This is a genomic window from Mycobacterium sp. NGS51 (assembly GCF_059812525.1).
In genome coordinates, this window is the sequence record NZ_JCALCV010000007.1 from 57,672 (window position 1) to 113,479 (window position 55,808).

The following is a 55,808-nucleotide window of genomic DNA, read 5'->3' on the forward strand; positions in this document are numbered from 1 at the left end:
TCAGCCCGGCGGTGACGATCTCGGTGAGGGTTGCCGCCGTGGCCAGGGCACCGCTGGTCAGCTTCGCCTGGTTGTTCTGCAGCGCCTCGATCGCGGTGTTACCCGCGTTGTCGATCTGCTGACGGCTCACATGCAACGGGCCTTCGATCAGCCATTTGCGGGTGGAATCGATGCTTTGCGTGACCCGGTTGATCAGGTCCGGCAATCCGATGACGAACTGGGTGATGACGAACGACAGAATGCCGCCCAGAATCGCAAAGCCGCTCAGCAACACCAGCGTCACTGCGAGGCCGCGTGGCACGCGCCGACGGTCCATCCAATCCACCGCCGGCACCAGCAGAGCGCTCAACATCAACGCCAGCAGCACCGGGACCACGATGATTTCCAGCCTTTTGACGACCCAGAGGAACGCGACGGCAGCGGCCAAGATGACCAATAATCGCCAGGCCCAGGCCGCTGTTTTGCGGACGAGGGGTTCAACCGAGTCGTCGATTGACGGCATGCCGGTAAGCGTAACCGGCGTTCCACCGCACCAACCGGCTAACAAACCGGTGCCGATGCCGACACGGCCCGCCGCGGCGGCGAACATGGCGCCACCTGCGCGGCTACCCTAAACCACGTGTCGCACGACGCACCGTCCAAAACCGTCGACGGTCAGCAGGAACTACCAGCCCACGGCAAGTATTGGTGGCTTCGTTGGGTTGTCCTGGGCGTCGTCGCGATCGTGCTCGCCGTCGAGGTGGTGCTGGTCTGGGACCAGTTGGCCAAGGCGTGGAAGAGCCTTTACACAGCGAAGTGGTGGTGGCTGCTGGCCGCCGCGATCGCAGCCGGTGCCTCGATGCACAGCTTCGCCCAGATCCAACGCACGCTGCTGAAATCCGCCGGAGTGCACGTCAAGCAATGGCGGTCGGAAGCCGCGTTCTACGCCGCCAACTCGCTGAGCACCACACTGCCCGGTGGGCCGGTGCTGTCAGCCACGTTTTTGCTACGGCAGCAACGGCTTTGGGGGGCTTCGACGGTAGTGGCGTCGTGGCAGCTGGTGATGTCGGGTGTACTGCAGGCGGTGGGGCTGGCGCTGCTCGGTCTGGGCGGCGCCTTCTTCCTGGGCGCGAAGAACAACCCGTTCTCGTTGCTGTTCACGCTCGGCGGCTTCGTCGCCTTGCTGCTGCTCGCCCAGGCGGTGGCATCGCGGCCGGAACTGATCGACGGCATCGGCGTCCGGGTGTTGTCCTGGATCAACTCGGTGCGCGGCAAGCCGGCCGACACCGGCCTGGCCAAGTGGCGCGAGACGCTGCACCAGTTGGAATCGGTCAGTCTGGGCCGCCGCGATCTTTCCCTGGCGTTCGGTTGGTCGCTGTTCAACTGGATCGCCGACGTGGCCTGTCTGGGCTTCGCCGCCTACGCCGCCGGCGGCAATGCATCGGTGGCCGGGCTGACCGTCGCCTACGCCGCGGCCCGCGCGGTCGGCACCATACCGCTACTGCCCGGCGGGCTGTTGGTGGTCGAAGCGGTTCTGGTACCCGGCCTGGTATCCAGCGGCATGACGCTGCCCACCGCGATCTCGGCGATGCTGATCTACCGGCTGATCAGCTGGTTGTTGCTGGCCGCAATCGGCTGGGTGGCGTTCTTCTTCATGTTCCGCACCGAGAACGAGGCCGACCCTGACGCGTTGGAAACGAACGCTGAAACCGAGACCACAACCGACGCTTCGGCTCACACCGGGCCGGCGACACCGCAAAACGGAACCTCGCCCGCCGATCCGTCCGACAACGCACTGCAAGGCCCGCTCCCCCCGCTGGAGCAGCACGCCAACAAATCGGTGCGAAACGAGGGCTGAGCGCCTACCTGCCCGGGGTTGACGGCGCCGGGGGCGGACCCGGAAGCGGTCCCGTCGCCGCCGGAACCGTGCCCTGCATCCCGGCGACCGCCTGCGCCGCTGCACCTCCCGGCAAGCCACCGGGCAGCCCACCCGGAAGCCCGCCCTGCGCAGCCTGCATGGCCCCGAGCACCTGAGGGATCGAAATCGGCAGCTTGCACCGGGTCGACAAGCCGGTGAGCGGCTGCGAGATCGCCGTCAAATCGCCGGCCACCTTGGGGTTGGCTTCGAAGTAGGTCTTCAACGACGCGACCGATTGGGGTCCGGCCGGCTGCTGCATGATCGTGGTCATCGCCTGGTTGGTCTCCGGGTGTGAATCCAGATAGTCACCAGCGGACTTCGCCACGGAGCTGACTGTCCGGGCCATCTCGCTGGCAGCGCAGGGATCCGAGGCACCGACCGCCGACGGCACAGCCAACGACAGCGCCGCGGTGCCGCCCAGGGCAGTGGCGGCCAGCACGCCCAGCAGGCTGCGGCGCGGTGTGCTCCCGGACAGGAAACTCATCGATAACTCCTCGACGTCGGCGATCACCGGACATCCTGCCATCGGGTGCAGCGACCCGGCCAATTCGCACCGCTGAGAGGCTGCTGTGGATCGGCACCCCGTTGCCGAGTTGTTGCTGCTCAGAGACCGCCAAGCCGCAAAACATTACCCCATGCTGCGGTAGGCTCGCCTGCACGCAACGCGGGAGAATGCGGGGAGACACGAAATCCAGCAATTCATAATGCGCCTCAGCAGTAACCTGCGCCGATTCCGCTGGTTGGTCTTCACGGGTTGGCTGCTGGCGCTGATCCCCGCGATCTATCTGACGGTGACCGAATCGGGCCACCTGACTGGCGGCGGCTTCGAGGTGGCCGGCTCGCAGTCGCTGAGCGTCCATGACGAACTCGAGGCGCATTACCCCGACCAGGGCGCATCACCGCTGGCGTTGGTGGCCGCGCCGCGCGCGGACGCCAGCTACCAAGACATGAACGACGCGGTCGCGATGCTGAAGCGGGTTGCCGGCGAAGTGGCCGACGTGGCGATCGTGCCCAACCCCACCCAACGGGCGCCGCAGCCGGACCGTCCCTATGTGGTGTCGCTGCGACTGGACTCCAACAACACCGGCGCCAGCGCCAGTGACGCCGCCAAGAAGCTGCGCACCAAAGTCGGTGTCCACGGTGACCGGTCCGGGCAGATCGAGAACGGGCGGGTGCGCCTGTATGTCATCGGCCAGGGTGCGCTCAGCACGGCCGCGGCGGCCAACACCAAACACGACATCGCTGCCGCCGAGCGATGGAATTTGCCGATCATTCTGATCGTGCTGCTCGCGGTGTTCGGTTCGCTTGCGGCCGCGGCGATCCCGCTCGCACTCGGCATCTGCACGGTCGCCATCACGATGGGCCTGGTCTATCTGCTGTCGGCTTACACCACGATGTCGGTGTTCGTGACCTCCACGGTGTCGATGTTCGGCATCGCGCTGGCCGTCGACTATTCGCTGTTCATCTTGATGCGCTTCCGCGAGGAACTGCGGGCCGGACGTCAGCCGCAGGAGGCCGTCGACGCGGCGATGGGCACCTCGGGACTGGCGGTGGTGCTGTCCGGTATGACGGTCATCGCCTCGTTGACCGGGATCTACCTGATCGACACCCCGGCGCTGGCGTCGATGGCGACGGGCGCGATCCTTGCGGTCGCGGTGGCGATGCTGACCTCGACCACGATGACGCCGGCGGTGCTGGCGACGTTCGGGCGGGCGGCCGCCAAGAGATCCGCGGCGCTGCACTGGTCGCGGCGACCCGAGACCACGGTGTCACGGTTCTGGACCCTCTGGATCGGTTGGGTGATGCGCCGGCCGTGGGCATCGGCGTTGGCCGCGTCGGCGGTCCTGATCGCGATGGCGGCGCCGGCGCTGTCGATGATTTTGGGCAACAGCCTGCTGCGCCAGTTCGACTCGTCACATGAGATCCGCGCCGGCGTGGCAGGGGCGGCCGAAGCGCTGGGACCCGGCGCGCTGGGCCCGGTGCAGGTGCTGGTGACCTTCCCGAACGGAGACGCATCCTCGCCGGGCCACAGCCAGGCACTCGGGGCGATCCGCCACGAAATCGCCCAAGCCCCCGACATCGTGACCGTGGCACCGCCGGTGTTCGCCGACGACAACAGCAGCGCGATGCTTTCTGCGGTGTTGTCGGTCGACCCCGAGAGTCTGGCTGCCCGCAACACCATCGACTGGATGCGGACCCAGCTGTCTCGCCTGCCGGAAGTCGGCTCGGCACAAGTGGACGTGGGCGGGCCGACCGCGCTGATCAAAGATTTCGACGACCAGGTGTCGAAGACGCAGCCGCTGGTGCTGGTGTTCGTTGCGCTGATCGCGTTCGTCATGCTGCTGGTGTCGATCCAGTCGGTGTTGTTGGCCTTCAAAGGCGTGGTGATGACCGTGTTGTCGGTGGCGGCCGCCTACGGCAGCCTGGTGATGGTTTTCCAGTGGGGCTGGCTGGAAAAGCTCGGCTTCACACCGATCACCTCGATCGACAGCACGGTTCCGCCCCTGGTCCTGGCAATGACCTTCGGCTTGTCGATGGACTACGAGATCTTCTTGCTGACCCGGATCCGGGAACGCTTCCTGCAGACCGGCAACACCCATGACGCGGTGGCCTACGGCGTGAGCACCAGTGCGCGCACCATCACCAGCGCGGCGCTGATCATGATCGCGGTGTTCATCGGTTTCGCGTTCGCCGGCATGCCGCTGGTCGCCGAGATCGGGGTGGCGTGCGCGGTTGCGATCGCGGTGGATGCCACCGTGGTGCGACTGGTGATGGTCCCGGCGCTGATGGCGATGTTCGACCAGTGGAACTGGTGGCTGCCGGGCTGGTTGCACCGCATCCTGCCGTCGGTGGACTTCGAAAAGCCGCTGCCGACGGTGGATCTGGGCGACGTGGTGATGATTCCCGACGACATCTCCGCGCCGGTGGTGCCCGGCGCCGACCTGCGCATGGTGCTCAAGTCCGCGGCCAAACTCAAGAACCTTGCCCCCGATGCGATCTGCGTGGCCGACCCGCTGGCGTTCACCGGAAGCGGGCGCGGCGGCGAGCTACGGGGACGGGTTAAAGGCGGCGACGACGCCTCCACCAACCGGACCGCCCTGGTTACCGCGGCCGCCGGCAACGGTGGATCAAGGGCGCGCAAATTCGTCGGCGGCCTGGCGTACCGCAACGGCGTGCGGGCGGCACCGCGGGCCGTGCGCCCGGTGCACCCGGTCACGGTATGGCGCGGCCGGCTCTCGGTGGCGCTGGACGCGTTGCAAACCGAAGCCTCCGACAGCGACGTCGAACAGCCGGTGTGCGAGCGGCGCAGCCCGGTGGAAACCACCCACGTACAGTTGCCCACCGGCGACCGCCTGCAAATCCCCACCGGCGCCGAAACGCTGCGTTTCAAGGGTTACCTGATCATGTCCCGCAACAGCAGCCGCGACTACGCCGAATTTGCTGAGCTGGTCGACGTCATGGAGCCTGAAACCGCCGCGGTGGTGCTGGCCGGGATGGACAGGTACTACGGTTGTCAATCAGCCAGGCGGCAATGGATCGCTACCCAGTTGGTGCGTCGGCTCGCGGATCCACATCCCGCCGATGTGGACGAGGACGGTTGGCCGGACCCGGAAGGGAAGGCAGACTGGGAGAAGGTCAGAGCGCGCTGCCTGTCGGTGGCGGTAGCAATGCTGGAGGATGCGAGGTGACGTTGGCAGCGGACCGACGCCCCGGGCCGGCGCCACGTCGGCCCGCCGCCGACCGCGGTCCGGTGTCGCCGCCGCGCGGCGGTGCCTCCCAAGCCGATCAGCCGGTCGAGTTCTGGCCCACTTCGGCGATCAGTTCGGCGCTGGAAAGCGGCGATATCGCCACCTGGAAACGAATCGCCGTCGCTCTCAAACGTGACCCGTACGGGCGGACCGCCCGCCAGGTCGAAGAGGTGCTGGAGCGCTCGCGTCCCTACGGGATCGCCAAAGCGCTCGCAGAGGTGCTGGAGCGTGCCCGCGCGCACCTGGAAGCCAACGAGCGTAAAGAAGTCGCTCGCCACGTGCAGGTGCTGGTCGAGCGATCCGGGCTCGAACAAGACGAATTCGCGTCGCGCATCGGTGTACCCGTCGACGAGTTCGCCGGCTATCTCGATGCCGCGGACAGCCCGTCGGCGTCGCTGATGATCCGGATGCGCCGGCTGTCCGACCGGTTTGCCAACGCGCGTACGCGTCGTCCGCCCGGCAACAACTGATGACCGGTCAGCCCGATGCCGCCGCGCTGCGACGCATCCTGCAGGACACCCAGACGATCGCAGTGGTCGGGGCATCGGCCAACCACAGCCGACCAAGCTATGAGATCTACTCGTATCTGATCTCGACCGGCCAGTATCAGGTGTTTCCGGTCAACCCGACGATCACTGAAATCGACGGCGCCAAGGTTTACCCGCGCCTATCCGACCTGCCCGTAATACCCGACATGGTCGACGTCTTCCGCCGCCTCGAGGAGTTGCCCTCTGTGCTGGCCGACACGCTCGCTCTGGAACCGCACCCGAAAACCCTGTGGCTGCAGCAGGGTTTATGGCATGAGCAGGTGGGCCGGGAGGCGGCTGCCGCAGGGCTGCACGTCGTGATGGACCGTTGCCTGATGGTCGAGCACGCGCGCCTGCGCTGACGCCGGCGCCGGTTGCCGCTAATGGGGGTTGATCGGGGCCAAATCGAGCACCAGCCAGCGGCCGCTGTCCTTGGTGAGGGCAATCTGCAGGGCACGGCTGCCACGGCTGGGCTCCTCCCCCGGTGCGCTCTGGGTCACCCGCAGGATCACCGCCACCACAGCCCGCGACGGGCCGATCGCCTCGACGCCGGCCGACAGTGTCTGAGCCTGCGCAGTGACGTGGCGGTGGTTCACGTCTTCGGTGGCCGTTAGGTACTGCTCCTTGAACGCACCCGCCTTGTCGGGCACCATCATTGCTGTCGCGCGATCGATCGAGGCGTTGGGCGCACTCGGGGTGAACGACCCCGTCGCCTCGGCCAGTCGGGTCGCGACGGCCACCACCTCGGTCGCGTCGTGTTTGAGGTCGCGGTCCGGCACGGTCCAACGGGTATACCCGACCACCACGGCGGCCACCAGCGCAGCGACACAGACGCCCACCACGGCCAGTCGCAGCCCGGGCCCGTCGTCGTCGGTGCCGACGGTGACCGAATCACGGCGCAGCAGCGCGAAATTGACCACCACGCCCTCGACGATCAACAGGACCAGCACCGAGCAGGCCGATACCCACCACAGCGGCCAGCCCAGAACAACCCCGATCATCAGCAGCGCGCCGATCGCGGCCACCGGCGCTGCCACATCAAACGCCAATAACCGCCACGCGTTCCTCATCGAATCGACTCCAGGCGTGAGATCAGCAGCTTGCCGTCCACGTCAGAGACGCCGAGCCGCAGACTCCAGGGCACGATCCGCGGCTTGCCCCCGGCGTTCTCACTGACCGACGTGGCGGCCACCATGACGGAGTCGGTTCGGCGGGCCATCCCAGCCGGCAGCGGTTCAGCCGGCCGGCGGGTACCGGGCTGGGCGTCCGGGTCGTGGCGCACCGCTTCGATCGCGATGGTCTCGATCCGGCCGGCGCTGCGGGTCTGCAGTTTCTGCACCACTTGGCGGTAGGGCTGGATCGCGGAGTCGAAATCGACGTTGAGTTGGCCGACGGTGCCGTCGTGTAGCCGCTGCAGGCTGGAGTCGACGTTGTCGGTGGTCATGTTGATCAGCACCCCGGCCCAATCCGCGGCTGTCTGCAGAACCCGGCTCTGGTAGTGGCGCTCGTCGAGGTCACTGCGGTGCGCAGACCAGATGAGCCCGCCCAGCACGATCGCAGCAACCGACAGCACGCCCAGCACCGCCGATGCCATGCCGTAGGCCGAGAAGACCGGCCCACCTAACGGTTCGGCTGTCTCGTCGGCGGCCGTCGGCTCGGTCTGCTCCCCGTCGGGCATGGCCGTGAGGCTACCGGGCGCCTGCAGCCGCCCGGCCACCGCCGCTGAAGATGGAAGGATGGCGGGGTGACGGTAGAAGCTATCCGCTCGGGTATCGACCTGAGCCACGTCGACACCAGTGCCCGCCCCCAAGACGACCTGTTCGGTCACGTCAACGGCCGCTGGCTGGACGAATATCGGATCCCGGCCGACCGCGCCACCGACGGTGCCTTTCGCTCACTGTTCGACCGGGCAGAGATCCAAGTCCGTGACCTGATCGCGGAGGCCGGCGAAACCGGCGCGGCCGCCGGCTCCGATGAACAACGCATCGGCGACCTCTACGCCAGCTTTCTCGACGAGGACGCCGTGGAACGCCGCGGCGTAGCGCCGCTGCTCGACGAGTTGGCCAGCATTGACGAGGCCGGCGACCCCGACGCGCTGGCGGCCGTCGTCGGCGCGTTGCAGCGCACCGGCGTGGGCGGCGGGGCCGGCATGTACATCGACACCGATTCGAAGAATTCGACCCGCTACCTGGTGCACGTCACCCAGTCCGGCATCGGGTTGCCCGACGAGTCCTACTACCGCGACGAGCAGCACGCCGAGCTGTTGGCCGCCTACCCCGGCCACATCGCGCGGATGTTCGCGCTGGTGTACGGCGGAGATCCGGCGGAACACGCTGAGACCGCGGCCCGGATCGTGGCCCTGGAGACCAAGCTCGCCGCCGCGCACTGGGACGTGGTCAAACGCCGCGACGCCGAGCTCACCTACAACCTGCGCACGTTGGCTGACTTAGAGACCCAGGCGCCGGGATTCGGTTGGGCCGGCTGGGTGGGCGGGCTGGGCAGCACGCCCGAGCAAGTCACCGAACTCGTTGTGCGCCAACCGGATTACCTCACCGCGTTCGCGGCACTGTGGCGCGGCGAGGAGTTCGACGACTGGAAGCGGTGGGCGCGCTGGCGGTTGATTCATTCCCGCGCCGGATTGCTCACCGATGCGCTGGTGGGCGAGGACTTCGCGTTCTACGGCCGCAGGTTGACTGGGGCCGAGGAGATCCGGGAGCGCTGGAAGCGTGGCGTGTCGCTGGTGGAGGGCCTGTTGGGCGACACCGTCGGGAAGCTCTATGTGCAGCGGCATTTCCCACCGGACGCCAAAGCACGCATCGATGCGCTGGTGCACAACCTGCGCGAGGCGTATCGGATCAGCATCACCAGCCTGGACTGGATGACACCGCAGACCCGGCAACGCGCGCTGGACAAGCTGGACAAGTTCACCGCCAAGGTCGGCTACCCGAAGAAATGGCGCGACTATGCGACGCTGGTGATCGATCGCGACGACCTCTACGGCAACTACCGCCGCGGTTATGCGGTCAACCATGACCGCGAACTGGCCAAGCTGGGCGGTCCGGTCGATCGTGACGAGTGGTTCATGACACCGCAGACCGTCAACGCCTACTACAACCCGGGGATGAATGAAATCGTCTTCCCGGCAGGGATTTTACAGCCGCCCTTTTTTGATCCCGAGGCCGACGACGCCGCCAACTACGGCGGTATCGGCGCGGTGATCGGCCACGAGATCGGCCACGGCTTCGACGACCAAGGCGCCAAGTACGACGGCGACGGCAACCTCGTCGATTGGTGGACCGACGATGACCGCACCGAGTTCGGCGCACGCACCAGGGCACTGGTCGAGCAGTACGAGGTCTACACACCCCGCGGGCTCGACGATGGCCACCACGTGAATGGCGCGTTCACCGTCGGGGAGAACATCGGCGATCTGGGCGGGTTGTCGATCGCGCTGCTGGCCTATCAGTTGTCGCTGAACGGCCGACCCGCCCCGGTGATCGACGAGCTGACCGGTGTGCAGCGGGTGTTCTTCGGCTGGGCACAGGTGTGGCGGGCCAAATCACGTGAGGCCGAAGCGATCCGGCGCCTGGCGATCGACCCGCACTCCCCGCCGGAGTTTCGCTGCAACGGCGTGATCCGCAACCTCGACGCCTTTTACGACGCCTTCGATGTGGCCGAAAGCGACGCGCTGTACCTGGACCCGGCCCGCCGGGTGCGCATCTGGAACTAAGTACTGATCGCGAAAGTGCAACTACCGACGCGTTTTACGAGTACCGCCGTCGGCAGTTGCACTCTCGCGACGAGCTAGAGCTGCCAGTCGTTGGAGCCGTCGTTCTTGCTGTAGGTACCGACGGAGTTCTTCACCACGATGGGATCACCGGTGCCGAAGTTGTCGAAGAACCACTTGGCGTTCGACGGGCTGATGTTGATGCAGCCGTGGCTGACGTTTCGCTTGCCCTGATCGGCCACCGACCACGGCGCGCTGTGGACGAAGTCACCGCTGTTGTCGAACATGACGGCATTCTCGACATCCACCTTGTAGCCGTAGGTCGAGTTGACCGGCACCCCGTACGTGGTGGAATCCATCACCATCTTGGCCTTCTTGTCGAGCACGTAATAGGTGCCGTTGGCCGTGTGGTGACCGCCGGCCGCCATTCCCATCGACATCGGGATGGTTTTCTCCACGGTCCCGTTACGCGTGACGGTCATCGTGTGCGTGGCATCGTCGGCCGTTGCCACCAGCGCGTCCCCGGTGTGGAAGTCCGACGTGGTTCCAGCGGCATCGATGTGCACGTTGGTGTGGGCCGGCCAGAAGTTGATCGGGCGCCAGCGCACTTGGCTGGGCGTCATCCAGTAGAACTTGCCGGGCACCGGCGGGGTCGACGAGATGTGGATCGCCTGCTCGGCCATCGGCTTGTCGGCGATCGGCCGCTGGAAGTTGATGATGATCGGCTGGGCCACCCCCACCATCGAGCCGCTGACCGGTGTGAACGTCGGCGGCAGGAACGGCGGCTGGCCGGTGAACGGCTCTGGGTTCTGCCCGGCTGCCGGTCCGGCGGGGGCGGCAGCGGCCGGTGACGCCGCACCCGGCGGCGGGGCCGCGAGCGGCTCCGCGGGAGGTGGCGCCGGTGCGTCCGGCGGCGGCGGGGGCGGCGCGAACGGATCCGCCCAGGGCGGCGGGGCCGGCGGGTCGGCCGGCGCGGCATCCACCGCAGCCGGATCGGGCGGCGGCTGGTCGGGGTCGGCCAATGCCGAACCACTGCCCAGCGTCAGCACAGCGGCCATCCCGGCCGTACTGGCGGCGGCGACGAGAAAGCGCCTCGTGCGTCGCGACATATGCATACCTCCAGTCACAATCTCAACCAGTGTGGCACAGCACGGCGATCCGCTACCGGCTCAGCGAGCGTGGCGCGCGCCGCTTCACAGCGCTGACCTGCTGTGTTAATCGGTGTGCAGTGGGGAACGTTACGGCCGCTCCGCCGGCACGGGCACGTCGAACATGTGCCGGCTCGCCGTCATCCCCGCCAGCGCGACACCCATCAGGGCCGCCGACGCGGCCAGCATCACCGGCACGCTGTGCTCAAAGAGCAGCCCGCCGGCCAGCGAACCCGCCATGATGCCGACCTGAAACGCCGTGACATACAGCGCGGACGCGCCGTCGGGGTCGTCGGCGGCGTTCCGCATCGCCGCCGACTGCAGCAGTGGCGACACGGCCGTCGCCATCGCACCCCACAGCACGATGGCACCGGTTCCCACCAGCGCTGTGGCCGCGGCGCGCTGTCCGCCGAAGGCGAGTCCGGTCAGCAGGACAAACGCTGCCGCCAAGCCGGTCATACAGATGATGACCGCACGTTTGGGTCGGCGGTCCAACGGGCGTGCCACCACCGGAACGGCCACCAGGCCGGCAACGCCGTATATGGCCAGCACCCAGGCCAGATTCGGTCCGCGGATGCCGACGACGTCGCGGATGATCACCACGATGAAGGTGTAGGAGATGAAATGGCCCCCGACCGCCACCATGGTGAGCAAGCTGACTGTCCATAACCGGCCGTTGCGGTGGTGACGGGCTGCGGGGCCGACCCGCTCCAGCTGCTCGGCAGACAGCACCATCTCCGGCAACACCAGCCATGCTGCGGCGGTGACGATCGCCGCGGCGACGGTGACGCACACGACGGCCCACCGCCAGCCCCACACCAAGCTCATCGCCGCCGTCAGCGGGCTGCCCACCACCAGCGCCAGGCTGGTGCCCACATAGATCGCCGTCGTTGCGCGGCCGGCGTGGCTGGGCGGCACCAGCCGGGTCGCGATCGGTGCGATCACCGACCACATCAGACCGTGGGTGATCGCGCAGAGCACCCGGCCGCCGGCCAGTACCCCGAAATTTGGGGCCAGCGCCGAGATGAGTTGGGAGGCGGTCAGACAGACCAGCGTCAACAACAGCGTCCGCCGCCGCGGCCAATGCGCGGTCCAGCGCACCAGCGGGATCGTCGTCAACGCCGCCACCAGCGCGTACCAGGACAGCAGAGTACCGACCAGAGCCAAGCTGACGTGCAGGTCGCGGGCAATGGCCGGCAGGGCGCCGACCGGCACGACTTCGGCGGTGACATAGATGAACGCCGCCGCGGCCAGCACCGTCAACTGCATCGCGATCCGCGGCGTCCACGGTCTGGTGCTGGTTGTTCCGGTGTGGGCAGTCATGGCGTCGGATGTGGCGTCGGCCGGCTTACGACACGATCGCGCTGCACCTACCGTACGCACTGCCGCCACGCCGATTACTCAATCACGCGTTTCGGCGCGGCCCGCCGATCAGGACCGGACGAGTCGCGCGATCGCGGCAGAGGCTTCCGCGAGCTTCTCCTCGGCCTCGTCGCCGCCGTCGGCCACCGCGCGGGTGACGCAATGACCCAGGTGTTCGTTCAGCAGGTTCAGCGCCACCGAGCGCAGCGCACTGTTGACGGCGCTGATCTGGGTGAGGACGTCGATGCAGTACTTGTCGTCGTCGATCATCTTCGCGATGCCACGCACCTGGCCTTCGATGCGGCGCAGCCGCTTGGCGTAGTTGTCCTTCTGTGGCGAATACCCGTGCGCGGATGTCATCTACCCTCCCAGCATCTTGATACCGAGCTGCACAATTCACGCCGGCCTACCGCCACAGTACCCTATACCCCTGTGGGGTATTAAAATAATTTGGGCGGCTACGAGGTCACGAGCATACTTGGCCAATGGCCCACAGCACTGACACGTCGACCGTCGCCCCGGACATCAAACCCCGCAGCCGCGACGTCACCGACGGCCTGGAAAAAGCCGCCGCGCGTGGAATGTTGCGCGCGGTCGGCATGGATGACGACGACTTCGCCAAACCCCAGATCGGGGTGGCCTCGTCGTGGAACGAGATCACGCCGTGCAACCTGTCGCTGGACCGGCTGGCCAAGGCCGTGAAGGACGGCGTCTTCGCTGCGGGCGGCTATCCGCTTGAGTTCGGCACGATTTCGGTGTCCGACGGCATCTCGATGGGTCACGAGGGCATGCACTTCTCGTTGGTGTCCCGTGAAGTGATCGCCGACAGCGTCGAAACTGTGATGCAGGCCGAGCGCCTTGACGGCTCGGTGCTGCTGGCCGGCTGTGACAAGTCGCTGCCGGGGATGCTGATGGCGGCTGCCCGACTGGATCTGGCGGCGGTGTTTCTCTACGCGGGGTCGATCCTGCCGGGGCGGGCCAAGCTGTCCGACGGTAGCGAGCGTGACGTGACGATCATCGACGCCTTCGAGGCGATCGGCGCGTGTGCGCGTGGGCTGATGCCGCGCGAAGACGTCGACGCGATCGAGCGGGCCATCTGCCCCGGCGAGGGCGCCTGCGGCGGTATGTATACCGCCAACACGATGGCCAGTGCGGCCGAGGCGCTGGGGATGTCACTGCCCGGCAGTGCGGCGCCGCCGGCAACCGATCGCCGCCGGGATGCCTTCGCACGGCACAGCGGTCAGGCCGTGGTCGAATTGCTGCGTCGCGGCATCACCGCCCGCGACATCCTCACCAAGGAGGCGTTCGAGAACGCGATCGCGGTGGTGATGGCGTTCGGCGGCTCGACCAACGCGGTGCTGCATCTGCTGGCCATCGCCTACGAGGCCGGCGTCGAGCTGTCGCTGGCCGACTTCAGCCGCATCGGGTCGAAGGTCCCGCACCTGGCCGACGTCAAGCCGTTCGGGCGCCATGTGATGTTCGACGTCGACCGTATCGGCGGGGTGCCGGTGATGATGAAGGCGCTGCTGGATGCCGGCCTGTTGCACGGTGACTGCCTGACGGTGACCGGCAAAACTGTGGCCGACAACCTCGCGCACATCGCCCCGCCGGATCCCGACGGCAAGGTGCTGCGCGCCTTGGACAACCCGATCCATCCGACCGGGGGCATCACCATCCTGCACGGATCGCTGGCGCCGGAGGGCGCCGTGGTCAAGTCGGCCGGCTTCGACTCCGACGTCTTCGAGGGCACGGCAAGGGTTTTCGACCGGGAGCGGGCGGCGCTGGATGCCCTCGAAGACGGCACCATCACCGCAGGCGACGCGGTGGTGATCCGCTACGAGGGGCCCAAGGGCGGGCCCGGAATGCGCGAAATGCTGGCGATCACCGGCGCCATCAAGGGCGCCGGCCTGGGCAAGGATGTGCTGTTGCTGACCGACGGCCGGTTCTCCGGCGGCACTACCGGCTTGTGCGTCGGGCATGTCGCCCCCGAGGCCGTCGACGCCGGACCGATCGCCTTCCTGCGCGACGGCGACCGCGTCCGGCTCGACGTGGCCAACGCGACCCTCGACGTCTTGGTCGATGCCGACGAGTTCGCCGCTCGCCGTGCCGGTTTCACTCCGCTGCCGCCGCGGTACACCACCGGCGTATTGGCCAAGTACGTCAAGCTGGTCGGCTCAGCTGCGATCGGCGCGGTCTGCAGCTAAGTGCGCTCCTGCCTCTTGCGCGAGCGTGCGTGTCCCCGGCCGACACGCCGGGCACTGGGCCGGGACTGCGCACGCTCGCGCCGAACAGGAAAGGTGAGCCATGGACATCGCGGATCGACTGCGACTCGACGTCCCGATCGGCCAAGCCGGCATGGGCGGCGGACTGGCCGGGGCACGCCTGGCCGGTGCCGTCGCCAGCGCCGGCGGCCTAGGCACGCTGGGGCTGGCGCCCCCCGCCCAACTGCGAGCGGCGATCGACCAAGTGCGGGCTGAGGCGCCTGGCCGCGCCGTCGCGGTCAACCTGCTCATGCCCTTCGTGCGGCGCGGTCACGTCGACGTCTGCATCGACAACCGGGTCGACGTTGCGGTGGTGGCATTCGGCGGTGATGGTGACATTGTCGAGCGCCTGCGCGACGCCGGGATCTTCGTCTTCGTGATGGTCGGCACCGACACCCAGGCCCGCGAGGCAATCAGCTGGGGCACTGACGGTTTGATCGCACAGGGCCGCGAAGCCGGCGGCCATCTGGTGGGAACCGTACCGGCGCTCGAGTTCCTACCCCAGGCGTTGGCGGCAGCCGGCGGCCGTCCGGTGTTCTCAGCCGGCGGCATCGCCACCGCCGCCGACACCCGCGCGGCGCTCGACAACGGAGCCGTCGGCGTCATCGCCGGCACGAAGTTCCTGTTGACCAAAGAAGCCGGCGCACATCCCGAATACCAGCGGCGCGTCATCAACGCCGAGAAGACGGTGGAAACCACGCTATTCAGCGTGAGTTGGCCGTTACGGCACCGAGTTGTTCCGAACGCGGCCACCCGTCGCTGGTGCCGCGGCGACGGGTCCGCGAAGGCATTGCCCAGTGCCATCAGCGCCAGCAGCCGGTGGCTGTCCGTGCTCGCCAATCTCGACCCCGGCAAGCTCACCCGCCTGCAATCTGCTGCGCTGCCGGTGTTCACACCATTGGCGCCGCTGGCGGGCATGCCGGATTCGGCGGTGGACTCTTGCGCCCTCTACGCCGGCGAGACCGCGTTGCGGATCAGCACGATCACGTCGGCTCAGCAGGCGGTCGAGGCTCTGACGCCCTGACGGTCACTTGACCAAGGCCATCGCGAAGCCGTCCCATTCTTTGGCGCCGACCGTTTGGATCACGGCGGTATCCAGGCGCGGATGCTCACCCATCACCTGCAGCGTCTGGCGCACCACCTCCATCAGATGATCATCGGGTGCGGGCGCCAAGATGTGCCCTTCACGAATCACGTTGTCCACCAGGATGACTGACCCCGGCCTGGCCAGCCGAACCGCCCAATCCAGGTAGCCCAGGTTGTTTTCTTTGTCGGCGTCGATGAATACCAAGTCAAACGGGCCGCCGGTCAGCGTCGGCAATGTCTCCAACGCGGGGCCGACCACTACCTCTACTCGGTCATCGACGCCCGCGCGAGACATGTTCGCTCGCGCCACCTCGGCGTGCTTGGGTTCATATTCCAGCGTCACCACCTGCCCGTCCGGACCGGCTGCGCGGGCCAACCAGACCGTGCTGTAACCACCCAGCGTGCCGATCTCCAGGATTCGCCGCGCCCGGATCGCGCCGGCCAGCAGGTAAAGAAACTTGCCTTGTTGAGCCGAAACAGCGATCTGCGGCAACCCAGCCGCCGCACTGGCGTCGAGCACCGCGGTCAATTCCGGATCGTCGCCGACGACGGTGGTGTCCAGAAATGCGTCCACGTCCTTGGGATTCGGCTGCGGGGTCATGCGGTCCACGCTAGCGGATCGGCGCCACAAAGTTCCGTCGCAGGCCTTTACGGCATACCCGTATGGGGTATATGTTGAGCGGGTGGTTGTCCGCGGCAGGACAGGCACTCGGAAGTACCCGGATCCCGCCGAGCAACTGGGGTCCCCGACACAGATAAGGGTGAAACACATGGGCAGCAACGAGGCAGGCACTGTTCTCACCTGTGGCCACGAGGGCTGCGGGTGCCGTGTTCGTATCGAGGTCGCATGCCATTGCGCCGGTGCGGGCGAACCGTACCGTTGCACCTGCGGCGACGAACTGGTCGCTGTCAGCTAGATACGGAATTCGCGGTCCGGGCTAGCCGGTCATCGCCCGAAGTGGCGGCCGGCTAGCTCGGTTTCCGCGGTCAGTTTCAATGCGCTTGCCGACGCGCCGATTGCCACCGCATACAAGCCCTCATCGATTCGCCAGCTGCCGGCATCCCCGTCATAGCGGGCCAGTAGCCGCGGGTCCGCCTCGATGGTGACCAGGCGAGTTTCGGCCGGCTCGAGTTCAACCCGCTCGAAACCGAGCAATCGCATGCGTGCTCCCGCCGGGGCCGCTGTCAGATATAGCTGTGGCACGTCGGCGCCGCGGCGGTTGCCGGTATTCGCCACGGTGAAGCGTGCGATGACGGTGGCGCCGCCGTGTACCTGTAGATCGCGGTACTCGAAGGTCGTGTAGGACAGGCCGTGCCCGAACGCGAACAGCGGGGCGCGGCCCTGCTTGGCGAACCACCGATAGCCGACCTCGGCACCTTCGGTGTAGTCGATCGTCGTTGGAGTCCCCCACAGTTCGCCTAGCCCCGGTAACTCGGGCCGCGGAGTCTGGCCCAGGTCGACGGGAAAGGTGATCGGCAATCGGCCCGACGGATTGACATGCCCGGCAAGGATTTCCGCGATCGCCTGACCGCCGGCCTGCCCTGGGTACCAGGTCTGCACAATCGCCCTGACCGCGCCGCGCCAGGGCATCTCGACCGGATTACCGGTCTGCAGCACCACCACCGTATTCGGGTTGGCTTCAGCGACAGCGGCGATCACCGCGTCTTGACCCCAGGGCAGCGACATGTCGACGCTGTCGAGGCCTTCCCCTTCCACGCGGACAGCGAACACGATCGCGACATCTGCGCGTCGTGCCGCCAACGCCGCCTCCGCCGGGCTGATACCGGGATCAAACTCCACCCGCGCGCCCGGGAGATGGGTCCGCAGCTCGGTTACCGGTGACGACGGCAATACATAGAGGTTGCGTAGACCCCCAGGCCAGCCGAGCGGGATCACTTGAGCATAGCCGCCGGGCGGAACCACGGTGCTCGACCCGCAACCGGCCACTACACCCAGTTGCGCGCATCCGCCGACCGCGGCGATGCTGGCATCGGGTGAAAGCGGCAGCACCCCATCGTTTTTCAACAAGACGATGCCCTGCCGAGCAACCTGTAACGCGATGCCGTGGTGGGCATGCATATCCGGCGCGGGCGCGGCGTCCCATCGATCGGCACCGACAGCGAAAATGGACCGCAGGATCCGGCGCGTCATGTCTGACAGGCGCTCTTTGGATAGTTTGCCTGCGGCATAGGCGGCTTTGAGCTGGTCACCGAACGCCTCTGCCTGCCAGAACAATGTGTCGATCTGCGCTCCGGATTCCTGATCGAGGCCGTTGAGCGCGAATTCCCAGCTTCGTGTCGCGCCCCAGTCGGACATCACCCAACCGCGGTATCCCCAAGCAATTTTCAGCACATCATTGATCAAGATGTCGTTGCCGCCTGCGTAGTCGCCGTTGACTTTGTTGTAGGCAGTCATCACCGCGCCGGGTTGCGCGCGCTCGATGGCGATTTCGAACGCCAGCAGGTCCGATTCGCGGTGGGCAGACGGTTCGATAACGGCATTCAGCCAGTGCCGGTTGGTTTCGTTGCAGTTCAGCGAGTAGTGCTTGATCGTGGATATGACGCCTTGCCGCTGGATGCCCTCGATCGATGCGGCCGCGATTGTGGCACTCAAAAGCGGGTCCTCGGAGAGGTACTCGAAGTTTCGGCCATTACGCGAGTCGCGGGCGAGATTGATACCACCGGCCAGTAGCACGTTGAAGCCCCGGCTGCGGGCCTCAGATCCGATCGCCTCTCCAGCGCCACGGGCCAGCCCCGGATCAAAGCCGGCGGCCAGCGCCAGACCGGCGGGCAGCGCGGTGGCAGTATCTCCCGGCCGGAAGCCGGGGTTGGTGATTCCCAGACTGGCGTCACTCATCAGCAGTGCCGGCACACCGAGGCGCGGGACGCCGGGCACATAACCGGCACTCATCGGGACGTCGGGCGGAATGCGCTCATCGCGCACCGGCAACAATTCGTTGGCGCCCATCACACTGCGCAGCAGCGAAAACCGCTCGTCGTCGGTCATCTGCGCCTCGACCTCGCGGGCACGAATGTCGGCGTCGGTGGGGAGCACCGCGCCTACTTCGCTCACCCGTTCAACGGTAGCCCTACCTGACGCCCTCTTTGGCGTACACCACCCGCAACAGGTATCCGAGCTCCGGACCCATCACCAGCTCGGCCAGTGTGCACATGGTCGCGACGAACTGAGGTCCGTGCGGCGGCTGCGCGTCGCACAGATGATGCGTGATTTCGTGCAGGACCACCAGTTCACGCATCGCCCAGTCCGCGGTGTCGCGATCTGGCACCGCGATAACGCCTGCCCCACCATGGCTTTCGTAGTGCGCCGCGGTGGCCGCTCGCCGAGAACGCACCCGCAGCGGCAGGATATGCGGCCACCGCTGCCGCACCGTCGGCAGCGCCAGCACGTCGTCGACGTAGCGCTGCACCGCCGCTACTGAGGCAAAGCGCGCTTCCGGCGGAAGCGTCACCCGCCCGCCAAAGAATTCGACGTCGCCGGACCCGTGTTCAGCGGCGCGTTCGAACAGCGTCCGAACGAATTCCTCAGCGGCATAGACCTTCGAGCGCTGTGCGTCGCGGGGAGTAGAGTCTTCGCTGCTCACCGACCCAGCGCGGTGTGCGCCCCCGACAGCTCCGCGCTGTTGCCCAGCCGCGCCCGCTTACCGGCCCGATCGCCCGCCCGTCGCGCTGCCGACGAGTAGCCCGCCGATGCCCGGCTGGCCTGCCAGGTACCGCGCGCTTTGGACGTACCGCGGTAATAGTCACGTAGCTCGATTTCTTTGTTGCGCAGCGCAATAGCGGTACCCGGGGCACGACCGCGGTCCTTCTTGGCTTCACGCTGAGTCTGCTCGCGGGTCTCGGTCAATCGCTGACCTATCCGGGACCCGAAGGCCAGCTGAAAATTGAGCCGCGCGGTGATCGTCGGGGTGGGCCGGTGCGCGCCGGTAGCGATGTAGGCATCCGAGGCGCGCACCATTTGGACCACCAGGCTCGCGTACAGCGCATGGGTGGTGTCGATGTCCTCGGCGAACCCATAGGCATAGACGAACGTCGAATTGGACGCCACATCGCAGCGCACGTCGTTGGCGTGGGCGATCACCACGAACAGCTGCACATAGGTACGCAAACCCTTGGTGCCGGCGTCGCCGATGCTGATGGTGCGCTGGACCGGCGTCTGCGCGGGCGTGCGCTTGGCGGCGTGTGATCGGGCTACCGCCAAGTCGATGGATGTCGCAGTGGCCAGCCGTTGCGCGGCCGCCATGAACGCCTCGGCCTCATGGACGTTGTCGGTGCCTTCGGCTTGGCGCAACAGCGCGGCGATCCGCGTCAGCATCTTGTCGTCGCTCATACCGCCAAGCTAGTAGACGGGGACGACATCGCCTTCCGGCTATTCACAGCCGCGCGTCGATCCAGGACACCACGTCGTCGAGCACCTGATCGCGCTCGGGCTCGTTGAATACCTCGTGGTACAGCCCGGGATAGACCTTCAGCTCGACGTCGGGACTGCCCACCGCCTGGACCAGCCGGTGGCTGCCCTCGACGGTGATCAGCCGATCTTCCGAACCGTGTACGACCAGCAGCGGCGCGGTCAGCGCCGGCGCCCGACGCGGCATCGTCTCGCCAACCAGCAGCAGCGCGCGGGCGATGCCGGCGGGCACCTTGCCGTGGTGCACCAACGGGTCGGTGTTGTAAGCGTCGACCACCGCCGGGTCGCGGGATATCGCGTTGGCGTCGAGCTCTTGCACCGGCAGACCCGGAGCGATGGCGCCGAGGGTCTTGGCCGTCAGCGCCAGCAGCTTCGGCACGGCGGATTGCGCTGCGACGGCAGGTCCGGACAGCACCATCAAGTCGTAGTTGTCCGGGCGTTCGACGCCGTAGGCGAACACGATGCCGCCGCCCATGCTGTGGCCCAGCACGATGCATTGACATCCCGGGTACTCCTTGGCGGCAATGCCGACAAGGGTGTCGAAGTCGCCGGTGTACTCGGAGATGTCCTTGACCAGCACCCGCTTGCCGCCCGAACGGCCGTGCCCACGGTGATCGAGCGCATAGGTCACGAGGCCGGCTGCACCGAACCGCTGCGCAACGTGGTCGTAGCGGCGGGCATGTTCACCCAAGCCGTGGGAGAGGACGACAACCGCGCGTGGCGTGGTGTCGGGGGTCCAGACGTCGTAGACGATGCGTACGCCGCCGACGCCGTCGAAGTTTCGTTCGGTACGGGTCGTAGTCATCAACGGCAGCATGTCACACGTTCTGCGTAGGCTCACTCGGGTGAGCCTCCTCGCAGAAAGCCTCGAAGGCGGCGATTTCTCCACCCGCGCCGAACCCTACCGTCGTGAACTGCTTGCGCATTGCTACCGCATGACAGGTTCGCTGCACGACGCCGAAGACCTGGTCCAGGAAACCTATCTGCGGGCCTGGAAGGCCTTCGACCGTTTCGAGGGCAAGTCGTCAGTACGGACGTGGCTGCACCGCATTGCCACCAACACCTGCCTGACTGCGCTCGAGGGTCGGGCGCGCCGACCGTTGCCGAGCGGACTGGGGACGCCCAGCTCCGATCCGACTGCCGAGTTGGTGGAACGCACCGAGGTGCCGTGGCTGGAGCCGCTGCCTGATACGTCTAACGATCCGGCTGACCCCGCGGTGATTGTCGGCTCGCGTGAATCGGTGCGGCTGGCGTTCGTCGCAGCACTGCAACACCTGTCGCCGCGGCAGCGGGCGGTATTGGTGCTGCGCGACGTGCTGCAGTGGAAGGCCGCCGAGGTGGCCGACGCGATCGGGGCGAGCACCGCCGCCGTCAACAGCCTCCTGCAACGGGCTCGCGCCCAGTTGGACGCGGCCGGGCCCAGCGCCGATGACCGCCTGGCTGCGCCGGATTCGGCGGAGACGCAGGATCGGTTGGCCCGCTACATCGCAGCGTTCGAGGACTACGACGTCGACCGGCTGGTGGAGTTGTTCACCGCCGAGGCGGTTTGGGAGATGCCCCCGTTCGTCAGCTGGTATCAGGGTCCCGCCGCGATCGCCGCCCTCATCCGCCAACAGTGCCCTGCGCAAGCGGCCGGTGATATGCGCCTGCTCCCGTTGGTCGCCAACGGCCAGCCCGCCGCGGCGATGTACATGCGCGACGGCGACAGACATCTCCCGTTCCAACTGCAGGTGCTCGACGTCACCGACAGCGGCGTCAGCCATGTCGTCGCTTTCCTCGACACCTCACTGTTCGCGAAATTCGGCCTGCCTGCCCGCCTTTGACCGGCTGAGCGGCCAGTTATGACACACGTTTGGCTGGTGGTTTCAAGTGATCGATGCAACAGCGGGTGGTTTGGACGGGTCTGAGAGTAGTTCGTCGAGTGCTTCGGCGGGTGTTTTCCAGCCCAAGGTTTGACGGGGCCGTCGGTTGAGTTTGGTTGCCACGTAGTCGAGGTAGTCGGCCGGGAATACCGATAAGTCTTTGCCTTTAGCAAAGTATTGGCGCAGCAGTCCGTTGGTGTTTTCGTTAGTCCCGCGCTGCCAGGGTGAATGCGGATCACAGAAATAGATGTCCAACTCGGCGGCCGCAGCGATCTCGATGTGATTGGCCATCTCCGAGCCCTGATCCCAGGTCAGGGTCCGGCGCAGGATCGCCGGCAGGCTAGCCACTTTGGCCACGATCGCGTCTTGAACGGCCAGCGCCCTGTGATTGTTAGGCAGGTGCAGCAGCATCACGAATCGGGTGGTTCGTTCGACCAAAGTGCCGATCGCCGAGCCCGATGCAGTGCTGCCCAGGATCAGATCGCCCTCCCAATGCCCGGGCACCGCCCGATCCTCAACCTCGGGTGGACGCTGGCTGATGTTGACCATGTCCGGGATACGGCCGCGGCGCTCGCCGGGGCGGCGTTGGGGTTTGCGCAACGCCCGCCCGGTACGCAGACAGGTATGCAGCTCACGGCGCAGATTGCCTTTGCCTTGAACATAAATCGAGCGGTAGATGGTTTCGTGGGACACCCGCATCTCCTGCTCGTCGGGAAAATCCATCGGCAACCGGTTGGCGATCTGCTTGGGACTGTGCTCCTCTAACAGCCGCGTCTGTACCTCATCATGTAACCGCTCGCTAAGAGCAAGCTTGCCAGGCTTGGGCCGCCGGCCACGTTGTTCAGAACGGGCCTGGGCCACGAACGCGTCATAGTTAACCTGTGCAGTCTTGCCGCTCTGACGCGCCCCGAAAGCCTCCTTGCGCCGATACCCCGACTTGCGTCCGTCGTTGTAGTTGACGCCGTTGTTATCGATCTCGCGTTTGATCGTCGAGGCTGGCCGGGGCGGTTTCAGTCGCGCACCAATCGAGTGCAGTGACTCATTGATCTTGACGCCAAGGTCGATCTGAATACGGTCAGCCAAGGTCAGCCGCGGCTTACAACCAGATGTTTTGGGTTTGACCAGTCGTGGTTTCACCCCAGCAGCATCTCGAAACCAGCAAATCCCAGTATGTTCCGACACGCCGACCGCCACGCCGGCCTCCCCAGCGGTACGCCCCTCACTGACATGACCCCAGAACTCGCGAACAACAGACCTCAACGGTGGAAGCGGCACAACAGCACTCCTGATCACAATTCGAATGCTGTTGCATCGACCCCCTGAACCGAAGGCTGAAAATCGTGCAATAACCGGCCACTCGGCGCCTGCTTGATGAAGCGCGGCACATACTCGGGCGACTACGACTCCGGGCCGGTAGCGCAGGAGCTCGCTGCTGACGCGGATGATCACCCAGCCACGCGCAGCAAGTTCGGCATAGCGGTCGATGTCGGCCGTGCGACGCACAGGATCTGTCCAATGCTGCGCCCCGTCAAACTCGATACCGACCTTCCATTCGCGATACCCCATGTCGATGCGTGCGAATGGATATCCGAAACGGTCCGCCACCGCTATCTGGGTCTCGGGTTTCGGCAAGCCCGCGCGCACGAGCAGTAGCCGAGTGCGCGTCTCCTGGGGTGATTCGGCTCCCCCATCCATCAGCTGAAGAACTTGACGTAGTTGCACCAGCCCCCGTACACCCCGATGCCGTTGGATTAAGTCCTCAACTTCGACGGCTCCCAACGTGGTGGCGTTACTCAGCGCATCCAGCCGAATGACCGCAGTTGTCAACCCGTTCCGCCTGCCAAGATCGAAGGCCGTTCGCGCCGGCGTGGTGGTAGGTATCCCGCCGACCGTGCTGACCTCGTCACAGCACAGTTCGTCGCGATGGATGACGACTCCGTCAGCTCGCTTGCCGTTGCGTCTGTAGAGCTCTGCGGGTAACCGAGAATCGACCCAGCGAGAACCATGCAGTGCCGCGGCGCTTACGCCGGCAACCGTGCTCGTCCGTCCTGACCACAACCACGCCGCGACGCCGCGGGTCACAGCAGTGAGCTCATGGCCGTTCGGGATATAGACATTGCGATAGACGGCCTCGTGTCGGCCAGCTAGTGCGCGTCTAGTGACGCGTCCGTCGGCTAACGCTTCGGTGCCGATGAACGGCCAATCGTCGTCTCCCATGTGCCGACCATGTCAGCAATGTGCAACTCAGGTGTGCGGCAGTCATGCTCGTTGTGGATGGTCAGTTGCCGATCGGCCAGTTATGACACGGAAACTCGCCCGCCTTTGGGGTGCTTTAACTGGCCACTCGGCGCGTTAGTCGTCAGAACAGCCGGCTGTCGGCTGGCGGGCCGACGACGGGGCGAACCACGCCGGCTCCGGTGATCAGCGGTAGATCCAACGCCGACAGCAGCCCCGGCTGCGCCTGACACACCGCCGGAATGGCGTTTACCATTCGCGATGCGCCGGCGATCCGCGCCCCCAGGTCGTGATCATGGTCATCAGCCATCTCGAACTCACAGCGCATGCTCGGCGATCCGTCGATTTCCACGCGATACAGCCCCCGACCGGATGCCAATCCATATCCGAGATCCCTTGGCTCGATCGAAACGTGCGGCTGCGGCCACTGCGGCGCAATGTCGTCGCGCATGCGGGTGACGTGGTCGATCACGAACGTCGGTCTTCCGTCGACGTAGCCGGTCAGGGTGGAGCGCATAGCGGCGATCGTGCCGGCGGCGATGTGGCCGGTCGGAGTGTCGAACGACTCGCTGGCCGCGACGCGCTCCACGTTCTCGTCGATGTGATCGATCTCCACCCCCAGCCCGGCGGCGAGCTGGTGCAGCACCGGACCCCAACCGAAGGTAAACATTCCCGGTTGCGCCGCGAATGCAGCGAACTCCGCCGGCTTGCCGAACCCGAGGATCTCGTAGACCGCCGCCTTGTCCGGGTAGGTAGCGTAGTTGAACATTTCGGTCACCCGCACGCTTTCGATGACCCGTGAAACGCCCGAAAGCGCCAGCGGTAGAATGTCGTTCGCGAATCCGGTGTCGATCCCAGTGGTGAAGAACGACGCACCGCCGGCCAGCGCGGCCTCGCGCAGCGGGTCGGTGAACGCGGCGTCGACGGCGCCGGGGAACACCAGCGGAACCACCGAGCAGGACACCACGTTCTTGCCGGCCCGGAGAATCGACGCCATGTCTGCGATCGCGTCGGCCGGGCGCAGGTTGGCCGCCGCCGCGTAGACCACTGCGTCGGCATCACCGGCGAGCAGTGCAGCGGGGTCTTGGGTTGCGGTCACGCCGACGGCGTCGATTCCGCACAACTCCCCCGCATCGCGCCCGGCCTTCGCGTCGCTGTGGACCACCAAGTCGACCAGTTGCAACTGCGGATGGTCAATCACCCCGCGCAGGGCGATCAACCCCATCGATCCCGGACCCCAGACGCCAACCTTCAGCAATGTAATCTCCTATTATTAGGATGCATATTCCAAGATCATGGCCAGATCGTAAGGAGGTGATCGTGGCATCGTCAATGGCCAAGTCGCCACCCACTCGCCGGGTCATGGATGTCCTTGCCGCACTGGCGGATTCACAGCAAGGTCGCACCTCGGCCGAGTTGGCCAAGATGTGCGACATCAGCACCTCGACGTGCGCCCTGGTGCTCGCCGAACTCGAACGTCGAATCTGGGTGTCGCGGCGTGACGACCGGCGCTACGCGTTGGGTAGTGGCCTATTCGGGCTCGTGCACGGCCTGCGCGCGCAGTTTCCGCTGCTCGATCGTGGCCGCGAAACACTGACGCTTCTGCACCAGGAACTCGGCGCCGGGTGCTCGATGTCCAAAATCGGCGCGGCCCATCTGACCACCGTCGACGCGGTGGGCCACGGCACCGACAGTGAACATGCCGTCGGCCAACAGTTCCCGATCGATCCGCCCTTTGGCCTGGTCGCCATGGCCTGGCGCGACGACGATGCGGTCGACGGGTGGCTGCGCCGCATCACTCCCCGGCTCAGCCGCGCCGATATCGCCGCGCACCGGCAAGTCCTCGCCGACATCCGCGACCGCGGCTACGGAGCATGGCGGTTCGACGACGCCCACGCCTCGCTGCACGATCGGCTAACCGCCGTGCTGGCCTCGCTGGAGCCGACGGCACAAGTAACCCGCCAGCTCAGCACGCTGATGACAATGGTGACACTGCACTCGGTGACCAACGAGCTCGAAACCAACTTGCCGTCAACAGAATTCGTGGTACTACCGATCTTCGACAGCAACAAACAGCCGGAATACCAAATCGAAATCCACCTCGGCCGCTCGCAGGCGTTGACGCTGCGCGAACTCGACGCGGCACTCACGCAGGCACAGACGCTGCTGGGCGGCGGGGTAGCCTGACCCGCCATGGGACGCGTAGACGGAAAAGTCGCACTGATCAGTGGCGGCGCCCGCGGCATGGGCGCTGCGCACGCGCGGGCATTGGTTGCCGAAGGAGCGCGGGTGGTCGCCGGCGACATTCTCGACGACGAGGGCAAGGCGCTGGCTGAGGAACTGGGCGCCGCCGCCCGGTTCGTCCACCTCGACGTCACCCAGCCCGACCAGTGGAAGGCGGCGGTGGAGGCGGCGACGGGCGAGTTCGGCATCCTGAACGTGCTTGTCAACAATGCCGGCATCGTCAACGGCAACACGCTGCAGAACTTCCCGCTTGCCGACTGGCAGAAGATCATCGACATCAACCTGACCGGGACATTCCTGGGCATGCAGGCCGCCGTCGAACCGATGATCGCGGCCGGCGGTGGGTCGATCATCAACATCTCGTCCGTCGAGGGCCTGCGCGGCAGCCCCGGTCTGTACGGCTACGTCGCCTCCAAGTTCGGGGTACGCGGGCTGGCCAAGGCCGCGGCGCTGGAGTTGGCGCCGCACAATATCCGGGTCAACTCGATTCATCCGGGCATGATTCGCACCCCGATGACAGCGGGCATCCCCGAGGACTTTCTGCAGATCCCGTTGGGTCGCGCAGCCGAACCCGGCGAGGTGTCCGCCTGCGTGGTGTACCTGGCCTCAGACGAGTCGTCGTACTCCACCGGTGCGGAGTTTCCCATCGACGGAGGCCTGACGGTCGGGGTTCCACACAAGACCATGTAGGGCACCATATGAGCAGCTCAGGCGATAAATCAGGGGCTGTTCTGTAACGTGTTCTGGCTCGTTGGCTAAGATCGCTCGGATGAAGACCAAGGGCGCACTGCTATGGGAGCTGAACTCGCCATTCGCAGTCGACGAGATCGAGGTCGGCGATCCCGTCGACGACGAGGTTCAGATCAGGATGCATGCCGCGGGCATGTGCCACTCCGACTACCACCTGACCACCGGGGCCACCCCGATCGGACTACCCGCTCTCGGCGGCCATGAAGGCGCCGGCGTCGTCACCAAGGTCGGCAAGGGAGTCACCGGACTGGAAGAGGGCGACCACGTCATCCTGGCGTTCATCCCGGCCTGCGGTGCCTGCCCGCCCTGCCTGAAGGGCTTCCGGTCACTCTGCGATCGCGGCGCGGTGTTGTTGGGCGGCAAGGCGATCGCCGACGGCACTTCCCGGGTGCGCGCCGGGACTCATGACGTGTCGCCGATGAACCTGCTCGGCACGTTCGCCCCCTACATGACGGTGCACAAGGATTCCGTGGTCAAGATCGACCCCGACGTGCCGTTCGAGTCGGCGGCGATCCTGGGTTGTGCGGTGCCGACCGGATTTGGATCCGCGACCAACGTCGCGCAGGTGCAGCCCGGTGAGACGGTGGCGATCGTCGGTGTGGGCGGCATCGGGATGAGTGCGCTACAGGGCGCGGTGCTCTCCGGAGCCAAGCATGTCATCGCGATCGACCCGGTGGAGTTCAAACGTGAGCAGGCCATCAAGTTCGGCGCCACCCATGTCTATCCGTCCATGGCCGAAGCCATCGCCCCGATGATCGACCTCAGCTACGGCCTGATGGCCGACAAGACCATCATCGCCGTCGGCGAGATGCGCGGGGAGATGATCGAAGAGGCGATGATTCTGACCGCCAAAACGGGTACCTGCGTGGTGACCGGCATGGGCGCTATGACCGACGTCGACGTCAAGCTCAACTTGTTCCTGTTCACGATGTTGCAGAAAACGTTGAAAGGCAACATCTTCGGCGGCGGCAATTCGCACATCGAAACGCCGCGGCTGGTCGGGCTGTACAAGTCCGGGCTGCTGAAGGTCGACGAGATGGTCACCAACACCTACCGGCTCGAAGACATTAACGACGGCTACCAGGACATGCTCGACGGCAAGAACATTCGCGGTGTCATCCAATACACCGAGGCCGACTGGTAAAGGTTCACGGGCGGGTACCGTGGAGCCTGTGCCTGCCACCGTCGACATCAGACGTGCGCAGGACCGTGCCGTCACCAAGACGTCCTGGCTGAACTCACGGCACTCGTTCTCGTTCGGTGATCACTACGACCCGGACAACACCCACCACGGCGTGCTGCTGGTCAACAACGACGACATCGTCGAACCGGGTTCGGGCTTTGACATGCACCCGCACCGTGACATGGAGATCGTCACCTGGGTGCTGGACGGCGCACTGGCCCACCGTGATTCGGCAGGCAATTCCGGAGTGGTGTACCCGGGTCTGGCGCAGCGCATGTCGGCCGGCAGCGGCATCCTGCATTCGGAGAAGAACGACTCTGATAGCGAGCCAGTACATTTCGTTCAGATGTGGGTGACGCCCGACCAATCTGGCGCCGCCCCCGGCTACCAGCAGGACGAGGTCGGCGACCAATTGCTGGCCGGCCGGCTGGTCACCATCGCCTCCGGCATCCCCGGCCATGATGCCGCGATCACCATCGGCAACCGTTCAGCGGCTCTACACGGCGCGCGGCTGCGTCCCGGTGAGGCAGTCGAATTGCCGTCGGCGCGCTATGTGCACCTGTTCGCGGCGCGCGGCAGCGTCGACGTCGAAGGCCTCGGCAAGGTCGTCGACGGCGACGCTGTCCGCTTCACCGATTCCGGCGGGCGCCGGCTAACCGCCGGTGAGCCGTCAGAAATCCTGGTCTGGGAGATGCGTACCGGGTTGGGCGGCTAGCGCCGAAGCCCCATCCGGCGCCCGCCGACCTGGCTGCCACTGCGCCCGGTGATGCCCACGTAGATGGCAATCAGCAGGACCGCGACAGCGACGCCGACCAAGAAGGGAATGACTTCCCACCCTCCGTTTGCGTTGGTGTATCCAAGCTTGTAGGTCAGCCACGATCCGACTAACGAACCGACGAAGCCGAGCAGGATTGTCATGATGATGCCGATGTGTTGCGGGCCCGGCATTACCAGGCGCGCAAGTGCGCCGACGATCAATCCGATGACAATGGCGCTGACGATTGTTCCAATCATTGCTGCTCCTCTGTTTGCCGCCGAAGCGTCCTCTGACGCCATCGTCAACCGGGAGTTCCCTCTTTTGCGGATCTCCTAACGTGGCGGCGTAATCACCACCCGCCGTCTTCCGCCGACATAGGGTAGGCCCGACGACAGGAGCGGGTATGCCTCAACCTCAGCACCACGCAGCGGCCACCGTGAAAGCGACCCGGACGGTGCGGTTCTGGGCGGTGCCGATTGTCGTCACATTGGCCGTATTGTCAGCACTGGCCGCCTTGTACCTGGGCGGCATCCTCACACCGATGACCAGCCTGCGGCACTTTCCGGTGGCGGTCGTCAACCAGGACGCCGGACCGACGGGTGCGCAGGTCGTCAAGGGTCTGGTCGCCGGCCTGGACAAAGACAAATTCGACGTGCGCGTCCTAACCCGCAAAGAGGCCCTGCACCAACTGGACACCGCAAAGGTCTACGGCGCGGTGGGGATACCGCCCAACTTCTCGTCAAAGTTGCAGACCTTCGCGAAAAACGTGGTGGCCCCAGGCGGCATCGACCGACCGGTTATCGTCGTCTCGACGAACCCGCGGGCCGGTACGTTGGCTTCAAGCATCGCCGGTCAGACACTTTCCCGGGCCACTGACGCGGTCAACCGCAAAGTGGGCCAACGGCTTTCGGAAGAAGTCTCGCTGCAGACCAACGCCGCGCCGATGGCCGCCGGAGTCACGGCGATGCTGGCCAACCCCATCGATATCCAAAGCGAAGTTTATAAGCCTCTTCCCAATGGCACCGGCAACGGCCTTTCCGCGTTCTACTACGCGCTGTTGCTCTTGCTGGCCGGCTTCACCGGCAGCATCGTGGTCAGCACACTGGTGGACTCGATGCTCGGTTATGCGCCAGCCGAATTCGGGCCGGTATACCGGTTCGCCGAGCAGGTCAACATCTCGCGGTTCCGCACGCTACTGGTCAAATGGGCGTTGATGGTGGTGTTGGCACTGTTGACGTCTGCCGTCTACATGATGATCGCCAACGGGTTGGGCATGCCCATCCCCCACGGCCGCGCGTTGTGGCTTTACGGGGTGTTCGCGATCGTCGCGGTCGGCGTGACGTCGACGTCGCTGATCGCCGTGCTGGGTTCCGTTGGCCTCCTGGTCAGCATGTTGCTGTTCGTCATCCTCGGACTGCCGTCAGCGGGGGCGACCGTTCCATTGGAGGCCGCGCCGCCGTTCTTCGGTTGGCTGGCCAAGTTCGAGCCCATGCATCAAGTCTTTCTCGGCGCGCGGGCACTGCTATACCTCGATGGTCATGCCGACGCCGGATTGACTCATGCGCTGATCTTGACGACGATCGGATTGGTGATCGGCCTGCTGCTTGGCGGCATCGTCACCCGGATCTACGACCGTCGGGGTTACCACCGGATTCCGGCTGCGGCCGAACCATCGGCCAGCGGGCAACCGCCGGACCGTGGTGACGCGACACCAACGGAGGAGCCCGCGTCCGGCGCCGACGAAACGACGCCCGCTTCCGAGTAGCGCTCAGTCCGGCCGGGCGGTCAACTCGCCGGAAAGTCCAAGCAGCGGAACGTCATTGCGGCGCGGCCAAAGCGTCATCCGATCGTTACGCAAGTTGACTCTGTTATAGGCGTGGTTAATGGTGTGCTTGTTGTATCGACGTCCGCGCCGAAAGGTCCCCCCGTGTCGACTCTCGCCGTCACCTTCCGGCGCATGGCAGCTTGCTGCGCCGTGGCGATGTTGTGCGTGGCCGTGGCCACCAGTGTGGGGCAACCGGTGGCCCGCGCCGAGGCGCGGGATTTGCTGGCCAGCGCCATCGCCGGGACCCGGGGTTCCTACCTGGTGTACAACTTCGGCGCCGGCCACCCCGCGCCGATGCTCAATGCCGGCGGCAGCTGGTACGACGGCACCAGTGGCGGCCATTTGATGATCATCAAGGCTGCCTCGCAACGTCTTTCACCGCACTTGCTGGTGGACAGCCACCGCGGTGCGCAATCGCGGTGTGAACGTACCCCCGGAGCGCGTACCGGCGACGGGCTGATGCAGGCCTCCGAGATCTACTCGCCGCTGCAGGCTTGGCAGCTGCTGGGCCAACCGACAATTGCCATCAACGCCAACTTCTTCGACGTGCGGGGCCAAAAGGGCGGGTCGTGGCGGTCGACGGGCTGCAGCTCGCCGCTGGGCGCCTACGTCGACAACACCCGCGGCCAAGGCCGGGCCAACCAAGCGGTCACCGGCACGGTGGCCTATGCCGGCAAACAGGGCCTCTCGGGCGGCAACGAGCACTGGAGCGCCTTGGCAACGATGATCATGCCGACGCGCGGTGCGCCATTCGTGGTATGGCCCAGAGGCGGTCGGGACGGCAGGGACTACGACGCCGCCACCCCGGTCGTACAGGGCTTGGTGGACAAGGGCGAGCCGTTCGTCGCGGTGAGCGGGCTGGGTCTGTTGTCGCCCGGCAGCACCGGCCAGCTCAACGACGATGGCCCGAGCGCGGCACGTACGGCCATCGCCTACTCCAAGCCCAAAGACGAGATGTATGTGTTCCAGGGCGGCAGCTACACACCAGATAACATCCAGGATCTGTTCCGCGGATTGAACAGCGACACTGCGGTTTTGCTCGACGGCGGTGGATCGTCGGCAATCGTACTGCGCCGCGACACCGGCGGCATGTGGGCCGGCGCCGGGGTTCCCAAAGGGTCCTGCGACACCCGCCAGGTACTGTGCGACTCCCGTGAACGGGCACTACCCAGCTGGCTCGCGTTCAATTAAGCCGCGTCAGGGTCGGCCGAACCGAAAGATCAGCAGGCTCACCGTGACCACAGCGGCGGCCAATCCGATCACCGGCGCCACCATGACCCGAGACAGCGTCGCGCCCAGAATGGCACCACCGCACATCGCGGCGATCACGCTGTAGCGCAGCTTTTCACGTTCACCGCCGCCGCCGGCAAGCCGGCTGTCTACTCCGAGGCCGACGACGGTCGACGTCAGCACGGTGGTGGTGAGCTCCTGGATGCGGAACTGGCGTGCGGTGGCGTTCTGCACGCCGAAAGTCAGTGCCAGGCCGGCGATCAGGATGAGTTTCGTATTGGAGTGATAGTTCAGGATGCCGGTGCCGGCCAAAATTGACAGCACCACCAAGATGGTGACCTCCAAGCCGAGTGCCGCTGTCAGCCACCGCCGGGTCTGGTGTCCGAGGATGCGAATCAAGCGGCCGCCGAGCACAGTGCCGACGAGGAACCCCGCGAAGGCGACGACCGCTGCGGTCAGGTCGACGCCGGCGCTCGGCACGAACCAGAAACCCAGGAAGATGACATTGCCTGTCATGTTCGCGACGAACACGTGACCGAGGATCAACACACTGATCGCGTCGACCAGGCCGGTGGCGAAGGTCAGCAGCAGCAGCGCCGCAACGGTCAGTCGATCGGATACCGGCGAGACGATCGCGCCAGCAGCCATCGGGGCCAGTACCTTTCGGTGAGCTGCCTTACACGTGGGGCGTCAAATCCAAGGAGGTGATGGTGTTCATCTTGGTCACCAACCAGCGCGCGTGGTCGCGTTTCATCATCAGCCGGTAGGACAGGTACCTCAGCGTCGGAACGTTTTTCGTCAGTGGGCTGGTAGATGTTGTATTGGTGTACACGATCGCGGTGGCGTTTGTCGGGTTCAGAGATTCCACCGCTGCACCGGTGACCTCAGTGGTGTTGGTGATCTGCGCTTGCTTGTTGGGCGGGACGACCGCATCGATGTATTTGCGGTACTGGGCTTCGAAATCGCCGCTGAGGTACTGCGCCGAGCGATCAGCCAGTTTATCCATGTTGTCCGGATTGTAGGTCCACAATGTCGTGATCGCGTTGGCGGCAGTGCGCGCGACTTGCAGCTTGGTAGCCACGGTGGCGCGATCGGTCAGGTATGGCTGTAGGGTCGCACCGGCGAACGCTGCAGAGCCTACGAACAGTACGGCCGCAGCGGCTACAGCAATGGCAAGCCGCCGGCCGGCCGGTCGTCTGGCGGCGGTTTCCGCGGCCGGTAATTCGTCGACATCTCCTTCGCGCTCGGTGTCGCCGTCAGTGTCTTGCGCTTCGTCGACGCCGATCTGGTCAGAACCGCCGTTGGCGGGCCGAGTTGCGGCCTCGTTACTTTCGACGCTTTCGGCCCCCTCTTCGGCCGAGGGTTCATCGTGGGACGCCGCCAATTCGGGTGGCTGGGCGTCTGGTTCGGCAGCTTCGGTCTCGGCGGTGGCGTCGGGCTCAGGCACGCTGGAGGCCGAGCCGACTTCCTCGGTTCGAGCCGCCGTGGCCTTATTGCGGCCTCGACGAAGCCGCGCCCACCGGCGCTTCCGATGTGGCGGGCGGTTGTTTGTCAGAGCACTTGCTGGAGGCTGCTGATCTTCCACTGGTCGCCTTCCCGCTGAGCGGTTAACACCCAACGATTCGTGTTCTCGATTGTTTGCTTTCCGTCGGGCGACTTATACGTGACTTCGGTGGCCACCAGCAGGTTTGCGCTGCCGTCGTCATTCCACCTTTCAACGCCGGCTTCCAGAGCAGTGCCCTTGGTAGGCTCAGCTTGGGCGACGTGAAGGAGGACCTGGTTCTCCTTTTCACGGTACTGCTTGGCGAAATCACCTGTGCCCTGGGCCAATAGCCCCTCCACGTAGTCGTTGGCGTGAAACGGATCCAGCGTCGTGAAGCTTGTCATGAACGACCGAGCGAAGCCGAGCACGTCGACTTCCTTCATCGCTGCCTGGTGGTGCGACCTGTGGTCGACCAGGATGAGCGAGGACGACGTGATCGCGCCTGCCGCAAGCAGCCCGGCGACGGCGATCGCCATGGGCGCGGCCCACTGCCGCGACGGTTTCCACCACTGGCGCGGTAACCTCAACCGCCGCGCCGTTAGGCGCGACCACAGCGATGTTTTCGGTATCCGCTCGATGAGGAGCGGCTCTTCGCCAAGCTGAATTCGGCGGCGGGGGCTCATTTTGCGCTCTTGGGTGGTTTGGGTTTTGTGACCACCGACAGGTCGTCGACGAGCCAGCGCGCGTCTGTGCCTTTGACAAACGAAACCCGAACGGTGGCGGTGATGTAACGCTCCCGGTCCTCCCCGCCGCGGTGGCCCTGCAAAAACAACAGCATCGTCGCCCGATCCGGCGTCGCGGACAGCACTGCGCTGTTGGTCACCCAATACTCGTTGACGACGGGGTGGCCCTTTTGCACTTCCTCCTGCTGGGCAGCCAACTGCGTCCGGTATTTGTCGGTCGTCAGCGACAGCGCCCGAGCGAAATCCTCCTGCAACGATTTCGGCTCGTAGGTCAGCATCTCGGTGACAATCTTCGGTCCCTGCGCCTGGATCGCGGCGCGGGTCTGGTCGGACCCACGATCATGCAGGAAGACCACCGTGAAGCTCAACGCGGCACCGCCTACGCACAGCAGCACCGCGCCCGAGACCACGATTGCGGCGAGTCGCCGGATGCTGCCGGGCCGCTGATCCGGTCGGACGCGACGCACCTCGGTGCGCAGCAGCAAGTCGGCGAAGGTCCGTCGGCGCGCGTCCCACAGCGGCCATAGCCAGCCCACGAATACCGAGATGGTGTCCAGTAGGTGGGCGAGGTCTCGCAACAGCAACCGCCCCAGTCCGGGGGAACCCCCGTCTGGGCACACAACGGAGATTCCCATGAGGGCACGGCCCAGGCTCCAGCCGCGGTTCGCCGGCCACACCGTCCGGTTGATCAAAGTCAGCAGTATCACGGTCGCTGAGACCGAAATGCATAGCCACCACCACGTGCTGCGCACCGGCACCGCCAACGAGACCAACGCCATCGTCGCCACTACGGCAACGCCAGGCAACACATCGGTGACGAACGCAGCCGCGCGGATCTGCCAGCGCGCCAGGTTATTCGGCGCTGCCGCTTCGAATTCCGGCGTGGTCTCGGTCTCTTCGAGCACCACCGTCACTTCGCCACCTGCTCAAGCTTGGCAATCCGGTATTCGCCTTCAGCGGGTACCATCGTCACCCGCAATCGGTAGCCCACTTCTCGGTCCTGCGCTTCACTGTTGGACACTTTTACTCGGAGTGCCACCAGCACGTCGACCGGCCCCTCACCACTGCTCCGTTCCGCCGCCGCACGCAGATCGGACACCTGGACATGCACGTCCGCAGCCTGATACGCCTGGACGAACAGATTGCTGTAGAGAATCGCTTGGCTGCGGAAATCGCCGGTGGCGCAGTCGATGATCTTCTGTTCGCTGGCAACCAACGCACCGATGTCGGGGGCCTGGGTTGCCGCGACGCAATCCTTTGCGGCCTGTACGGCTTCCGCGTCGTTGCGCGCGATGGCCTGGCTCTCCTGGTTGGCGCGCAGCGCGAAATAGCCACCGGTACCGACAGCGCCGGCCAACACGAGAAGCGCCGCGGTGATGCCGATCAACCACCGTCGTCCCAGACGCGAGGAATTCCGCTCGGCAACAAGAGAGTCCCCTCCCTCGGAGTCATCGTCGGCGGTTGCCTCGGTACTGGCCTGGTCGGCTCCTACCTCGGATTCGGACGAATCCTCGCTCTTTACCTCCGAAGACGACGAATCGTCGGCATCGGTTGGGTTCAGCCGGCTGGCGCCAGCATCTCCTTCCATCCGTCGTCTCCTGTGCTGCTCGAGTTATTGACCGAGTACTTAACGCCGTCGGGGCCGGTCAGCTCACCGCTCTGCGGACTATAGACCGCGGTGGGGCCCCCGCTCGGAGTGTAGACACACGGGTTGGGCTGCTGGCCGTTGCACTGGACGGTACCCGAGCCCGGCCGCTGCAGCGGATCGTTTTTCGGCGGCGGCGTCAGCCCTTCTGGCGGCAGCTTGTTGGCGGGCAGTGGGTTCAGACCGTTGTTGATCGACGGCGCCGGTATCACCTGGCCGGGGTTGACCGGCTGATCGCAGCGGGCACCGGGGGCCGGGCAGTTGAGGATCTGGTTCGGGTCGCCGTACCACGGGTTGGTGCCCATCGGCTCGTAGGGTTTGCCACTGCGGCACTCCTTCGGCGTCGCCGCGCGTTTACCGGGAACGTCGACGCACTCGATGTTGCGCACTCCGCGCACCGAATTGGAGGGGGCGTCCTGCGGGATTTTGCAGTACGCGCCTTTGGGGTGGGGAATCAAGCTGGTGTCCGCTGGTGATCGCCACTCCGCTGCCGAAGGCCACCCGGTCAAACATGGCGGCGGTTGATTGATCGCAAACCCGAGGTCCAGCACAAGCGTGTGGTCTTTCTCGAACGGCACGGAGATCGTCTGGATGAACGAACCAATCTGCGGCAAGATCGTCAGCGCCTGCTCGACGCCGGGGTGGTAGCGCTTGAGCATCTCGATCACCACCGCGAGATTGGCCAGGGTCTGCGGCAGCGACTCCCGCAAGTCGCCCAATGCCGCGTCGAGGTCATCGGCGGTCGGCGCCGCCTTCGACAGCACGCTTTCCAAATCCTGGTCCTTTTCCGCGGCCTGGGCGCCCAAGACGTTCAGGTTGCGCGCCCAGCGTTCGATCGCGCTGCTGGAATTAGCCTGGCTGTCCAGGATCGGCGTGGAGTTTTGGATGATGTCATCGACGTCGCGGATATTGGTTTTGAAGTCACCGGCGATTGCCTGGGTGGCGTCGACCAACCGTTGCAGCGCGGGCCCCAGCCCGCCGACCGCTTGCGCGGTCTCGTCGAGCAGCGAGGCGATTTTGTCTTTGGGCAGCACTTCCAACCCGCGGTTGGCGGCGTCCAGCGCCGGCCCGATCTGGCTGGGCACCGTACCTTTGGTGATGGTCTGTCCGGGCGAAAGGAACTTGCCCGGATCGCCTGTCGACACCAGGTCCAGGTACTGCTCACCGACCGCGGACACCGAATGCACGTTCGCCGACGCATCGACCGGGATCTTGTAGCGGCTATCGATGCTCATCGTCGCCTGTGCGCCCCGTTCGGTCGGCTCGACGGCGGTGACCTTGCCGATGGTGACACCGCGATAGGTCACGTTGGCCGTGGAGTACAGGCCTCCCGACGCCGGCAGGTCGGCCGTCAGCTCGTACTGGCCGATACCCACCAGGCTCGGAATCCGCAGGTAGTACCAGCCCAGCACCACCAGGGCGATCACCGTGATGGCGCTGAACAGGACCAGCTGGCGTTTGATGAAACGGGTCAGCATATCGCCCTCTCCACCAGTGGTCCGCCGGGGGCATCGTTGGGGTTCGGCGTGTAGCGGACATCGGGAATCATCGTTTCGGGATCGCGACCATACGACTGCTCGAGCGCCCGCAACGCACCGGACAGCCCGGTGCCGGTGAGGAACGCATTGTCAACGGTCGACAACGTCGCGTCGAGATTGATCGACGAATTCATGAAGTCACCCCGAATCAGCTTCGGAGCGGTGTCGAGGTCGAACGGCACGGTGGCGAGGATCTTCAGCACACCGAGCAGATGAGGCGCGGCGCGGCCCAGTTCCCGCAGCGGGCACTGCAGCGACTGCAGGTTCTGATGCAGTGGGCCCCGGGTTTCGGACAGGTACTGGTCGGCGGCCTGGCTGAGCCGGCCCACCGCATCGGTGGCGTTGATCAGCAGTTGTTGCTTGTCGGCGAAATGCTTGATCAGTGGCGGGAATTCGGTCAGCACCCGATCCACGACCTCCGACCTATCGCCCACGTAGGCCAGCAGCCGGTTGGTGGAATCGATGGCGTGGGTGATGTCGTCGCGTTGCTGGTTGAGCTCGGCGGTAAAGGTGTCCAGTTTGCCGAGGAACGCGCGGATCTGTGGCGCGCGACCGCGCAGCATGTTGTTGACCTCGTTTTGAAGCACCTCGAGGTTCGGGATGCCTCCGCCGCGCAATATCATCGCGAGGCCGGCCAACGTGCGCTCGATGGTCGGATACGCCGACGAGTTCTTCAGCGAGATGGTGTCGCCGTCTTTCAGCGGTTGCGTCGACGCATTGGGCGGCGCGGACAACTCAATGTGCTGAGAGCCCAGCAGGCTGGTCTGGCCGATCTTCGCGGTGGCGTTCCTCGGCAGCTTCACACCTTTGTCCAAGCCCAGCGTCAAAGTGGCAACCCAATTCTTGAGCTTGATGTCGCGGATCGAGCCGACTAACACGTCGGCCACCAGCACCTTGCTGTTGCCGTTGATCGCGAGCGTGTCCGGCACCTGTACATAAATGGTGTAGGAACCGGATCCGCTACCCGGGCCGCCGGGGATCGTCACGTTGGAGAGACCACGCCACCCGCACGAGCTCAGCATCAGCGCGGCCACCAACAGAGCCAGCCCCTCCCAGACCCGGCAGCGTGCCCAGCGCATTACCCGATTCACTGACCGCCTCCTGTCGATGCGGCCGCCTCAGCGGGCAGCGGCGGTCCTGCGGGTCCCGGCCCCGACACCGGCGCCGGCGTCGGGGCGACGGGACCGGGCACCACGTCCGGTCCGGGCGGCGGCGGCGAGATCGGTTGCGGATTGCCGGGCTGCCCGATATACGGCAGTGGGCCGGGCTCCTCGTTGTACGCGTTCGGCGGCCCAGGCGGGGTTTGATACTGCGATTCAACGGGTTCGATGTCCGGGCCACCCATCAGTTCGGCCAGCGATTCCGGGGTCAGCAGGCCCTCCGTGATCGGGCCTACCTGTACGCCCTGCATCCCGGGCGCCGTGATCCACCCGTGCTGGGTGTTGCGGTGCGAGAGTGCTGTGTCGGGCACCCAGATCCCGGGGACGGTGGTGTCCTTGTAGCCGGGCGGTGGTTGCAGCCGCGGCTCGGAGTAGGCGACCTGCTTGGGTAGCGTCGCGGCGGTGGTGAACGGGTTCAACCCGAACGGTATGTAGTTGAACTTGATCGCATCGAGAATCGGCGCCAGGTACTGGGCACAGATTTCGGCAGATTCCTGGTAGCCCAGCCGGCTGCCCGCCTGGATCGTACTGCAGATCAACTGCATTGGGTTCGCGAAGCCGATGGCACCGAGGAGTGACACCGGCTGGGCCACGACGGCGCCCTGTGCCGGGTGGTAAATGTTAACCCCATTCGCCAGTGCCGTCGGCAATACGTGCAACAAGGTTTCCAAAGCGTCCAATGGTTCGGGTTGGAGCAGCGCGTTGGTCACGTCGGCGAGGTTGTTGACGTCGTGCGTCAGCACCTCACGGTTCTTGGCGAGGAACGGGCGAAGAGTCGTGAGCAAACCGTCGAACTGCTGTATTGCGTTGGCCAGGTCCCGGTCGGAGCCGGTCAGGCTGTTGGTGAATTTGGCCAGGTTGGTGTTGAGCGCAACGAACTTCTGGTCGTCCTCGTGCAGCGCGTTGACGAACAGCGCCAGACTGCGCACCACGGCGAAAAAGTCGCCGCGGCCCTCGTTGAGCGCGGTCAACGACCGCGAGAGGCTGTCCAGCGTGGCGTTGAGTTGCTTGCCCTTGCGGGACAGCCCGTCGGCGAACGACTCGATGACCTCACCGAACGGTCCCTTGGGCTGCTCCTTGGTGGGCCCGAATTTGTCGATGATGTTGGTGACGCTATTGCGCAGCGCGTCCCACTCGGTCGGCACCTGGGTGCGCTCGATCGGGATCACCGCGTTATCGCCCATCACCGGACCACCCCGATACGGTGGATCCAATTGGATGTTCCGGGCCGCCACCAGGGTGGGGTTGAGGATCGACGCCTGCGCGTTGGCCGGCACCTTGTACTTATTGGAGTAGTGGAAGGTCACCTTCATCTTGTCGCCGGCCGGCTCGACCTTGTCGATCGCACCCACCTTCACGCCCATGATCCGGACTTCGTCCCCGGAATAGAGCGCGTTGGCTTCCGGGAAGTAGGCCACCACGGTGTTGTTGACCAACTTCTTGTAGAGCTGAATCCCAACGAAGCCGACGACCAGGGCAAGCACAATCACGAGCGAGCCGATGATCACCGACGCCCGTGACAGCTTGGGCAGCCGCAGGTTGCGGATATCAAAAATGGTGCTCATGGTGGCGGGCTACTCCCCCCTAGGCTGCCTCCGCCTCCGCCGGGCTGGCTTCCCCCCACGCCGGGCGGGATGAACGGAGCTGGCAGCTGTTGTCCTGGTCCGGGTGGCGCTGCGGGTCCGGGTGGCAGCCCGGGCGCGAATGTCGACGGCGGTGGGGGCGGACCGGCCGGCCCCAGCGGCTCACTGCGCGACCCGGGCGGTCCCGGCGCGATCGGCACCGGGGTGCCGGGAACGTCCGGAGGCGCATCGCCCGGTCGCCCGCCGATCGGGATTCCCGGTGTCGGCGGCAGGCCGTTGGAGTTCGGCGGTGACGAGAGGACATCGGGCAACACCGGATACGGCCCATTAGGCCCGTACGGCCCCAGCGCTTGGTCGAGGCCCGCACACGGCATCGGGTTCCACGGCCGCGGCAGCAGGTCCGGCGTCGGCGTGTACGAGCACGGCGATCCCGGCGCAACCGCCGGTCCCGGATGATCCGGGATGCCCTCCAGCACCGGTGGCGCCGGGGGTGGCGCACCGTTGGGGAATCGGGTGCCGTTGGGGTCGGGGAACCGGAACGCCGGCAGGCCCGCGTTGCGCCAGAATTCCTCGGGATCGATGCCGCGCTTCTTGAACGCCGCATCCACCCACGGCTGCAGGACCTGGTACGGCGTCAGCAAAAACTGTTCCAGCGATACCTTGAAGTACGGTCCCGACGCGACAGTTTCGTTGAGGGCGGTGACGTGAGTGGAGAGCATGGAGACCGTTTGAACCAAGTCCTCCTTGCGGGCCATCAGCAGGTCGCTGACGCTACGCAATTGCTCCAGCACGTGGTTCAGGTTGGGGTTGTCGTTGATGAGCCCCTGCACCTGGGTCGAGAACGCAGACACATTACCCAGCAGCGCGCTGATTGCCCGGCTGCGCTCGTTGAACGCGGCCAGCAGCGTGTTGGCGTTGACGAACAGCCGGTCGACCTGTTCGCTGCGATCACCCAGCACGCTGGCGATCTGGTTGGCCTGCGCGAGTAAGTGCGTGATCTGCTCGTCGCGCTTGCCGATGGTGTCGGAGAATTTCTCCACCCCTTTGAGCGCGTCGCTCAGGTGCGGGTAGGTCTCATCGACGGTCTCCGTCAACACATGCAGCGATTGTTTGACGGTGTCGACGTCCCAGCCCTCGGCGGCCCTGGTGACGTCGAAGAACGCGTCGTAAACCTGATACGGGGTGGTGCTTTGCCCCAGCGGCAGCGTGGCGTTCGCCCGCAGTGTCTGGGTGCCGCGCGGCTCGATCTCGAGCACCTTCCGACCCAGGATGGTGTCGGTCTTGATCGCCAGCCGGCTCTCGGTGCCGATGGTGTTGGCCCCGGTCGTGAACTTGATCACGACGCGGTCGCCGTCGATCTCGATCCCTTGTACGTCGCCGACGTTCATGCCGGCGATGCGCACCCTGTCGCCCTTGTGCAGTTGACCGCTGTCCGGGAACTGTGCGTAGTAACTCGGCTTGGCGAACAGCATCGGCACGCTGGTGAGGCTTTGACCGACGGCGGTGGCGAGCACCACCACGATGATGCCCATGAGTCCAATCCGGAGGCGGTTGGGAGGTTCCAGCGTTCTCATTGCGGCGTGCACCTACCTGTCGGCTGCTGGAAAATCCTGACCGTGCGGACCGGCCCGTTGGGCTGCAGTCCGTTGGTCTTCAGCGTGAAGTCGCAGAGGTAGAAGTTAATCCAGTCTCCGTAGCTGGCGATCGCGCGGTCCACGATGTTTATTCCGGTCGGTGCCCGGTGGAGTAGGTCGTCGTACTGGTCGCGCCGATCGATGATGGCTTGCTGGATCGGGTCCAGGTAGTTCAGGGTGTCGTGCAGCAGGGCCCGGTTGTCGGCCAGCAAGTCGGCCACCGTTCCGGCGGCATTGCTGATGCTCGCGGTGTTTGCGGCCAGCGGATCGGCGTGGTTGTTCAGCCCGGTAATCAGTTTCTCGAAGTTGTCGACGGTCTGGTCGAACTCCTTGCGGTGCCTGACTGTGGTGTCCAGCACGATGTTCAGGTTCTTGACCACCTCGCCGATCGCCTGGTCACGCTCGGCGATGTGGGAGGTCAGCTGCGCGGTCTGGTCGAGGATGTCGTTGATGGTGCCGCCTTGGCCCTGGAAGACGGTGATGATGGCCGACGCGATGTTATTGACCTTTTCCGGGTCCAGCGCCCGAAACAGCGGCTTGAAACCGCCGATCAACGCGTCGAGATCCAGGGCCGGATGCGTGCGCGACAGGGGGATGAAACCACCGGGCGGGAGAACCCGGTCCGCGCCCTCGCCCTCACCGCGTTTGAGTTCCAGGTAGCGGTCACCGATCAGGTTGAGGTAGCGAATCTGGGCGGTCGTCGACTGATACAGCGGCACCGAGCGGTCGATGTCGAAGTCCACCCGCACCCGCCGGCCGTTGTCGACCAGCTTGATCTTTTTGACCTTGCCGATCTCCACCCCGGCGGCGCGGACGAACTGGCCGTTCCGCAACCCGCTGGCATTGCTGAACTCCGCGGAGTAGCCATTGGTCCGGTCGAACCGCATCTGACCGAACACCACGACGAGCAGTGCCGTGAAGAGCAGCAGCACCACCCCGACGGCGCCGAGCTTGATGACAGTGCCTCTGATACTCATGGGTTGATCGTGTTGTCCCCTACTTGGCGGCCCCAGACGTACTCGATGGCGTACGGTGAGCCGACGTCTACGTGGTTGTACGGCGCCAGGCTGGCGCCGGTGTCCGTCACCAGATACGGGGTCGGCCACAGCTCGCGGGTGATCTGCTGCCAGCACCCCGGCGCCCCGCCGGGCCCGCCGCGAGCGTTGGTCCGCGGCAGATTCTCCGGGTAGATATAAGGATTCGGCGCGCCGCCGACGAGTCCGGCTAACCCCGCGAGTCCCATCGTGCCCGCTGTGATGCCGATCCCCGGGAGAGACGCGAGCAGTCCCGCCCCGCCCAGGAACGTGAGTTGGGTTCGCAGTTCGTAGCCGCCAAAGCCGCCCGTACCCGCGGCGATCTTCGGTTCGGCCTCGTCGACGTTGCGGGCGGTGCAGTACAGCGCCGGCGCGTAGGTGTGCAGCAGCTGGGCAGTGGGCACCAGATCGGCGGCGCCGCGGGCCAAATACGGCCCGCCGCGCTCGAAGATGTCGGCGCCGGTGTTGCCGAATCCGGTCGCCGCCAACAACGCTTGATCCAGTTCCTTTTCATGGCTGTGCAGTGTGCGTGCCGTGGTGGCCCCGTTGTTGAGGAACTCCAGCAGGTCTGGCGCTGCGTTGGCGTAGGTATCGCCCAGAGCGGCCAGTGCCTGAATGTCGTGACGGATAGTCGGCATTCGCGGATTGACGTCATCGAGGATGGCGTTGCCGTTGACGATCGACTGTCCGAACTTGTCGCCCAACCCGCTCAACGCATCCGCGGCCGCGCTCAGCGTCAGATTCAATTTGACCGGATCCACCTTTTCGGTGATCGAAGTGATCGTCTGGAACACCGTGTTGATCTCTGTCGTGACATGTGTCGCGTCGATCGTGGTGTGCGGCGAGATCCGTTTCTTCGACGGGTCTTTCGGCGAGGTGAACGATACGTACTTGCCCCCGAACAGTGTGGTCGCCACGATTTTGGCGTCCACATTGGCCGGGATCAGCTTGAGATAGCGGGGATACACGTCCAAAGCGAACTTGGCCGCCGGCTTGCCGTCCTTCTGCACCTCGGAAATGCTCGCCACCCGGCCGATCTGCACGCCGTTGTAGGTGACCTTCGAGCCGGGGTCCATCACCAAACCCGCCCGTGAAGCCAGCATCGTCAGCTGGGTCTTCGGCGTGAAATCGCCCTTGTACTGCAGGTACACCACCCACAGCACCAGCGCACCGACCAATGCGACCACCACCCCGGCCGTCCGGTACGGCTGGAACGGTGGCTTGTTTTCTTTCGACTGTGGATATGTCATGGCCGCTACACCGTGAAAGCGAAGTTGGGATCGACGCCGTAGAGCATCATCTCGGCCAGCAGGACAATGACGTTCACCGACACCAGCGAGAAACGCATCGATCGGCCGACAGCTTCACCGACACCGACCGGGCCGCCGCTTGCGGTGTACCCGTAGTAACAATGGGTCAGCATCACGATGCCGGCCATGATGATGACCTCCGCGAATGACCAAAACACGTCGTCGGGGCGCAGGAACGTCCGGAAATAATGCTCGTAGGTGCCGGAAGGCTGACCGAAGAACACCGTGGTGACAACTTGCGGCGCCAGGAACGACGTGATCAGCCCCAGTGCGTAGAGCGGGATGATCACCACCAGTCCGGCCAGCGCCCGGGTGGACACCAGATACGCCATCGACTTGATGCCCATCACTTCCAGTGCGTCGATCTCTTCGCTGATCCGCATGGCGCCCAATTCCGCGGTAGCACCGGCGCCGACGGTGGCCGCAAGCACGACGCCGGAGACGACCGGGGCAACGAGGCGAACGTTGATCAGCGCCGCGACGAACCCGAGCAGCGTCTGGATACCGATCTGGCTTAGCGCCGAAAAACCCTGAAGGGCGACCAGGGAGCCAGAGGACAGTGTCACAAAGGCGATGATCACGGCGGTGCCGCCGACGACGGCCATGGCACCGGTGCCCATGCCGAGTTGGGCGACCAGCCGTACGATTTCCGTGCGGTAACGGGTCACCGCCCACAGCATGTCGCGGCCGCCGATCAGCGCGAACCAGCCCATCTTCCCGGCTTCTTCGAGCGGTCGGCCCGCAGCGCCGCCGTAACGACGAAGACTGCCGGCTGCCCGCGGGAAGCGGGCACGTAGTACTTGGGCCATCGTCATATCCGGGCCGCCGTTCCGAACTTCACACCGATGGCAGTCAGAATCACGTTGACCGCGTACAGCGCGACCACACACAGCACCACGGTCTCGTTGACGGCGGTGCCCAGACCCTTGGAACCGCCGCTGGTGGTCAGCCCTCGGTAGCAGCCAACCAGGCCGGCGATCAGTCCGAATGTCAAGGCTTTGATTGTCGCGATGACCACTTCGGGCAGCCCGGTGATCAGGGTCAACGTGGCGAGGTAGGCGCCGCCGGACACGTTCTGGAGGTAGACGCCGAAAATGAAGCCGCCCACCAATCCCACCATGCTCACCAAGGCGTTGAGCAACATCGCGACCAAGGCGCAGGCGACAACCCGGGGCAGCACCAACCGGTGAATGGGGTCGATGCCGAGCACCTCCATCGCGTCGATTTCCTCGCGGATGGTGCGTGCACCCAGGTCGGCACAGATGGCTGTGGCCGCCGCTCCGGCGACCACCAGTACCGTCACGATCGGCCCGATCTGGGTGACCACAGCGACCCCCGCGCCCGCACCCGAGATGTCGGCGGCGCCCACCTGGATCAGCAGGATGTTGAACGTGAAGACGAACAGCACCGTCACCGGTATCGAGACCGCCATGGTCGGCAGAAATGCGACCCTGATGATGAACCAGCACTGCTGGATGAACTCGCGCCATTCGAACGGCCAGCGGAACAACGCCTTACCGGTCAGCACGCACATCCGGAAGAAGCCGCCGACGAGGACCAGCGGCGGACCTAGTTGGTCGCGGACGTAATCGGTTAGCCGTGGCTGCGTCGACGTCACCGGAGCCCCCTTGCGATGGAGCCTCGTGCCTCGCGGCGCAACAGCGGATCGTGTCGCACGCGTCCTCCTCGCCCTGTATTCGCGGGTGTGACCGCCGTCTCCCTACTGGCAGGTAGTAAGAGAGACCACAGGACCATACCCGATGGCTCGCTCTGCTGGCACCGCATCTGCACTATTGACCCTTTGTCAGTCTCACCTGGAGTGTTTTCGTTATGTCAGCCTGCTGCCTCGGCCCCAGGATCGCTTGACACAGACGCGCTTTCGGGAGGGTTCGGCGCGCCGTAGCGAGTGCGCAGTTCGGTTTTGAGAACCTTTCCGGCCGGGTTGCGGGGCAGCGCGTCGACGATCTCGAGCCCTTTGGGGTGCTTATAGCGCGCGAGTCGTTCGGTGAGGAATTCGTCGAGATCTGCTAGGCGCAGGTCGGTCTGGGACACCGCCGCCACGGCAATCGGTACTTCGCCCCACTTTTCGTGCGTGCGGCCGATGATGGCGACCTCGACGATGCCCGGGTGGGCAGCGAGCACGTTTTCCACTTCGGCGCAGTAGATGTTCTCCCCGCCGGAGATGATCATGTCCTTCTTGCGGTCGACGACCCACACGTAGCCGTCTTCGTCCATCCGAACCAGGTCACCCGAATGGAACCAGCCTCCGGCAAACGCTTCGGCGGTAGCTTCGGGGTTGTTCCAGTAGCCGCTCATCAAGGTCGGTGCGCGGTAGACGATTTCGCCGACCTGGCCGACGGGCACGTCGTTCATGTCGTCGTCGACCACCCGGGCAGCGACGGTGGGGATCACCTTGCCGACCGATCCACGCTTACGGATCGCGTCTTCGCCGAGCAACATGCAGGTGACCGGCGACATCTCGGTCTGTCCGAACGCAGCCAATATCTGCGCTCCCGGAAAGGTTTCCGACATCTGCCGCAGCAGCGTGTCGGATGCCGGCGCCGCGCCCCACGAAATGACCCGCAACCGAACGTCACGGGGATTGGCTTGTTGCGCAGCACATACCGCCTGCCATTGGGCCGGCACCAAAAAGATGCCGGTGACTCGTTCGGCGGCCAGTACGTCGAGCAACTGACCGGGATCGAATGCGCCTAACGGGTGGATCACCGTCGGAATCCCCAGCAGCATCCCGGTCAGCATGTTGCCTACCCCGGCGATGTGAAAGAACGGGACGCCGATGAAGCCGACGTCGTCGGCGTCTACGCCGTGGGTGTACAACCCGGTCATTGTTTGACCGGTGAGATTGGTGTGCGTAAGTACCGCGCCCTTCGGCCGCCCGGTGGTGCCCGAGGTGTACATGATCAGCGCCGGCGAGTCATTGGGGATGTCCACCGGTTGGTTGCTATCGCCGGACTCGGCGATCAGTTCTTCGTACCCCTGCACGCCTTCTTCGCTCGCACCGCCGGCGACGATGATCTTGCCGAGCACCGGGGTGAGGTTTGCGACGCCGGTCGCCACCGCGGCCAGCACGGGTTCGGTGATGATCACCCGCGCCTCGCAGTCCTCGACAAGAAATGCAATCTCGGGCGGCGTGAGCCGGAAGTTCACCGGAACCGCGATCGCGCCGAGCATGTTGGCGGCCAGCACCGACTCGACAAACTCGGTCCGGTTCAGCATCAAGATCATCACCCGGTCCCCGAAGCCCACCCCGCGGCGGCTCAACGCATCGGCCAACGCGGTGACCCGGTGCAGGAGTTCGGCCCACGTGATGGTGTTGCCCAGGAACCTCAATGCCGTCGCACCGGGCTGCATCAATGCATGCCGTTCGAGTTGGTTCACCCAGTTCTGCCGTCGGGCGCGATACGGCTGGTCGGTGGCGGTGGTCTGCTCGCCGGAGAGCTGCGCGGTCAACTAGTGAATCCCTTCGTCGCACGTACGCCATGAAGTTGATATTTGATAAAACATAGTGTTGTCTGGGTCACACTATGGTCTTCGCGCCGCGAAGACAAGTCCCGATGACAATACGAAAGGGCCCGTGAACGCACCGACTCCTATGCAGCGTCGCAGCCGGCTTCCGCTGCGCCGCGCGCAGCTATCCGACGAGGTGGCGGGCCACTTGCGGGCGGCGATCATGTCCGGTGCACTGCCGCCGGGGACGTTCATTCGACTCGATGAGACCGCGGCCAAACTCGGAGTCAGCGTTACGCCGGTGCGCGAGGCGCTACTGAAACTGCGCGGCGAGGGCATGGTGCAACTCGAGCCGCACCGTGGTCACGTCGTGCTGCCGCTCACCCGGCAGGACGTCGACGACATTTTCTGGCTGCAAGCCACCATCGCCCGGGAGTTGGCCACGACAGCCACCGAAAACATCACCGATGCCGACATCGATGAACTCGAGCGCGTCAACGAAGCGCTCTCGGCAGCGGTGGCGACCACCGACACCGAGGCGGTTGCGGCGCTGGAGTTCGCGTTTCACCGGACCTTCAACCACGCCACCGGACGGATCAAGCTGGCCTGGTTTCTGCTGCACGTCGCAAGGTATATGCCGTTGCTGGTCTACGCCGCGGACGGGGACTGGGGCAGGGCCGCCGTCGATAACCACCGGCAGCTGATCGCCGCACTGCGCGGCCGCGACGTCGACGCCGTCGTCGAACACACCGCTTGGCAGTTCGCCGACGGCGCACGTCGCCTGACCGAAAAGCTGGACCGCAGCGGAATCTGGGGCTAAACACCCCATCCGCATCGGCCGTCACGGCGAACAGCCAACGGTTATGAGTTGGTTGGTTGCTCGGCGCGCTGCTTGAGGTTGTCCGCCAGGTAGTCCAGTGCGTTGTTGATCATCTTCTTGACCATCGGCGCGGGTACCGGCATCGCGGGCTCGACATCCATGTCCACGGTCAGCAGCGACGTCGCACCCATCTCCACCACGCTGAACAACTGCTCCTGCTTTTTGAACAGGTCGCCCTGCTGCATCACGGTCTGGATCTGGGTCGGGCTCGGGTAGTACACCGCCTGGATATAGGTGCCCTCGATGCCCTGCACGGCGGTGTCGAGCCGCAGCTGGCTCGGCCGGCCGTCGTCGTAGCGGGCCAGCACCCAAAGACCTTTGATCTCTTCGTTCCATTGCGGATACGACTCGAAGTCGGCGACGATGGCCATGATCGAAGCCGCGTCGGCCGCGACCTCGACGGTCTTGCTCACGATCGGCATCGGGCTAGGTTATCTGACGCGAAACAGAAGCCATGGTCGTGATTTCGGCCGGATCCACAGCCCTCACTTCTGCGTCACGGCGCCGACGCTAAGAGTCGACACAGGCCGTCGACAGCAGCGCACGAATACCCTCGGGAATCGGTTGCGCTTTGCGGCTGACGCGATCGACGTAGACGTGGACCCAGTGTCCAAGTGCGGTGATCGCCTGCGGCTCGTCGTCGGCGGCGCGGAAAACCCCCAGCCGATAGGTGACGCTGCTGCGTCCCAGCCGAGTGACCGCCAGGCCGACGATCAGGCGCTCCGGGAAACGTAACTCGGAGAAGTAGCGACAACCCGATTCGGCGACGATGCCCAGCAACGGCATGGTGAGCGGATCGACGCCGACGCTGGTATTGATCCAGCCGTTGATCGCGGTATCGAAAAGTTGGTAGTACACCGCATTGTTGAGGTGACCGAACATGTCGTTGTCGGCCCATCGAGTGTGGACCGGCCAATGCACCGGAAAGTCGCGGCTAGTGAGTCCGTCCGGGGCGGGCGGCCCCTCAGAAAACACCGTCATGGTTGTATTCGAACATGCTCCACATTCGAGGCGCCGTGCTGGAGCGCATCGGATCCCCTCGGCCCTACGCGCAATCGCGGCCGATCAGCGTCGACGATCTTGACTTGGCGGGCCCGGAAGCCGGTGAGCTGCAGGTCCGTATCGAAGCTGCCGGCGTATGCCACTCCGACCTGTCGGTAGTCAACGGCAACCGGGTCCGACCGGTGCCGATGCTGTTGGGTCACGAAGCGGCCGGAATCGTCGAACGAATCGGTGCGGATGTCGCAGACCTGAGCATTGGTCAGCGGGTAGTGATGGCATTTCTGCCGCGCTGCGGCCACTGCGCGGCCTGCGCCACCGAAGGATTGACGCCGTGCGAGCCGGGCAGCGCTGCCAACACCGCCGGCACGTTGCTGGGCGGCGGGATGCGGCTGAGCCGCGACAGCCGGCCGGTGTACCACCACCTTGGCGTGTCAGGTTTTGCCACCCATGCCGTCGTGCACCGCGCCAGTGTCGTTCCCGTCTCACCCGATGTTCCGCCTGCTGTGGCGGCGCTGCTGGGGTGTGCGGTGCTGACCGGTGGAGGTGCGGTGCTCAACGTCGGCAAGCCACGGCCAGGTCAGACGGTGGCCGTCGTCGGACTGGGCGGCGTCGGCATGGCTGCCGTGCTGACCGCGCTGGCCTACCACGACGTCCGCGTCGTCGCCGTTGACCAGCTACCCGAGAAGCTCACGGCCGCAAGCAGTCTCGGGGCACACGAGATGTACACGCCGCAGGCGGCCGCCGATGCCGGCGTCAAGGCGCCCATCGTCATCGAGGCCGCCGGCCACCCCGCCGCGTTGCAGACGGCGATCGAGTTGACCTCGCCGGGCGGCCGGACGATCACCGTGGGCCTGCCGCCCCCGGATGCCCGAATCAGCGTGTCGCCGTTGGGTTTTGTCGCCGAAGGCCGCTCCCTGATCGGCAGCTACCTGGGTTCGGCGGTACCTGCGCGGGATATCCCGCGGTTCGTCGAACTGTGGCGCGCGGGCCGGCTGCCGGTGGAGTCCTTGGTGTCGTCGACGATCTCGCTCGACGACATCAATGTCGCGATGGATCGACTCGCTGACGGCACCGCCGTGCGTCAGCTCATCGCTTTCGACGCCGGCCCGTAGAAGATCCGCTGCAGCGCCCGGCCCTGCAACTCGAAGAGCTGCTGCGAGATTTCCCAGTCGGGCAGCAGCGAATCGAAGCCATGGCAGGTGCCGGGAAAAAGATGCACTTCGGTGGCGATGCCCGCGCGCAACAGTCGCGCCGCGTAGTCAAGTGCTTCGTCGCGAAGCGGGTCGATTTCCGCGCAGCTGATGAACGCCGGCGGCAATCCGGCCACTGAGGTGCGCCGTGCCGGCACCGCAGCTGCGGATGCGCGCGCGTCGCCCAGGTAATACCGCCACATCAGGGTGGCGGCGGGGCCGTCGAACGCCGGGGTGGCCGTGAATTCGGTTTTCGACGCGGTGTTCCGGTCGTCGAGCACCGGCTGATGCAGCAGCTGAAACACCACACCAGGGGCCGCGCGTTGCGCGAGACACGCTGCCAACGCGGCGCCGGCGCTGCTGCCGGCGACGGCCAGCCGGGACGCGTCGATATCGAGGTGCCTCGCATTGGTGCACACCCAACGCAGGGCCGCGACGGCATCGTCGAGCCCAGCCGGATAAGGGTTTTCGGGCGCGAGCCGGTAGTCAACGGATATCACCGTGCAATATCCGCGACGGGCCAGCTCGACGCACTGGCGGTGATCGATGTCAAGGTTGCCCAGGACGAACGCTCCGGCGTGACAGTAGACGACGGCAGGCGCCGGCGACGGCCCGCCGCGATAGATCCGCACCGGCACCGACCCGGCGGTCTCGGTGCTGACTGCCAGCCCGGTGAGGTCGGTGTCTGTCGCCGCCAGACTGCGGCGCTGGTTGAGCGACTCGCGGGTCGGGCCAATCATGTCCAGTGACAGATCTGTGCGTGTTGTCGCGACCGCACGCACGACCGGGTCGAGTCGCTCCACCGCTAGCCGCTTCCTAGGTGGGCGGTTGGCTTGACGGCAGGTACCGGGTCAAAGGTGAAATCGGCGGGCTTGAATCGCCGTGTCATTCCCCAAAAGGCGCGCGCGCTGCGCGGCCACTGCGTGACGACGCGTCCGTTGGGCGCGCGAAAGTAGTTGCTGCACCGGGTGGTCCAGACAGTGCCCTGCATCCATTGGTCGATCTTGGCCAGAAACCGGACCATCGCGGCGGGCTGCACCGACACGTACGACTTACGTTTGCGCCGCAGATATTTCAGCACCCGCACGATGTAGCGCGCCTGCGCTTCCAGCACAAAGATCACGCTGTTCGACCCGACGTTGGTGTTGGGGCCGTACAGCGTGAAGAAGTTGGGAAATCCCGGTACTGCCATGCCCAGATAGGCGTGGGCTCCGTCGCGCCAGACGTCACGCAACGTTCTCCCGCCCTCGCCGACCACGTCGATCTCGCCGAGATAGTCGGCGGCGGCGTAGCCGGTGGCGCACACCACCACATCGACGTCGCGTTCGGTGCCGTCCTCGGTCACCAGAGACCGGGCCCGCAGAAACCGCGCCGGGCTGTCGAGGACCTCGACATTGGGCCGGCCCAGCGCCGCCAGGTAGTCCGACGAGAAGACCAGTCGCTTGCAGCCCATTGGGTGGTCAGGAGTCAACCTGCGGCGCAATTGTTCGTCGTCGATCGTCTTTTCCAGCAGACGCAAGGCGATGTCGGTGAATTCCCGGGTCTTGTCGCTGCCATGCTCGATCACGGAGATGTTCGCCTCGCTGCGTAGCCATAACCGGGTGCGGTACAGCCTCTTCGCCATCGGGATGTGGGCGAATACCCAACGCTCCCTCGGGCTGTACGGACGATCCGGCTTAGGCAGTATCCAGGTCGCCGAGCGTTGCACCGAATAGACCTTGGCGGCGACCTTGGCCAGCTCCGGCACCAGCTGCGCGGCGGTCGATCCGGTTCCCAGGACGGCGATGCGCGCGTTCTCGAGGTCGACGGAATGGTCCCACCGAGACGAGTGCAGCACCGTTCCGGTGAACGGCTGCTCCTCGACAAGGTCGGGCAGTACCGCGCGGGTGAACAGTCCGACAGCCGAGACCACCATGTCGAAGCAATGGTGCTCGCCGGTCGTGGTGGTCAACCGCCACTGCTGTGAATTCGGGTTCCACTGTGCCGAACGTATCTCGGTGCCCAGCTGCAAATGCCGGTTCAGGTCATAGTGTTTGGCGCAGTGTTCGAAGTACGCCAGGATCTCCGGCTGGCCGGACCACAGCCGGGACCAGTGTGGGTTCAGCGCGAACGAGTAGGAGTACAGATGTGACTTCACGTCACAGGCCAGCCCCGGATAGGTGTTGATTCGCCATGTTCCCCCGACGCCGTCCTCGCGGTCGAAGATGGCGAAGTCGTGAAAGCCGGCGCGGGCCAGTAATATTCCCAAAGCCAACCCGCCTGGCCCGGCCCCGATGATGCCGACAGTCATTGAATTGCGAGGCATTGCCCACCGTCGACGACGAGTTCGGCGCCGGTGATGAACGACGCCTTCTCCGACACCAAAAAGGCGACCGCGTCGGCGACTTCGGTCGGCTGCCCGATACGGCCGGACACCGACGTTGCCACTAACCGTGCTTGAGTGACATCGTCGAGCATCGGCGTCGCGATCGGTCCGGGAAACACCGCGTTGACCCGGATACCCGATGCGGCCAGTTCGGCCGCCGCGGTTTGGGTAAGCCCGCGCAGTGCCCACTTCGAGGAGCCGTATGCGGCGTGTCGCGGAAAGGCCCGGATCGCGCCGGTACTGCAAGTGTTGACGATGGCCGCGTCTTTTGCGGTCCGCAATTGATCGAGCGCGGCGCGGATACCCAGGAATGCGCCCAGACAATTGACCCGCCAAGCGGTTTCGAACCCCTCGACAGATTCCTCGTCGATGGCCGCCCGGTGCAGCACGCCCGCATTGTTGACCAACACGCTCAACGCCCCGAACCGATCGACGACCGTGGCGACAGCCTCGCCCCATTGAGACGCCGACGTCACGTCGAGCGCAACCGCGATCACCGCGTCGTCGTGCATCGCGTCGACGGCGGCGATCAGTTCCGGGGCGCTGATGTCAGCGGCCGCGACGCGAAACCCGTCGGCGCGCAGTCGTTCCACGATGGCCCGGCCCTGTCCGCGGGCGGCGCCGGTGACCACGGCGACGCGGTCGTCCGTTGTCATGGCGACGTTGCCTCGTGAAGATGCTGGAGTGCACCGCACCGCAAGGCTTGGGATTCCGACATCAAGGTGATCATGTGAAATTCCAGTTCGGCCATGACGCGGCCCGTCGTCCCGCTTCCGGCGTGCACTCCAGTGACCAGGCCCGCCGTCGAGGCCGCGCGATGAATCGTGGCCATCGCCTCGCGCACGTCTGGATGGCTATATGCTGCCGCGACCGGCACGCCCATGGATAACGCGAGGTCGGCGGGTCCGACGTAAATACCGGTAAGCCCTGGGACAGCGCAGATCCGCTGCAGGTCCGCCAGTGCTGCCGCAGTTTCAATCATCGCGAATACGCTTGCCCGGGACTCTAACTCGGCAGTGTCGCGGCCCAGGCTCGGCCGCAACGGTCCGAAGCTGCGCACTCCCGATGGGGGGTATCGGGTAGCGGCAACGGCGGCGGCGGCCTGGTCGGCCGATTCGATCATCGCGATGACGACAGCGTCGGCACCGGCGTCGAGCACTCGCCCGATCGGTGCCGGGTCGGCCGAGGGCACTCGCACCACCGTGGCGATCGGCACATGCTCCAGGCGGCGCAACATCGCGGCGACGTCAGCATCGCCGAGGTAGCTGTGCTGAGTGTCGAGACCGACGTAATCGTAGCCGGCGCGGGCGAATTCCTCGGGCCCGATCAGTGTCGGCCCGGTGACCCAGCCGCCCCACAGCGGAGTTTTCTCGTTTAACGCCTGTCGCAGCCGGCTTCCGGTCATGTCGAACCTGCGATCGCAATCTTGACGCGCTCCGGGGCCGGGCGACAGGCCAGCTCGAAAGCGTCCTGGACATGGGCTATGTCGAAGGTGTGGGTGAGATAGGTCGTGAGCAGTTCGGGATGCTCGGCGGCGAACTTGTTGGCGAGGTCCAAAACCCGCCGGCGTTCCAAGGTGACACCGGATTTCAGCGTCAGGTTGTTGCGCAGCATGGTGCGCATGCTGATCGGATAGCTCTCGTCGTCGGCGACGCCGAAATAGCAGATCGTGCCGCCCGGCGCGGCGGCGTCGATGGCGTGACTGAGGGTGGCGACTTGATGGCCGACGGCTTCGATGACGATGTCGGCCCGGTCATTTCGGGCCAGCTGGCTGACCCACCGGTCGCTGGTGGCGCGCACCATGGTGTCGACGCCGAATGCTGCTGCCACGCCGGCCCGGTCGATGGGGTCCACGCCGGTGACGTGCCGGGCGCCCGCCGCCTTGGCCACATAGGAGAACAGCAGTCCGATCGATCCCTGCCCCAGGATTGCGACGGTGCGACCGTCCAGTGCGGGCAGCTGCTCGACGGCGTAGAGCACACACGCCAACGGCTGCAGGCCGATCGCTTGTTGCGGTGTCAGCGCCGGGTCGTACGGGGCGAGGCCGTCGCCGTCGCTGACCACCCGTTCCATCAATCCGTCGAACCCGGACGCCCAACCCACCAGCCGGTCCCCGGGCCGGTGCTCGGGGTGGCGGCTGGCGATCACCTCGCCGACGACTTCGTGGATCGGGTAGCCGTCTTTTTCGGCGCCGCTGCGGCCGTCGTCTCCCGGAAGCCGGCCCCGCACACCGCGAAACGCCGGCAGATCGCTGCCGCAGACTCCGGCTGCCAAGAACCGCAGCAACACCTGGCGATCACCAAGGCACTCCGGGGTCTTGTCGTCGATGGCGGTCCGCTCGAACTGATAGGGAGCGACGATTCGGTAGGACCACACGTCAGACCTCCACCGGGACGCTGCTCCAGCCCCACTGGAAGCTGGACGCCGGCCGGAATGCGGCTTCGCTGATGATCCGGTAGTCGGGCACTCGCCGCAGCCACTCGTGCACCAGGATCTCGATCTCG

General features: G+C 65.5%; 54 protein-coding genes and 1 pseudogene (2 of these 55 cut by a window edge). 17 read left to right on the top strand and 38 right to left on the bottom strand.

What is annotated here, in order from left to right:
- On the bottom strand, nucleotides 1–502 hold the beginning of the coding sequence (locus AC5Y5W_RS10650) for an AI-2E family transporter (RefSeq protein WP_500009400.1). Its footprint begins 638 nt before the window's first position; 502 of the gene's 1,140 nt are visible here — the first part of the coding sequence; the start codon lies at nucleotides 500–502; its stop codon lies beyond the left edge, outside the window.
- Nucleotides 503–619: 117 nt separating this feature from the next.
- Here AC5Y5W_RS10650 and AC5Y5W_RS10655 point away from each other — a divergent pair, with 117 nt between their 5' ends.
- Nucleotides 620–1,837, top strand: a complete 1,218-nt coding sequence (locus AC5Y5W_RS10655) for a lysylphosphatidylglycerol synthase transmembrane domain-containing protein (RefSeq protein ID WP_500009401.1) — start codon at nucleotides 620–622, stop codon at nucleotides 1,835–1,837.
- A 4-nt stretch (nucleotides 1,838–1,841) separates the two neighbouring features.
- Here the strand turns inward: AC5Y5W_RS10655 and AC5Y5W_RS10660 are convergent, their stop codons facing one another.
- Nucleotides 1,842–2,381: a hemophore gene (locus AC5Y5W_RS10660; protein ID WP_500009564.1), complete on the bottom strand. Its 540-nt coding sequence runs from the start codon at nucleotides 2,379–2,381 to the stop codon at nucleotides 1,842–1,844.
- Between the two features lie 217 nt (nucleotides 2,382–2,598).
- Between AC5Y5W_RS10660 and AC5Y5W_RS10665 the strand changes: the two genes are divergently transcribed.
- The 3 genes from AC5Y5W_RS10665 to AC5Y5W_RS10675 are packed head-to-tail and all read left to right on the top strand — an operon-like array spanning nucleotide 2,599 to nucleotide 6,535.
- Nucleotides 2,599–5,586: an MMPL family transporter gene (locus tag AC5Y5W_RS10665; RefSeq protein ID WP_500009565.1), complete on the top strand. Its 2,988-nt coding sequence runs from the start codon at nucleotides 2,599–2,601 to the stop codon at nucleotides 5,584–5,586.
- Nucleotides 5,583–6,116, top strand: coding sequence for an XRE family transcriptional regulator (locus AC5Y5W_RS10670; RefSeq protein WP_500009402.1), 534 nt, complete (start codon nucleotides 5,583–5,585; stop codon nucleotides 6,114–6,116). The genes AC5Y5W_RS10665 and AC5Y5W_RS10670 overlap by 4 nt, the downstream gene beginning before the upstream one ends.
- Nucleotides 6,116–6,535: a CoA-binding protein gene (locus AC5Y5W_RS10675; RefSeq protein WP_500009403.1), complete on the top strand. Its 420-nt coding sequence runs from the start codon at nucleotides 6,116–6,118 to the stop codon at nucleotides 6,533–6,535. The genes AC5Y5W_RS10670 and AC5Y5W_RS10675 overlap by 1 nt, the downstream gene beginning before the upstream one ends.
- 18 nt (nucleotides 6,536–6,553) lie before the next feature.
- Here the strand turns inward: AC5Y5W_RS10675 and AC5Y5W_RS10680 are convergent, their stop codons facing one another.
- On the bottom strand, nucleotides 6,554–7,243 hold the full coding sequence (locus tag AC5Y5W_RS10680) for a hypothetical protein (RefSeq protein WP_500009405.1): 690 nt from the start codon (nucleotides 7,241–7,243) through the stop codon (nucleotides 6,554–6,556).
- Nucleotides 7,240–7,851 (bottom strand): hypothetical protein, encoded by a 612-nt coding sequence (locus AC5Y5W_RS10685; protein ID WP_500009406.1) that lies wholly within the window; start codon nucleotides 7,849–7,851, stop codon nucleotides 7,240–7,242. The genes AC5Y5W_RS10680 and AC5Y5W_RS10685 overlap by 4 nt, the downstream gene beginning before the upstream one ends.
- Before the next feature lie 66 nt (nucleotides 7,852–7,917).
- On the opposite strand from AC5Y5W_RS10685, the gene AC5Y5W_RS10690 reads away from it, so the two are divergent.
- Complete coding sequence (locus tag AC5Y5W_RS10690) at nucleotides 7,918–9,903, top strand: M13 family metallopeptidase (RefSeq protein WP_500009407.1); 1,986 nt, start codon at nucleotides 7,918–7,920, stop codon at nucleotides 9,901–9,903.
- 74 nt (nucleotides 9,904–9,977) lie between these two features.
- Here the strand turns inward: AC5Y5W_RS10690 and AC5Y5W_RS10695 are convergent, their stop codons facing one another.
- From AC5Y5W_RS10695 to ricR, 3 genes are all read right to left on the bottom strand, one after another.
- Nucleotides 9,978–11,009 (bottom strand): L,D-transpeptidase, encoded by a 1,032-nt coding sequence (locus tag AC5Y5W_RS10695; protein WP_500022274.1) that lies wholly within the window; start codon nucleotides 11,007–11,009, stop codon nucleotides 9,978–9,980.
- 129 nt (nucleotides 11,010–11,138) lie between these two features.
- Entirely contained in the window at nucleotides 11,139–12,371 is a 1,233-nt protein-coding gene (locus AC5Y5W_RS10700) for an MFS transporter (RefSeq protein ID WP_500022275.1), read from the bottom strand.
- A 108-nt stretch (nucleotides 12,372–12,479) separates the two neighbouring features.
- Nucleotides 12,480–12,770 carry a copper-sensing transcriptional repressor RicR gene (ricR, locus tag AC5Y5W_RS10705; RefSeq protein WP_499989174.1) on the bottom strand — a complete coding sequence of 97 codons (291 nt, stop codon included), beginning with the start codon at nucleotides 12,768–12,770 and terminating at the stop codon, nucleotides 12,480–12,482.
- Nucleotides 12,771–12,895: 125 nt separating this feature from the next.
- On the opposite strand from ricR, the gene ilvD reads away from it, so the two are divergent.
- Together ilvD and AC5Y5W_RS10715 are read left to right on the top strand one after the other, a co-directional pair.
- Nucleotides 12,896–14,614, top strand: a complete 1,719-nt coding sequence (gene ilvD, locus AC5Y5W_RS10710) for a dihydroxy-acid dehydratase (protein WP_499989176.1) — start codon at nucleotides 12,896–12,898, stop codon at nucleotides 14,612–14,614.
- Between the two features lie 100 nt (nucleotides 14,615–14,714).
- A complete protein-coding gene (locus AC5Y5W_RS10715; protein WP_499887892.1) occupies nucleotides 14,715–15,695 on the top strand; it encodes a nitronate monooxygenase in 981 nt (326 codons plus the stop codon).
- A gap of 3 nt (nucleotides 15,696–15,698) precedes the next feature.
- Here AC5Y5W_RS10715 and AC5Y5W_RS10720 read toward each other — a convergent pair whose 3' ends face one another.
- Nucleotides 15,699–16,358 (bottom strand): O-methyltransferase, encoded by a 660-nt coding sequence (locus AC5Y5W_RS10720; protein WP_499887894.1) that lies wholly within the window; start codon nucleotides 16,356–16,358, stop codon nucleotides 15,699–15,701.
- Between the two features lie 169 nt (nucleotides 16,359–16,527).
- On the opposite strand from AC5Y5W_RS10720, the gene mymT reads away from it, so the two are divergent.
- Complete coding sequence (mymT, locus tag AC5Y5W_RS10725) at nucleotides 16,528–16,674, top strand: copper-binding metallothionein MymT (protein WP_082969432.1); 147 nt, start codon at nucleotides 16,528–16,530, stop codon at nucleotides 16,672–16,674.
- Nucleotides 16,675–16,703: 29 nt separating this feature from the next.
- Here mymT and AC5Y5W_RS10730 read toward each other — a convergent pair whose 3' ends face one another.
- The 4 genes from AC5Y5W_RS10730 to AC5Y5W_RS10745 form a co-directional block, all read right to left on the bottom strand.
- On the bottom strand, nucleotides 16,704–18,764 hold the full coding sequence (locus AC5Y5W_RS10730) for a glycoside hydrolase family 3 C-terminal domain-containing protein (protein WP_499888039.1): 2,061 nt from the start codon (nucleotides 18,762–18,764) through the stop codon (nucleotides 16,704–16,706).
- A gap of 82 nt (nucleotides 18,765–18,846) precedes the next feature.
- A complete protein-coding gene (locus AC5Y5W_RS10735) occupies nucleotides 18,847–19,359 on the bottom strand; it encodes a TIGR04338 family metallohydrolase (protein WP_499887896.1) in 513 nt (170 codons plus the stop codon).
- A complete protein-coding gene (locus tag AC5Y5W_RS10740; RefSeq protein WP_499887898.1) occupies nucleotides 19,356–20,105 on the bottom strand; it encodes a DUF2786 domain-containing protein in 750 nt (249 codons plus the stop codon). Before AC5Y5W_RS10740 ends, AC5Y5W_RS10735 begins: the two co-directional genes overlap by 4 nt.
- A gap of 43 nt (nucleotides 20,106–20,148) precedes the next feature.
- Nucleotides 20,149–20,988: an alpha/beta hydrolase gene (locus AC5Y5W_RS10745; RefSeq protein ID WP_499887900.1), complete on the bottom strand. Its 840-nt coding sequence runs from the start codon at nucleotides 20,986–20,988 to the stop codon at nucleotides 20,149–20,151.
- Here AC5Y5W_RS10745 and AC5Y5W_RS10750 point away from each other — a divergent pair.
- Nucleotides 20,936–22,006: a sigma-70 family RNA polymerase sigma factor gene (locus AC5Y5W_RS10750; protein WP_500022276.1), complete on the top strand. Its 1,071-nt coding sequence runs from the start codon at nucleotides 20,936–20,938 to the stop codon at nucleotides 22,004–22,006. The two genes, AC5Y5W_RS10745 and AC5Y5W_RS10750, sit on opposite strands and share 53 nt — an antisense overlap.
- A 42-nt stretch (nucleotides 22,007–22,048) precedes the next feature.
- Here the strand turns inward: AC5Y5W_RS10750 and AC5Y5W_RS10755 are convergent, their stop codons facing one another.
- The 3 genes and pseudogenes from AC5Y5W_RS10755 to AC5Y5W_RS10765 all read right to left on the bottom strand — a co-directional run bounded on the left by AC5Y5W_RS10755 (nucleotide 22,049) and on the right by AC5Y5W_RS10765 (nucleotide 25,538).
- On the bottom strand, nucleotides 22,049–23,320 hold the full coding sequence (locus AC5Y5W_RS10755) for an IS30 family transposase (RefSeq protein WP_500022306.1): 1,272 nt from the start codon (nucleotides 23,318–23,320) through the stop codon (nucleotides 22,049–22,051).
- Nucleotides 23,321–23,407: 87 nt separating this feature from the next.
- Nucleotides 23,408–24,262, bottom strand: a pseudogene (locus tag AC5Y5W_RS10760) (type IV toxin-antitoxin system AbiEi family antitoxin); the annotation flags it as partial.
- 142 nt (nucleotides 24,263–24,404) lie between these two features.
- A complete protein-coding gene (locus AC5Y5W_RS10765) occupies nucleotides 24,405–25,538 on the bottom strand; it encodes an NAD(P)H-dependent amine dehydrogenase family protein (protein WP_499887906.1) in 1,134 nt (377 codons plus the stop codon).
- 104 nt (nucleotides 25,539–25,642) lie between these two features.
- Between AC5Y5W_RS10765 and AC5Y5W_RS10770 the strand changes: the two genes are divergently transcribed.
- The 4 genes from AC5Y5W_RS10770 (at nucleotide 25,643) to AC5Y5W_RS10785 (ending at nucleotide 29,172) form a co-directional block, all read left to right on the top strand.
- A complete protein-coding gene (locus tag AC5Y5W_RS10770) occupies nucleotides 25,643–26,467 on the top strand; it encodes an IclR family transcriptional regulator (protein WP_499888041.1) in 825 nt (274 codons plus the stop codon).
- Nucleotides 26,468–26,473: 6 nt separating this feature from the next.
- A complete protein-coding gene (locus tag AC5Y5W_RS10775; RefSeq protein WP_499887907.1) occupies nucleotides 26,474–27,214 on the top strand; it encodes a glucose 1-dehydrogenase in 741 nt (246 codons plus the stop codon).
- Between the two features lie 79 nt (nucleotides 27,215–27,293).
- Nucleotides 27,294–28,418, top strand: a complete 1,125-nt coding sequence (locus AC5Y5W_RS10780; protein ID WP_499887908.1) for an NDMA-dependent alcohol dehydrogenase — start codon at nucleotides 27,294–27,296, stop codon at nucleotides 28,416–28,418.
- Nucleotides 28,419–28,446: 28 nt separating this feature from the next.
- Entirely contained in the window at nucleotides 28,447–29,172 is a 726-nt protein-coding gene (locus AC5Y5W_RS10785) for a pirin family protein (protein WP_499887910.1), read from the top strand.
- Here the strand turns inward: AC5Y5W_RS10785 and AC5Y5W_RS10790 are convergent.
- The gene (locus AC5Y5W_RS10790) at nucleotides 29,169–29,471 is read right to left on the bottom strand and encodes a GlsB/YeaQ/YmgE family stress response membrane protein (protein WP_065014801.1); all 303 of its coding nucleotides are present in this window, start codon (nucleotides 29,469–29,471) and stop codon (nucleotides 29,169–29,171) included. The genes AC5Y5W_RS10785 and AC5Y5W_RS10790 overlap by 4 nt on opposite strands.
- A gap of 146 nt (nucleotides 29,472–29,617) precedes the next feature.
- Here AC5Y5W_RS10790 and AC5Y5W_RS10795 point away from each other — a divergent pair, with 146 nt between their 5' ends.
- Together AC5Y5W_RS10795 and AC5Y5W_RS10800 are read left to right on the top strand one after the other, a co-directional pair.
- Entirely contained in the window at nucleotides 29,618–30,979 is a 1,362-nt protein-coding gene (locus AC5Y5W_RS10795) for a YhgE/Pip domain-containing protein (protein WP_499900128.1), read from the top strand.
- Nucleotides 30,980–31,171: 192 nt separating this feature from the next.
- Nucleotides 31,172–32,230 (top strand): phosphodiester glycosidase family protein, encoded by a 1,059-nt coding sequence (locus tag AC5Y5W_RS10800; protein WP_499888043.1) that lies wholly within the window; start codon nucleotides 31,172–31,174, stop codon nucleotides 32,228–32,230.
- A 6-nt stretch (nucleotides 32,231–32,236) separates the two neighbouring features.
- Here the strand turns inward: AC5Y5W_RS10800 and AC5Y5W_RS10805 are convergent, their stop codons facing one another.
- The 14 genes from AC5Y5W_RS10805 to fadD5 form a co-directional block, all read right to left on the bottom strand.
- Nucleotides 32,237–32,917, bottom strand: coding sequence for a YoaK family protein (locus tag AC5Y5W_RS10805; RefSeq protein WP_499887913.1), 681 nt, complete (start codon nucleotides 32,915–32,917; stop codon nucleotides 32,237–32,239).
- Between the two features lie 28 nt (nucleotides 32,918–32,945).
- Nucleotides 32,946–33,653, bottom strand: coding sequence for a hypothetical protein (locus AC5Y5W_RS10810; protein WP_499888045.1), 708 nt, complete (start codon nucleotides 33,651–33,653; stop codon nucleotides 32,946–32,948).
- 167 nt (nucleotides 33,654–33,820) lie between these two features.
- Nucleotides 33,821–34,435, bottom strand: a complete 615-nt coding sequence (locus tag AC5Y5W_RS10815; RefSeq protein ID WP_499887915.1) for an Rv1363c family protein — start codon at nucleotides 34,433–34,435, stop codon at nucleotides 33,821–33,823.
- Nucleotides 34,432–35,409, bottom strand: coding sequence for an RDD family protein (locus AC5Y5W_RS10820; protein WP_499887916.1), 978 nt, complete (start codon nucleotides 35,407–35,409; stop codon nucleotides 34,432–34,434). The genes AC5Y5W_RS10815 and AC5Y5W_RS10820 overlap by 4 nt, the downstream gene beginning before the upstream one ends.
- A complete protein-coding gene (locus AC5Y5W_RS10825) occupies nucleotides 35,406–36,083 on the bottom strand; it encodes an Rv1363c family protein (RefSeq protein ID WP_499887918.1) in 678 nt (225 codons plus the stop codon). Before AC5Y5W_RS10825 ends, AC5Y5W_RS10820 begins: the two co-directional genes overlap by 4 nt.
- Nucleotides 36,053–37,618, bottom strand: a complete 1,566-nt coding sequence (locus AC5Y5W_RS10830; protein ID WP_499887920.1) for a virulence factor Mce family protein — start codon at nucleotides 37,616–37,618, stop codon at nucleotides 36,053–36,055. Before AC5Y5W_RS10830 ends, AC5Y5W_RS10825 begins: the two co-directional genes overlap by 31 nt.
- Entirely contained in the window at nucleotides 37,612–38,757 is a 1,146-nt protein-coding gene (locus tag AC5Y5W_RS10835) for a virulence factor Mce family protein (protein WP_499888047.1), read from the bottom strand. The genes AC5Y5W_RS10830 and AC5Y5W_RS10835 overlap by 7 nt, the downstream gene beginning before the upstream one ends.
- A gap of 8 nt (nucleotides 38,758–38,765) precedes the next feature.
- A complete protein-coding gene (locus tag AC5Y5W_RS10840; RefSeq protein WP_499887922.1) occupies nucleotides 38,766–40,403 on the bottom strand; it encodes a virulence factor Mce family protein in 1,638 nt (545 codons plus the stop codon).
- Nucleotides 40,400–41,995, bottom strand: a complete 1,596-nt coding sequence (locus AC5Y5W_RS10845; protein WP_499887924.1) for a virulence factor Mce family protein — start codon at nucleotides 41,993–41,995, stop codon at nucleotides 40,400–40,402. Before AC5Y5W_RS10845 ends, AC5Y5W_RS10840 begins: the two co-directional genes overlap by 4 nt.
- On the bottom strand, nucleotides 41,992–43,032 hold the full coding sequence (locus AC5Y5W_RS10850) for a virulence factor Mce family protein (RefSeq protein WP_499887926.1): 1,041 nt from the start codon (nucleotides 43,030–43,032) through the stop codon (nucleotides 41,992–41,994). Before AC5Y5W_RS10850 ends, AC5Y5W_RS10845 begins: the two co-directional genes overlap by 4 nt.
- Nucleotides 43,029–44,339 carry an MCE family protein gene (locus AC5Y5W_RS10855; protein ID WP_499887928.1) on the bottom strand — a complete coding sequence of 437 codons (1,311 nt, stop codon included), beginning with the start codon at nucleotides 44,337–44,339 and terminating at the stop codon, nucleotides 43,029–43,031. Before AC5Y5W_RS10855 ends, AC5Y5W_RS10850 begins: the two co-directional genes overlap by 4 nt.
- A gap of 5 nt (nucleotides 44,340–44,344) precedes the next feature.
- The gene (locus tag AC5Y5W_RS10860) at nucleotides 44,345–45,214 is read right to left on the bottom strand and encodes an ABC transporter permease (protein WP_499887930.1); all 870 of its coding nucleotides are present in this window, start codon (nucleotides 45,212–45,214) and stop codon (nucleotides 44,345–44,347) included.
- Nucleotides 45,211–46,017: an MlaE family ABC transporter permease gene (locus AC5Y5W_RS10865; protein WP_499887932.1), complete on the bottom strand. Its 807-nt coding sequence runs from the start codon at nucleotides 46,015–46,017 to the stop codon at nucleotides 45,211–45,213. The genes AC5Y5W_RS10860 and AC5Y5W_RS10865 overlap by 4 nt, the downstream gene beginning before the upstream one ends.
- Before the next feature lie 215 nt (nucleotides 46,018–46,232).
- On the bottom strand, nucleotides 46,233–47,870 hold the full coding sequence (gene fadD5, locus AC5Y5W_RS10870) for a fatty-acid--CoA ligase FadD5 (RefSeq protein ID WP_499887933.1): 1,638 nt from the start codon (nucleotides 47,868–47,870) through the stop codon (nucleotides 46,233–46,235).
- A 124-nt stretch (nucleotides 47,871–47,994) separates the two neighbouring features.
- On the opposite strand from fadD5, the gene AC5Y5W_RS10875 reads away from it, so the two are divergent.
- Nucleotides 47,995–48,687: a GntR family transcriptional regulator gene (locus tag AC5Y5W_RS10875; RefSeq protein WP_499887935.1), complete on the top strand. Its 693-nt coding sequence runs from the start codon at nucleotides 47,995–47,997 to the stop codon at nucleotides 48,685–48,687.
- A 41-nt stretch (nucleotides 48,688–48,728) separates the two neighbouring features.
- Here the strand turns inward: AC5Y5W_RS10875 and AC5Y5W_RS10880 are convergent, their stop codons facing one another.
- On the bottom strand, nucleotides 48,729–49,169 hold the full coding sequence (locus AC5Y5W_RS10880; protein WP_499887937.1) for an SRPBCC family protein: 441 nt from the start codon (nucleotides 49,167–49,169) through the stop codon (nucleotides 48,729–48,731).
- An 88-nt stretch (nucleotides 49,170–49,257) separates the two neighbouring features.
- Nucleotides 49,258–49,728, bottom strand: a complete 471-nt coding sequence (locus AC5Y5W_RS10885; protein WP_499900127.1) for an acyl-CoA thioesterase — start codon at nucleotides 49,726–49,728, stop codon at nucleotides 49,258–49,260.
- Between the two features lie 14 nt (nucleotides 49,729–49,742).
- On the opposite strand from AC5Y5W_RS10885, the gene AC5Y5W_RS10890 reads away from it, so the two are divergent.
- The gene (locus AC5Y5W_RS10890) at nucleotides 49,743–50,861 is read left to right on the top strand and encodes an alcohol dehydrogenase catalytic domain-containing protein (protein WP_499900126.1); all 1,119 of its coding nucleotides are present in this window, start codon (nucleotides 49,743–49,745) and stop codon (nucleotides 50,859–50,861) included.
- On the opposite strand, the gene AC5Y5W_RS10895 is transcribed toward AC5Y5W_RS10890, so the two are convergent.
- The 6 genes in view from AC5Y5W_RS10895 to AC5Y5W_RS10920 are tightly spaced (at most 2 nt apart) and all read right to left on the bottom strand, a layout consistent with a single transcriptional unit that may run on beyond the window.
- A complete protein-coding gene (locus tag AC5Y5W_RS10895; RefSeq protein WP_499900125.1) occupies nucleotides 50,831–51,742 on the bottom strand; it encodes an alpha/beta hydrolase in 912 nt (303 codons plus the stop codon). The two genes, AC5Y5W_RS10890 and AC5Y5W_RS10895, sit on opposite strands and share 31 nt — an antisense overlap.
- A 2-nt stretch (nucleotides 51,743–51,744) precedes the next feature.
- Nucleotides 51,745–53,244, bottom strand: a complete 1,500-nt coding sequence (locus AC5Y5W_RS10900; protein WP_499900124.1) for a flavin-containing monooxygenase — start codon at nucleotides 53,242–53,244, stop codon at nucleotides 51,745–51,747.
- Nucleotides 53,226–53,960, bottom strand: coding sequence for an SDR family NAD(P)-dependent oxidoreductase (locus AC5Y5W_RS10905; protein WP_499900123.1), 735 nt, complete (start codon nucleotides 53,958–53,960; stop codon nucleotides 53,226–53,228). The genes AC5Y5W_RS10900 and AC5Y5W_RS10905 overlap by 19 nt, the downstream gene beginning before the upstream one ends.
- Complete coding sequence (locus tag AC5Y5W_RS10910; protein WP_499900122.1) at nucleotides 53,957–54,709, bottom strand: HpcH/HpaI aldolase family protein; 753 nt, start codon at nucleotides 54,707–54,709, stop codon at nucleotides 53,957–53,959. The genes AC5Y5W_RS10905 and AC5Y5W_RS10910 overlap by 4 nt, the downstream gene beginning before the upstream one ends.
- Nucleotides 54,706–55,680 carry a zinc-binding dehydrogenase gene (locus AC5Y5W_RS10915; protein ID WP_499900121.1) on the bottom strand — a complete coding sequence of 325 codons (975 nt, stop codon included), beginning with the start codon at nucleotides 55,678–55,680 and terminating at the stop codon, nucleotides 54,706–54,708. The genes AC5Y5W_RS10910 and AC5Y5W_RS10915 overlap by 4 nt, the downstream gene beginning before the upstream one ends.
- Before the next feature lies 1 nt (nucleotide 55,681).
- Nucleotides 55,682–55,808, bottom strand: partial view of a cytochrome P450 gene (locus tag AC5Y5W_RS10920; RefSeq protein WP_499900120.1) — the end only. Its footprint extends 1,097 nt past the window's final position; 127 of the gene's 1,224 nt are visible here — the last part of the coding sequence; the start codon falls outside the window, past its right edge — the gene reads right to left on this strand; it ends in the stop codon at nucleotides 55,682–55,684.

What these genes read in the sequence shown, in the direction of transcription:
- AC5Y5W_RS10660 (WP_500009564.1), bottom strand. Translation starts at nt 2,381, where the DNA reads ATGAGTTTCCTGTCCGGGAGCACACCGCGCCGCAGCCTGCTGGGCGTG.
- AC5Y5W_RS10675 (WP_500009403.1), top strand. Translation starts at nt 6,116, where the DNA reads ATGACCGGTCAGCCCGATGCCGCCGCGCTGCGACGCATCCTGCAGGAC.
- AC5Y5W_RS10680 (WP_500009405.1), bottom strand. Translation starts at nt 7,243, where the DNA reads ATGAGGAACGCGTGGCGGTTATTGGCGTTTGATGTGGCAGCGCCGGTG.
- AC5Y5W_RS10685 (WP_500009406.1), bottom strand. Translation starts at nt 7,851, where the DNA reads ATGCCCGACGGGGAGCAGACCGAGCCGACGGCCGCCGACGAGACAGCC.
- AC5Y5W_RS10695 (WP_500022274.1), bottom strand. Translation starts at nt 11,009, where the DNA reads ATGTCGCGACGCACGAGGCGCTTTCTCGTCGCCGCCGCCAGTACGGCC.
- AC5Y5W_RS10700 (WP_500022275.1), bottom strand. Translation starts at nt 12,371, where the DNA reads ATGACTGCCCACACCGGAACAACCAGCACCAGACCGTGGACGCCGCGG.
- ricR (WP_499989174.1), bottom strand. Translation starts at nt 12,770, where the DNA reads ATGACATCCGCGCACGGGTATTCGCCACAGAAGGACAACTACGCCAAG.
- ilvD (WP_499989176.1), top strand. Translation starts at nt 12,896, where the DNA reads ATGGCCCACAGCACTGACACGTCGACCGTCGCCCCGGACATCAAACCC.
- AC5Y5W_RS10715 (WP_499887892.1), top strand. Translation starts at nt 14,715, where the DNA reads ATGGACATCGCGGATCGACTGCGACTCGACGTCCCGATCGGCCAAGCC.
- AC5Y5W_RS10720 (WP_499887894.1), bottom strand. Translation starts at nt 16,358, where the DNA reads ATGACCCCGCAGCCGAATCCCAAGGACGTGGACGCATTTCTGGACACC.
- mymT (WP_082969432.1), top strand. Translation starts at nt 16,528, where the DNA reads ATGGGCAGCAACGAGGCAGGCACTGTTCTCACCTGTGGCCACGAGGGC.
- AC5Y5W_RS10730 (WP_499888039.1), bottom strand. Translation starts at nt 18,764, where the DNA reads ATGACCGACGACGAGCGGTTTTCGCTGCTGCGCAGTGTGATGGGCGCC.
- AC5Y5W_RS10740 (WP_499887898.1), bottom strand. Translation starts at nt 20,105, where the DNA reads ATGAGCGACGACAAGATGCTGACGCGGATCGCCGCGCTGTTGCGCCAA.
- AC5Y5W_RS10750 (WP_500022276.1), top strand. Translation starts at nt 20,936, where the DNA reads ATGCGTACGCCGCCGACGCCGTCGAAGTTTCGTTCGGTACGGGTCGTA.
- AC5Y5W_RS10745 (WP_499887900.1), bottom strand. Translation starts at nt 20,988, where the DNA reads ATGACTACGACCCGTACCGAACGAAACTTCGACGGCGTCGGCGGCGTA.
- AC5Y5W_RS10770 (WP_499888041.1), top strand. Translation starts at nt 25,643, where the DNA reads ATGGATGTCCTTGCCGCACTGGCGGATTCACAGCAAGGTCGCACCTCG.
- AC5Y5W_RS10775 (WP_499887907.1), top strand. Translation starts at nt 26,474, where the DNA reads ATGGGACGCGTAGACGGAAAAGTCGCACTGATCAGTGGCGGCGCCCGC.
- AC5Y5W_RS10780 (WP_499887908.1), top strand. Translation starts at nt 27,294, where the DNA reads ATGAAGACCAAGGGCGCACTGCTATGGGAGCTGAACTCGCCATTCGCA.
- AC5Y5W_RS10790 (WP_065014801.1), bottom strand. Translation starts at nt 29,471, where the DNA reads ATGATTGGAACAATCGTCAGCGCCATTGTCATCGGATTGATCGTCGGC.
- AC5Y5W_RS10795 (WP_499900128.1), top strand. Translation starts at nt 29,618, where the DNA reads ATGCCTCAACCTCAGCACCACGCAGCGGCCACCGTGAAAGCGACCCGG.
- AC5Y5W_RS10800 (WP_499888043.1), top strand. Translation starts at nt 31,172, where the DNA reads ATGGCAGCTTGCTGCGCCGTGGCGATGTTGTGCGTGGCCGTGGCCACC.
- AC5Y5W_RS10805 (WP_499887913.1), bottom strand. Translation starts at nt 32,917, where the DNA reads ATGGCTGCTGGCGCGATCGTCTCGCCGGTATCCGATCGACTGACCGTT.
- AC5Y5W_RS10815 (WP_499887915.1), bottom strand. Translation starts at nt 34,435, where the DNA reads ATGAGCCCCCGCCGCCGAATTCAGCTTGGCGAAGAGCCGCTCCTCATC.
- AC5Y5W_RS10825 (WP_499887918.1), bottom strand. Translation starts at nt 36,083, where the DNA reads ATGGAAGGAGATGCTGGCGCCAGCCGGCTGAACCCAACCGATGCCGAC.
- AC5Y5W_RS10830 (WP_499887920.1), bottom strand. Translation starts at nt 37,618, where the DNA reads ATGCTGACCCGTTTCATCAAACGCCAGCTGGTCCTGTTCAGCGCCATC.
- AC5Y5W_RS10835 (WP_499888047.1), bottom strand. Translation starts at nt 38,757, where the DNA reads ATGCGCTGGGCACGCTGCCGGGTCTGGGAGGGGCTGGCTCTGTTGGTG.
- AC5Y5W_RS10840 (WP_499887922.1), bottom strand. Translation starts at nt 40,403, where the DNA reads ATGAGCACCATTTTTGATATCCGCAACCTGCGGCTGCCCAAGCTGTCA.
- AC5Y5W_RS10845 (WP_499887924.1), bottom strand. Translation starts at nt 41,995, where the DNA reads ATGAGAACGCTGGAACCTCCCAACCGCCTCCGGATTGGACTCATGGGC.
- AC5Y5W_RS10850 (WP_499887926.1), bottom strand. Translation starts at nt 43,032, where the DNA reads ATGAGTATCAGAGGCACTGTCATCAAGCTCGGCGCCGTCGGGGTGGTG.
- AC5Y5W_RS10855 (WP_499887928.1), bottom strand. Translation starts at nt 44,339, where the DNA reads ATGACATATCCACAGTCGAAAGAAAACAAGCCACCGTTCCAGCCGTAC.
- AC5Y5W_RS10860 (WP_499887930.1), bottom strand. Translation starts at nt 45,214, where the DNA reads ATGACGATGGCCCAAGTACTACGTGCCCGCTTCCCGCGGGCAGCCGGC.
- AC5Y5W_RS10880 (WP_499887937.1), bottom strand. Translation starts at nt 49,169, where the DNA reads ATGCCGATCGTGAGCAAGACCGTCGAGGTCGCGGCCGACGCGGCTTCG.
- AC5Y5W_RS10885 (WP_499900127.1), bottom strand. Translation starts at nt 49,728, where the DNA reads ATGACGGTGTTTTCTGAGGGGCCGCCCGCCCCGGACGGACTCACTAGC.
- AC5Y5W_RS10890 (WP_499900126.1), top strand. Translation starts at nt 49,743, where the DNA reads ATGCTCCACATTCGAGGCGCCGTGCTGGAGCGCATCGGATCCCCTCGG.
- AC5Y5W_RS10900 (WP_499900124.1), bottom strand. Translation starts at nt 53,244, where the DNA reads ATGCCTCGCAATTCAATGACTGTCGGCATCATCGGGGCCGGGCCAGGC.
- AC5Y5W_RS10905 (WP_499900123.1), bottom strand. Translation starts at nt 53,960, where the DNA reads ATGACAACGGACGACCGCGTCGCCGTGGTCACCGGCGCCGCCCGCGGA.
- AC5Y5W_RS10910 (WP_499900122.1), bottom strand. Translation starts at nt 54,709, where the DNA reads ATGACCGGAAGCCGGCTGCGACAGGCGTTAAACGAGAAAACTCCGCTG.